The following is a 49,234-nucleotide window of genomic DNA, read 5'->3' on the forward strand; positions in this document are numbered from 1 at the left end:
GGTGGGGGCGGAGCCGGGGAAGCCCCGCCCCCACCGGGCGGCAGGGCGGCTCAGGTGGCCCTGCCGCCCGCAGGCCGCGGCGGGTAACGGGGAGCCTCGCCGCTTCATGGCCGGTTCACCGGAGGGTGCGCCGCACGCCACCGGCGCCGACACCGTCGTACCTGCGCCGCGCGCCACCGGCGCCGACACCGTCGTAGAAGCCGTCAGGTCGCTCATGACACCGGCTCCTTCAGCACACGGTCCACCGGCACCTCGGCTGTCACCGAAACCGCTGCCGGGTCCAGGTCGCCCGGCGTCGGCATCACGCTGCCCGGCAGCTGTACCGCCGCCGCGCCGTGCGCGACCGCCGAGGCCAGTGCCTCCGGGCCGCTGCCGCCGGCGATCAGGAAGCCGGCCAGGGAGGAGTCGCCGGCGCCCACGTTGCTGCGGACGACGTCCACCCGCGCGCTCGCGAACCAGGTGCCCGCGCCGTCCACGAGCAGTTGTCCGTCCGCGCCCAGGCTCGCGAGCACGGCGCGTGCGCCCATCTCGCGCAGCTCCTCGGCCGCCTTCACCGCGTCGCCCACCGTCGCCAGGGGGCGCCCGACGGCCTCCGCGAGCTCCTCCGCGTTCGGCTTCACCACGTCGGGCCGCTCGCGCAGCGCCTCCAGCAGCGCACGCCCCGAGGTGTCCAGCGCGATCCGCGCGCCTCCGGCGTGCGCCCGCGCGACCACCTCGGCGTACCACGACGGCGCGAGCCCCCGCGGCAGGCTCCCGCAGCACGCGATCCAGTCCGCGTCGCGCGACTGCGCGCGCACCGTCTCCAGGAGCAGCTCCTGCTCCTCCGCCGACAGCTCGGGACCCGGCGCGTTGATCTTCGTGAGCACCCCGTCCGCCTCCGCGAGCGCGATGTTCGAGCGGGTGGCGCCCGCGACCGGGACCGGCGCGACCTCGATGCCCTGCGCGTGGAGCAGATCCGCCACGAGCGCCCCCGGCGCACCGCCCAGGGGCAGTACCGCGACCGTGCGCTGCCCCGCGGCCGCCACGGCACGCGAGACGTTCACGCCCTTGCCGCCCGGGTCCATGCGTTCGCCGGTGGCGCGGATGACCTCGCCACGGTCGAGCGAGGGGACCTCGTAGGTGCGGTCCAGGGACGGGTTCGGGGTGACGGTGAGGATCATGCGCGCACTACTTCCGTGCCGCCGCGTTCGATCGCGAGGGCGTCTTCGGGGCTCAGCCCGCTGTCGGTGATCAGCAGGTCCACGTCGCTCAGGTCGCCGAAGCGGGCGAAGTGCTCCTGGCCGTGCTTGGCGGAGTCGGCGAGCAGCACCACGCGGCGGGCGGCGGCCACGGCCGCCCGCTTCACCGCGGCCTCGGCGAGGTCGGGGGTGGTCAGGCCATGGTCGGCGGAGAAGCCATTGGCCGCCACAAAAAGGACATCGGCTCGGATTTCTCCGTACGCGCGGAGCGCCCAGGCGTCGACGGCGGCGCGCGTACGGTGCCGCACGCGCCCGCCGACGAGGTGGAGTTGGATGCCGGGGTGGTCCGCGAGGCGGGCCGCGATCGGCAGGCTGTGCGTGACGACGGTGAGGGAGGCCTCCAGCGGGATGGCGGCGGCGAGGCGCGCCACCGTCGTGCCGGCGTCGAGGATCAGGGTGCCCTCGGTCGGCAGCTCCGCGAGGGCGGCCTTGGCGATGTGGTCCTTCTCGTCGGCCGCCGTCGTCTCGCGCTCGGCGAGGTCCGGCTCGAAGTCGAGGCGCCCGGCGGGGATGGCACCGCCGTGCACCCGGCGGAGCAGGCCCGCCCGGTCGAGGGCCTTGAGGTCCCGGCGGATCGTCTCCGCGGTGACCTGGAACTCCTCGGCCAGCGACACCACGTCCACCCGCCCGCCGTCACGCGCGAGCCGGAGGATCTCCTGCTGCCGCTCCGGTGCGTACATGTCCGTTCGCCTCCGACTCAACGTCCGGTCGCTCCCGACCGATGCCCGAACTTGTGGTTTCGCTCGGAGGCTACGCCCGGATTTCCAGAAAGTAAACAGGTTCGGGCATCAGTCGGACATGAACGGGCCTGGAGGTCAGGCATGAACGGACTTCCGGCCCGCCCCAGGACGGTCCGTCGGGCCTGCTCACGGCATACGGAAGGCCCGGCGCCCCGGGTGGAACCCAGGTGCCGGGCCTTTTCCCCTGCGTTCAGACGAGCTCCGGCTCCTTCTCCCCCACCGGGCCCACGGCCCCCTCCGGCGCCTCGGCCCCCTCCACGTGCCGCTCCGCCCGCTTCGGCAGCGCGAACATCAGCAGGAAGATCACGCCCATCACCGCGGCCACCCACCACAGCGCGTGCTGGAAGGCGTTCACGAAGGCCGGACCCACGTCGACGGGCCGCAGATCGTCGGCGATCGTGCCGAAGAAGACCACCGAGACCAGACCGAGTCCGAGCGCGTTGCCCATCTGCTGCACGGTGTTGATCAGACCGGACGCCGAGCCGGCGTGCTCGCGCGGGACGCCCGAGAGCACCATGTCGGTCAGCGGGGCGAAGATCAGGCCCATGCCGACGCCCATCACGACCAGGGGCAGGGCCATCTGCCAGGGGGCGATGGACATGCCGTAGCGGTCGGCCTCCCAGAGGTAGAGCAGGACGCCCGCCGCCATGGTGAGCGCGCCCGCCTGGAGCACCTTGCGGCCGAAGCGCGGGACCAGCTTCTGCACGGACAGGCCGGCCGCCACGGAGACCGCGATCGAGAACGGGACACCGGTCAGACCCGCCTTCAGCGGACGCCAGCCCAGACCGGTCTGCATGTAGAGCGTCCACACCAGGAAGAAGATGCCGAGCCCGATCCCGAACACGGTCTGCACCGCGATGCCGGCCGCGAAGCTCTTCACCTTGAACAGCGACAGTTCGACCAGCGGGGAGCCGTCCCGAGCGCTCTTGCGCCGCTCGTAGGCCACCAGCGCCCCGAAGACGACGAGCGCGCCGCCCATCGACAGATACCCCCACAGCGGCCAGTCCAGCTCACGGCCGCGGGTCAGCGGGTAGAGCAGCATGAGCAGACCCAGCGTCACCAGGGCGACGCCCACCAGGTCCAGCTTCAGCGCGCGCGGCGCCCTGGACTCGGTGATGTAGCGGCTGCCGAGGATCAGGCCCGCGATGCCGACCGGCAGGTTGATGAGGAAGATCGGTCGCCACTCCAGACCGAACAGGTTCCACTCCGTCAGCAGCGCGCCGAGCAGCGGTCCGGACACGGCACCCAGGCCCACGATCGCGCCGAAGAGCCCGAAGACCTTGCCGCGCTCGTGCGCCGGGAACGTCGCGTGCACGATCGACAGCACCTGCGGCACCATCAGCGCCGCCATGGCGCCCTGCAGGATCCGCGCGGCGACCAGCATCTCCGGGTTCGCGGCGAAGCCGCACAGCGCGGAGGCGAGGGTGAAGCCGCCGATGCCGAAGAGGAACAGCCGCTTGCGGCCGTGGATGTCGCCGAGCCGTCCGCCGGTGATGAGACCGGCGGCGAAGGCGAGCGCGTAGCCGGCGGTGATCCACTGGATCTGGCTGACGGACGCGCCCGCCTCGGCCTGGATGGAGGGAATCGCGATGTTGACGATCGTGACGTCGACGAGGTCCATGAAGGCCGCGGTCATCACGATCGCGAGGGCGAACCAGCGACGACGGTCGGGCTGGGACGGCTGGCTTGTCCGGCTGTCCACAAAGGGTTCGGTGGAGGTCATGTCCCGAAGCTACGACCGCATTAGGTCAGATCGTGTCCTAGTTCTACGGCATCCTCGAACTCATGACGACGGACACCCCGGCACGGCTCCTCCAGCTCCTCTCGCTCCTCCAGACCCCGCGGGAATGGCCGGGAGGCGAGCTCTCCGACCGCCTCGGCGTCTCCCGCCGTACCGTGCGGCGGGACATCGACCGGCTGCGCGAGCTGGGCTATCCCGTGCAGGCGACGAAGGGGGCCGACGGCGGTTATCGGCTGGTCGCGGGGAAGGCGATGCCGCCGCTCGTCCTCGACGACGAGGAGGCGGTGGCGATCGCGGTGGGGCTGCGGGCCGGGGCCGGGCACGCGCTGGAGGGCGTCGACGAGGCGTCGGTACGGGCACTGGCGAAGCTGGAGCAGGTGCTGCCGTCTCGGCTGCGCCGGCGGGTGTCGACCCTGCAGGCCGCGACCACACCGCTGACCAGCGGGGACGGGGCGAGCATCGCGCCGGAGACGCTGACCGTGATGGCCTCCACCGTGGCCGGTCACGAGCGGCTGCGGTTCGCCTATCGGGCGAAGGACGGGGTCGACTCGCGGCGCGTGGTCGAGCCGTATCGGCTGGTGTCGACGGGGCAGCGGTGGTACCTCGTCGCCTACGACCTCGATCGCACCGACTGGCGGACCTTCCGGGTCGACCGGGTGAGCGAGCCGTTCGCGACCGGGGCGCGGTTCGCTCCGCGGGAGTTGCCGACGGGGAGTGCGGCGGAGTATCTGCGGCAGTCGATGCACCGGCGGCAGGAGACGTACGGGATCGACGTGACCTTCGAGGCGCCGGCCTCCCACATCGCGGCGCGGCTGCCGAAGTGGCTCGGGGCGCCGGAGGAGTTGGGGGACGGGCGGTGCCGGCTGCGGACGACCGTGGGCGATGCCGTGGAGTGGATGGCGGTACGGCTGGCAATGGTGGACTGCGAGTTCACGGTGCGGGAGCCTGAGGAACTCGTGCGCTGCGTACGGGAGTTGGGCGGGCGGCTGAGCCGGGCGGCGGGTGGGTGACCCGGCCGGGCCGAGTGCGTCCGGGGTGGGGCCGGACGGCTTCGCGGCAGGCTGGACGGCGGGCTTCCCCGAACCTGAACCCCGGGGATGCCCGCCGGATGGCAGATTGTGTCACATGGGCATAGCTTGCCGGTGTGAGCGAGCCCACGCGGACGCCGGTTCCCGGGTGGGCCGCCGCCGCGAAAAGGGCAGAGCCGGACCCCGGCACCCGGGGGGAGAGCGCCGAAGTCCGGCTCGCGGAGAGTCCCGGCGCCGGGGGGAGTGCGTCGGGACTTGGTCATGAGGGCCCGGGCTCTCGCCCGGGACCCGAACTCATGGGCCCTGAAGTCTTTTTCCCAGGGTCCTGCCTGTTGAAGCGGCCTGACACCGCCGTGTTTGCGCCGCTTTCACGACCCGGCGCACGCGGGCACACGGCCCGTGAGGCAAGCCGTGTCCCAGCCCTTACGCCGCCGCGTCGAACCCGGTGTCCCGGGCGAGCTTCTTCAGCTCCAGCAGCGCGTGCTTCTCGATCTGCCGGATGCGCTCGCGCGTCAGGCCGTGCTCCTTGCCGACCTCGGTCAGCGTGCGCTCCCGGCCGTCCTCGATGCCGTAACGCATCTTGATGATGGAGGCCGTGCGCTGGTCGAGGCGGCCGATCAGGTCGTCCAGCTCCTCGCTGCGCAGCAGCGTCAGCACCGACTGCTCCGGGGAGACCGCGGAGGTGTCCTCGAGCAGATCGCCGAACTGGGTGTCGCCGTCGTCGTCCACCGCCATGTTCAGCGAGACCGGGTCGCGGGCCCAGTCCAGGACGTCGATCACACGGTCGGCGTTCGAGTCGAGCTCGGCGGCGATCTCCGCGGGCTCCGGGTCACGGCCGTGCTCGCGGTTGAACTCGCGCTGCACACGGCGGATCCGGCCCAGCTCCTCGACCAGGTGGACGGGGAGACGGATGGTGCGGGACTGGTCCGCTATCGAGCGGGTGATGGCCTGACGGATCCACCAGGTCGCGTACGTCGAGAACTTGAAGCCCTTGGCGTAGTCGAACTTCTCGACCGCGCGCACCAGACCGGCATTGCCCTCCTGGATCAGGTCGAGCAGGGGCAGGCCGGCACGGGGGTAGCGGCGGGCCACGGCGACGACCAGACGGAGATTCGAGCGGATGAAGACGTCCTTGGCCCGCTCGCTCTCGTCGACCAACGCCTCGAGCTCCTCGCGGGTGGCGTCCGCCTTGGACTCCTCGTGTCCGTCGAGGAGCTGTCGGGCGAACACACCCGCCTCGATGATCTGTGACAGCTCGACCTCCTTGGCGGCGTCGAGCAGCGGTGTACGCGCGATCTCGTCGAGGTACATGCCGACCAGGTCGCGGTCGGCGATCTCGCCGCCATGGGCGCGAACACTGCTTGCCGCGTCGGTCCCGCCAGTGGCGGACTTACGACGGGCGACGGCACGGGTTGCCATGCGTGCTCCCTTGCGATGGTGGGCTGGCGGTGGTCCGGTGGACGCCTGGCGCCTGCTTCGGCACTGTCCTCGGGTGCCCTGCATCCGTTGGAAACAACGACTGGAATCAGGACAGAATTCCCACCCACGCCTCTATTTTTCTGATCATGCAGTACCCTGTGCGGCCACACGGGGAGGTCGGATGACAACGGAACGTACAGAGGTGCAGGTCAGGCCAGGAGTCGAGGCAGACCTCAAGGCCCTCACGGACATCTACAACCACTACGTACGTGAGACGCCGATCACATTCGATACGACCGTCTTCACCCCGGAAGAGCGTCGTCCTTGGCTGCTCTCCCACCCTGAAGACGGTCCGCATCTCCTAAAAGTTGCCGCGGACGCGGACTCACAGGAAATTCTGGGCTACGCCACATCCAGTCCGTTCCGCGCGAAGCCCGCGTACGGGACCTCCGTCGAGGTGACGATCTATCTCGCCCCGCACACGGGCGGCCGCGGGATCGGCACGCTCCTCTACAAGGCCCTCTTCGAGTCGCTGGCCGAGCAGGACCTGCACCGCGCCTACGCGGGCATCGCCCAGCCCAACGAGGCGTCCGCGCGGCTGCACGAGCGCTTCGGCTTCCGGCACGTCGGCACGTACCGGGAGGTCGGCAGGAAGTTCGGGCGGTACTGGGACGTGGCCTGGTACGAGAAGGAGCTGTAGGCCGATCTCAGCCTCAGCCGAACTGCACCGACCGCTTCGCCATCCCGAGCCAGAACCCGTCGATCACGGACTTCTGCGCGTCCAGCTCACCGGCCACGTCGGCCGCGCCCATGGTGACGAACAGGGGCGCGAAGTGCTCGGTGCGCGGATGGGCGTAGCGGCCCGCCGGGGCCTTGTTCAGGAAGTCCAGCAGGGAGTCCACATCACGCGTCTCCAGCGCCCGCCGGCCCCAGTCGTCGAACTCCGAGGACCAGGTGGGCACGCCGCCGCCGGTGTGCCGCAGCGCGGCCAGGTTGTGGGTGAAGAACCCGGAGCCCACGATCAGCACGCCCTCGTCGCGCAGCGGCGCGAGCTTGCGCCCGATCTCCATGAGCCTGACGGGGTCGAGGGTGGGCATGGAGATCTGCAGGACCGGGATGTCGGCCTCGGGGAACATCTCGACGAGCGGGACGTAGGCGCCGTGGTCGAGGCCGCGGTCGGGGATGTCCTGCACCGGGATGCCCGGAGCGCGCAGCAGCTTGCGTACGGACTCGGCGAGCCGCGGGGCGCCGGGGGCCTCGTACTTCACCTTGTAGTAGTGCTCGGGGAAGCCCCAGAAGTCGTAGACGAGCGGGACGGTCTCCACCGCGCCCAGCGCGAGGGGAGCCTCTTCCCAGTGGGCGGAGACCATGAGGATCGCCTTGGGGCGCGGCAGGTCCGCGGACCAGGCGGCGAGCTCACCGGGCCAGACCGGGTCGTCGGCGAGGGGTGGGGCGCCATGGCTGAGGTAGAGCGCGGGCATGCGTTCCTGGGTGGCGGCGGACATGACTGCGGCTCCCTCCGGGCGGTGTTGCTTGAAGTCTAAAACGCCTTACGAAAAAAGTGTACGTCGAACTTGTTTAACATTCAAGGAGGGCTCTCGTACGATGGGAAACATGAACACGGCATCCCCATCCCCGACCGCTGAAGAGCCCCGCTGGCTGACCGCCGAGGAGCAGCTCGTCTGGCGCTCCTACGTCCATGCGACAACCCTCCTCGAAGACCACATGGACCGCCAGCTCCAGCGTGACGCGGGCATGCCGCACGTCTACTACGGCCTTCTCGTCAAGCTCGCCGAGTCCCCGGAGCAGCGGCTGCGCATGACCGAGCTGGCCATGGACGCGAAGATCACCCGCTCCCGCCTCTCGCACGCCATCGCCCGCCTGGAGAAGAACGGCTGGGTGCGGCGCGAGGACTGCCCCTCCGACAAGCGCGGCCAGTTCGCGGTGCTGACGGAACAGGGCCGCCAGATGCTCGCGCAGGCCGCGCCGGGCCATGTGGCCGTCGTACGCAACGCCGTGTTCAACCGGCTCACCCCGGAACAGCAGAAGTCCCTCGGCGAGATCATGCAGATCGTCGCCGAGGGACTCCAGCCCAACGAAGCGGGTGCGGACCTGCCCTGGCTCCGCTGAGCCGCTCACTCAGCAGAACCAGGGCAGATCCTGGGGTTCGTACGTTCGGAGCGTCCCCGTCCCCGTACGTACGAACAGCCCGAAGGGGTACGACCTGTCGGTCGTCGTCAGTGACTCAGTGAGCCACGACCGGCACCGGCAGCTCGGCGCCGTCTTCTGCCGATCCTTCGCCGGAGCCGGTGACCACAGAGGTGTCGGGCTTGCCGGAGTTGACGAGGACCACCACGATGACCGCGGCCAGGGCCAGCATGCCGACGGCGAACCAGATGGCGTTGGTGTAGCCGTGCACCTGACCCTCCAGCGCCACCAGCTGCTGCTGCGACCTGGAGCTCGCGGAGCCGATGTGGTCCTTGATGTACGAGGTCGTGGCCGACGCGGCGATCGTGTTCAGCAGGGCCGTACCGATCGCGCCGCCCACCTGCTGCGAGGTGTTGACCATCGCGGAGGCGACACCGGCGTCCCGGGGCTCGACGCCCAGGGTGGCCAGGGACATGGCGGGCATGAACGCCGTACCCATGCCGAGACCGAGCAGCAGCATCGCGGGCAGGATGATCGAGGCGTACGACGAGCCGATCTCCAGCTGCGTCATGAAGAGCATGCCGACCGCGGCGACCAGGAAGCCGGGGCCCATCAGCGCGCGGGCCGGCAGACGGGTCATCAGGCGGGTGCCGATCTGGGTGGAGCCGACCATCATGCCGACGATCATCGGCATGAAGGCGAAGCCGGTCTTGATCGGCGAGAAGCCCTTCACGATCTGCAGGTAGTAGGTGAGGAACAGGAAGGTGCCGAACATCGCGATGATGGCGATGCCGAGCGAGAGGTAGATGCCACCGCGGTTGCGGTCGGTCACCACGCGCAGCGGCAGCAGCGGGGCCTTGACCTTGGCCTCGGTGATGACGAAGGCGATGAGCAGGACCGCCGACGCGACGAACATGCCGACCGTCAGGGAGTCGCCCCAGCCGTTGGACTCGGCGCGGGTGAAGCCGTAGACCAGCGCGACCAGGCCCAGCGTGGAGAGCAGGACGCCGGGGATGTCGAGCGGGTTGCGGTTGCGGCCGCCCTCGGGCTCACGGATGACGAAGTACGCGCCGAGCGCGGCGACGATCGCGAACGGGATGTTGACGAAGAACGTCCAGCGCCAGTCCATGTACTCGGTCAGCACACCACCGAGGATGAAGCCCACGGCGCCACCGCCACCGGCGATCGCACCGTAGATGCCGAACGCCTTGGCACGCTCCTTGGCGTCCGTGAACATCACGGCGAGCAGGGAGAGCGCGGCGGGCGCGAGCAGGGCGCCGAAGACACCCTGGAGGGCGCGGGCGCCGAACATCATCGCCTCGTTGGTGGCGGCGCCACCGAGCGCGGAGGCGCCGGCGAAGCCGATCAGACCGACGACGAAGGCGTTCTTACGGCCCCACAGGTCGGCGATCCGGCCGCCGAACAGGAGCAGACCACCGAAGGCGAGGGCATAGGCCGTGACGACCCACTGCCGGTTGCCGTCGGAGATGCCCAGGTCGGTCTGGGCGGAGGGCAGGGCGATGTTCACGATGGTCGCGTCGAGGACGACCATCAGCTGGGCGAGCGCGATGAAGATGAGCGCTTTCCAGCGGTTGGGGTCGCCGGTGACGGCGGCCGATCCGGGAGCCTTGGAGGCTGTTTCAGACATGGGGATACCCACTTCGGGACTTCGTGACGGAAAAAGGGAGTGTCAAGGGGACGGTCCGTCGTCGGTGACGGCCGGTGAACGTCGTTACGTCATGGACTGCTGTGGAGCTCTGGACTCATCGGTCAGGCCTGGCGCAGGTCCTCCATGGTCATGGCCGTGCCCGGCAGGACGGATCGGGCCGGGGCCCGCAGCCCGTCGAGGAACAGCTGCAGATGGCGGTGGACGAAGCGGTCGGCGTGGAGGCAGGCGGTACCGGCCGGGGGCCGGCTGAGCTGGGCCACGACGATCATGAGGTCGCCGGAGTCCACATCGGTGCGGAGCTGTCCGGCCGCCTTGGCGCGGTCCATGAGCTCCACGATCAGCTCCTCGCACCGCAGTCGCGAGGCCTCCAGGTCCGGGTGGTTCTGGTCGAAGGTGCTCTGGACCATCGGGCACAGCGCGCTGACCCGCTCGTCGGCGGAGGTGTGCACGAAGCGCTCCAGGGCCTCGAAGGCGTCCCCGGTCTCGGCGAGCGCGAGCTCGGCCGCCTCCGTCGTCCGGTCCATGACGGAGCAGACGACCTCGCGGACGAGTGCGTCGCGGTCGGGGAAGTTGCGGTACACCGTGGCGTTTCCGACGCCGGCGCGGCGGGCGATCTCGTCGAGCGGCACGTCGGGGCCGAACTCGGTGAACATCTCCCGGGCGGCGGTGACGATGCGCTCCCGGTTGCGCAGGGCGTCGGCACGGGGCCGGGTCACCTTCTTCTGCACAGTGGTCGCGGTCACGGTGTGCTCCTCGGGCAGCTGGTGGGCGATCCGGGGAGCGTCTCCCCGTTTCGCGCGGACACAGGTCTAAACGGGGAGACGCTCCCCGGTTATTTCAGGTTGAGCGAGAGATTTCATGTGACCTGAGTCACAAGCCTCGATCCGAGAACCCACGTTCGGTCTCCTCCAGCGCGCGCCCCCGCATCCCTTCGACACAGGGTGATCGAAAGGGTGCAGCTGGTGGACCTGCGGCTGCCGTGGACGGAGAGGGCCGTGCATGCAGCAGACCAGCCGTCGGATACGTCCGCGCCGCCTGGCCGCCCTCGTTTCCGTGACCGCGCTGACGCTCGGGGTGTGCACCTCGGCCGGCACCGGGCACCTCAGGGCGCTGCCCACGCCGGCCGGGGCCGGACCGATCGCGCTGGCCCGCGGCTCCGCCCACGGACCCTGCATGATCCGCGGCGGCACCGCGGTCCAGATGTCGGAGGGCGTCCCCACCTCCGGCGGCTACTCCCGCTCCACCGGCACCGTCCGCGCCCTCACCCTGATGATCGACTTCTCGGACGCGCCGGGCCGGGGCAGGGCGCTGGACCGCTTCGACGAGTTCTTCCCGCAGACCCGGGACTGGTTCCGCACCAGTTCCTACGGCCGTCTCGACTACCGCGCCGAGACACCGATCCCCGGGTGGCTGCGCATGCCGAAGTCCTTCGCGTCGTACGGCATAGAGCGTGGCGCCCCCTTCGACCCCGGCTACCGGGACCTGGTCCAGGACATCGTGGCCGCCGCCGACCCGAAGGTGGACTTCCGGTCGTACGACTTCCTGAACGTGCTGGTCACCCCGAACGCCGGCCCCTCCGCGCTGGACACGGTCCTGTCGGTGACCTTCGCCGGCAACCCCGACGCCCCGGTCGCCGACGGCGTCCCGGTCGCCAACGCGTCCTTCGTCTACTCCCGCCAGGACGACGGCTCCGGCTCCTACGGGCAGACCGGCTACCGCGTCCTGCCCCACGAGAACGGCCATGTCTTCGGCCTGCCCGACCTCTACACGGCGGGCGGCGGCGGCGCGGTCGGCCACTGGGACATCATGAGCGAGGACTGGGGCGCCAACAACGACCTCCTCGGCTGGCACAAGTGGAAGCTGGGCTGGCTGGACGCCTCCCAGGTCAGCTGTGTGACGACGCCGGGCACCACCGAGTACACGCTGACCCCGCTGGCCCGCCGGGGCGGCGCCAAGCTGCTCTTCGTCCCGGTCAGCGGCCGCACCGGGTACGCCGTCGAGCTGCGCACCCGCGAGGGCAACGACGAGGCCGTGTGCCGGCCCGGCCTGCTGATCTACAAGGTCGACGCGGACGTGGACACCGGCATGGGACCGGTGACGGTCTACGACTCCGAGCGCGACAGCGGCGGCTGCACGCGCAGCCCGAACGTCCACGCGGAACTCTCCGACGCCCCCTTCGCGCCCGGCGAGGACTTCGAGGACCGCAGGAAGGGCATCCGGATCACGGTGGCGGGGGCGGATCTGGCCGGGGACTACCGGGTGCGGGTGACGCGGCGGTAAGGACGGGCAGGTCGGGATTACCGTAGGCCTCCTGCGACCGCCGTACGGAGAGCCGATGCCCGCGAAGACGACCATGGACGTATGGACCGGCTCCGCCGCCGTACCCGCGGAGGCGGTCACGCCGCTGATCCGCGGTGTCGCCGTGCTGCGGGAGCTCACCGAGGCGGGCGGCACGCTGAGCCCGAGCGCGCTGGAACGCGCCACGGGCCTCGCCCGCTCCACGGTCGACCGCATCACCTCGACGCTGGCACGCATGGGATACGTCCGCCTGGACGGCCGTGACGTGCTCCTGGCCCCCCGTCTGATGGAACTCGGCAACGCCTATCTGGCCGCCCTGCGCCTGCCGGCGCCGCTGTCCTCGCGGGCGGACGCGCTGGCCGACGAGTTGGACGAGTCCGTGTCGCTGGCGGTCGCCGACCGCGACGGCATCCGCTTCATCCACCAGGCCACCCGCCGCCGCGCGATGTCCCTGAGCTTCCGCATCGGCGACCTGCTCCCGGCCGAACGCACCGCGCCCGGCGCCCTGTTCGCGGCGGAGTGGGACGAGCCGGAGTGGCAGGCCTGGCGCGCCCGCCGGGCGGCGGACCCGCGGGACCAGGGCTTCCCGGCCGTACCCTCGCGTGAACACGAAGACGAGGAAGGGGAGTTCGAGCAACGGGCGCTGGAGACGCGGTCCACGGGCTGGGCCCTGGACGACCAGTTGATCGAACCGGGTCTGGTGGCGGTCTCGGTCCCCGTACGGGACCCCCGTACCGGACGGATCGCGTGCGCGGTGAGCGTCGTGAGCCACACCAGCCGGCACACCGCGGCAGGCCTGCGCGACACCCTGCTGCCGCGGCTGCGGGCGGCGGTGGCGGACATGGAGCGGGAGCTGCGGGAGACGGAACCCTCCGTGACCGGGACCCCGTCGGGGCTGGCGACCTGGACCGGCGCGTCCAAGCAGGAACTCGGCAGGGAGTTCATCGAGTCCCTGGCCCGGGGTCTGACGGTCCTGACCGCCTTCGGCGAGGGCCGGGCCGCCCTGACCCTGACGGAGGTGGCGAAGGCGACGGGCCTGGCGCGGGCGACGGCACGCAGGGCGCTGATCACCTACGAGCACCTGGGCCTGGTGACGGCGACCGCGCACCGCACGTTCACGCTGACGCCGCGCGTGCTGTCGCTCGGCTTCCCGCCCCTGTCCCGCACCTCCTTGCCTCAGATCGCGACACCGCATCTGGCCGGGCTGACGTCCCGCATCCACGAGTCGGCGTCGCTGGCGGTGCTGACGCCTCCCGGCGCGGAGATCCAGTACACGGCGAGGGTCGCGACGAACCGCGTGATGAGCGTGAACCTGACCGTGGGCACGCGCCTCCCGGCGTACGCGACCTCCATGGGCCGTGTGCTCCTCGCCGACCTCCCCGCGGCGGAGCGCACCCTCGGCGAGCTGCGCCCCCTGACATCCCGCACCCTGACGGACCCCAGGGCGCTCGCCCGTGTCCTCACCGACGTACGGAACCAGGGCTACGCCCTCGTCGACGAGGAACTGGAGGCGGGCCTGCGCTCGATCGCGGTTCCCGTGCGGGACCGTACCGGCCGGGTGGTGGCGGCCCTGAACACGGCGATGCACACGACCCGGCGGACGCCCGCGGAGTGCGTGACGGACCTGCTGCCCGAGCTGCGGGCGACGGCGACGGCCATCGAGCGGGACTTCCACACGGCGGGCAGGTTCACGCGGGTGCCGACGGCATGAGGTCCCCTACGGCCGAGTCGCCGAGCTCTCCGGCCCGCCCCCAACCCGCTGATCGCCGCCCCGCCACCCGCTACACTGGCCGCGGTGCCACAGGCCTACCGGCCCGCACCATGCCTTCGTAGCTCAGGGGATAGAGCACGGCTCTCCTAAAGCCGGTGTCGCAGGTTCGAATCCTGCCGAGGGCACCACGCGTTACCGAGCCTGACCTGGGGTTCATCCCCCAAGGAGGCGCTCTGTTCGGCCTCGGACCTCTCGTCCGGGGCCGTTTGCGTGAGCGGACGAATCGCCAGGTGCCGAAATTTCTCCCACGAAGGCGGCGACAGGGCTTTTGCCGCCGACGTCCGACGCCGCTTCGGCAACGGCGGCGACGCTTGCGGATACGGCCGGTTTGCGGAGCAGGAGCAGCGCCGCGTCGTCGTGCAGCCGGCCGCCCACATGCGCCAGCAGTTCGTCATGGAGCGCGGTGAGGGTGTCGGCCGGCTCGTCGGACAGGTGGCGGGCCAGCCCTTCGGCGAGCGGGTAGAACTCACGGCCTTGGTTGCGGGCCTCGGTGACCCCGTCGGTGTAGAGCAGCAGTTGATCCCCGTCGGCGAAAGCCAGCACCTGGAGGCTGGGAGTCTCGTCCGTGAGGGAGCGCAGCCCGAGGGGCGGGGCCGGATGGACAGGCTCCACCGCCACGACGGTGCCGGATGCGCGCACCAGCAGCGGAGGCGCGTGTCCACAGTTGACCACCTCCAGATGGCCTGCCCGCGGGTACCCGACGACCACGGCGGTGACGAAGTCGTCAACACCGAGGTTGCGGGCCAGGCTCCGCTCGATCCTGCCGACGACGGCGAAGAGATCGGGCTCGTCGTAGGCGGCCTCACGGAAGACTCCGAGTACGAGTGCGGCGGTGCCCACGGCCGGCAGTCCTTTGCCGCGCACATCGCCGACGATCAGTCTGACCCCGTACGGGGTGGGCACCAGGGCGTAGAAATCCCCGCCGATCCGGGCCTCCGCCGCCGCGGCGCTGTAGCGGACGGCCACCTGGAACGGGCCGACGGTCGCCGGTACGGGCTTGAGGAGCGCATGCTGGGCGGCCTCCGCGACCGAGCGGACGGCCGCGAGCACCCGTTCACGACGCCAGCGCAGCGCGCTGGCGAGGCCACTTGCCAGAGTGACGGCCGCCAGGGCGGACAGTACGGCCGTCAGCTCATGTCCCGGAACACCGTCCCGGGTGCCGAGCACCGCGCCCAGCACCGCGGCGAGAAGGCCGACACACAGGACTCCGCGCGGCCCGCCCGTGGTGGCGGCCAGCGCGGGGCCGGCCGCGAGCAGTGGCAGCCAGATCGTCCCCGCTCCGCACGCGACGTCGACCAGCACGACGACGGAGACGATCAGCACGGGCAGGGCGGGTGTGACGGCGGCGAACTGTGCGGCGGCGCCTTTTCGGGCCGTCGACCCGGGACCGGCACATCGGTTCCTGAACGGCCGTATCAGCCAGTGGTCGCCGCCATGGTCTGGAGCCTGACTCATGCTTCGTCCGTAGTCCTCACCTTGTGCGGGGGCTGCTCAGATATCCCTTTCATCCAGGAAAGAGGTATGGCTCCGGCGCCACAAGGAGGGGATTTTCAGATAGTGAGCGACAGACCCCTGGTCACGCGACTCGCGGTCGGGATCAGCCGCGCCAGGATCTCCTCGAGTCGGGAGAGCCGGTCCGCCCGCAGCGAGACGCCGAGCGAGCCGAGTGTGTCCCCGCTGTAGACGGGCACGGCGACACAGACCGTACCGAGGGCGTACTCCTCCAGGTCCGTGACGGCCGGGGCCACGGGTGAGGAGTCGAGACGCCGGAGCAGTTCGGCGGAGCTGGTGATGGTCCGCGGTGTGAGGTCGGCGAGCGAGTGCCGGGAGAGGTAGTCCTTGCGGGAGGCGTCGTCCAGCTCCCGCAGCACTGACTTGCCCAACGCGGTGGCGTGCCCCGCGTCCTCGAATCCCACCCAGAGATCGACACGGGGCGCCTGGGGGCCGTCGACGATCTCGGCGACTCGGATCTCCCCCTCCTCGTAGAAGGTGAGGTAGGCGGCGGTTGCGAGGTCGTCCCGCAGAGCGGCGAGCGTGGGACGGACGCGGCTGAGCAGGGCCTGCCCGCGGCCCGCGGTGTGCACCATCTGCAGCTTGTCGCCCAGGACGAACCCGCCGTCGTCCAGCTTCCGTACGTATCCGTCGTGGACCAGCGTCCGCAGCAGGTGATAGGCGGTGGCCAGGGGCAGTCCCGTCTCGCGTGCCAGTTGCTTCGCCGGTGCGCCGTTCCCGTGTGTGCTCACCGCCTCCAGCAGTCGAAGGGCCCGCTGCACGGAAGTGATGAGCGTAGGGCCACCGTTGTGAGCACCCATACGACCAGCGTGCGCCGAGCACACGACGCAGGCAAGGCGCGCGCCCCTTCGCCACTCCCCACGGCGGGCGCCGCCGGCGCAAAGGGCCCCGGACCGATCATGGTCCGGGGCCCTTTGCGTCGAGGCCGCGCCGCTACTTGAGCTCGTCGGCGGTGAAGTACTCGTCCGATATCAGCACGTCGTAGTTGGACTTGTCGACGCTCGTCGGCTGGAGGAGGACGGCGGGGACGGGCTTGACGCCGTTCTTGTAGGTCACGGAGTTGTCGATCGAGACCACGCGGTCGTTGAGTATCTCGTCGACCATGTTCGCGGCGGCGTCGGCGAGCCGGCGGACGTCCTTGTAGACGGTCTGCGACTGCCCGCCCGCGATGATCGACTTCACCGAGGCCAGTTCGGCGTCCTGGCCGGTGACGACGGGGAGGGGTTTGGCGTCGGTGCCGTAGCCGTCCAGGGTCAGCGCGGCCAGGACACCCCGGGAGATGCCGTCGTAGGGCGACAGGACCGCGTCGACCTTCCTGGCGCCGTAGGACCCGTTGAGGATGTCGGTCATGCGCTTCTGCGCGGTGGGCCCGTCCCAGCGCAGGGTGGTGATCTTTTCGAGCTCGGTCTGGCCGGACGGCACGATCAACTGCTTGCTGTCCAGGAACGGCTGCAGGAGCGCCATCGAACCGTCGAAGAAGTACTTGGTGTTGTTGTCGTCGGGGGAACCGGCGAACAGCTCGATGTTGAACGGGCCCTTGCCGTCCTCCAGACCGAGCTTCTCGATGATGAAGTGGGCCTGCATCCGGCCGACCATCTCGTTGTCGAAGGAGACGTAGTAGTCGACGTCCTTGGTGCCGAGGATGAGCCGGTCGTAGGCGATCACCGGAATCTCCGCGGCGGCCGCCTTCTTCAGCACGCCGTTCAGCGACGTGTTGTCGATGGCCGCGATGACCAGCGCGTCGACGCCCTGCTGGATCAGTTTCTCGATCTGGGAGACCTGGGCCTTGGGGTCGTCGTCGCCGTAGACCAGCTTGGACTTGTACTGCATGGCCTTCAGGCCCGCGACGAGGGTCTTGCCGTCGGTGAGCCAGCGCTCGGAGGCGCGGGTCGGCATGGCGATGCCGACGGTACCGCCCGCGGAACCGCCCCCCGAAGTGCCGCTGGTGCTGCCTTCGCTCTCCTTGCCGCAGGCGGACAGGGGGAAGGCGAGTAAAGCGGCTCCGGCGAGGACGGCTCTTCGATTGAGCATGGTGATTGTTCCTAGTTCTTCTCGTCGTTGAGGAGATGGCGAGTGATCAGCCGGCGGACCTCACTCAAGCCGTTCGAAATGTCGTCGCATGATCGGAATATTGGCGAGGACAGTAAGGGGAGGTGCGCGAGGTGTCAACGGTGTGAACAGGAACGGTTACAGAAAGGTGCGACCAGAGGGGATTGTGAGGGGATCAGGAGCCGTGGTGGGGGCCTGGTCGTTCACAGGAGTCACCAAAGCGTCGTCACTCCGATATGGACGACTGCCCCGCGCGAGGGCGCGCGGGCGCATACTAGGCACAATGACAAAGCCATCTGCACCGAAGCGTCACTTGCCCACCAGCCCCTTCAAGGCCCCGGTCGCACCACCGCTCAAGGAGTTCGCGGTGGGCGACCAGGTCACACACGACATGTACGGTCTCGGCCGCGTGATCGGCATCGAGGACGGAATCGCGGCGTTCGTCGATTTCGGTTCGGTGCAGCAGCGGATCCTGAGCCCGTACACCAAGATGAGCAAGCTGTAGGACCGCGGTGCCCGGTCAGGGCACCGCGGCTCTCTTCATGGCTCTGCACCGAACGGAACATCTCTCATCGACGTGAATTCGCTGTTCTCCGCCCCGGAAGGGACGCCCAGCTCCGCCGCCGCGGCATCGCCGCCCCCGGCGACCAACCCCTTCCAAGCCCCGGACTTCGGGGAAGACGAGACCTTCCCGATCGAGGACGCACAGACCTCCTCTTGATCGGAAAATCCTCGAAACATTCGTAAAGTCGAAGCCCTGCCTTGATCTTGCCCAGGCAGGCACTGTCGATCAACCTCGGTGCAACTCCTCAAACAGGGGCACTGAGCAGGCAAGACAGTCGTGCCAGCCTTCCTCTCCTCGCTCGAACGTTTCGAAACAATTACCGAAACTATTGACAGTTGTCAGGGTCACTCCAAAGCTGTCGACGACCGAGCTACTCGACGAGAGGAAGCAGGCACATGAACGACGCACCCGCACCCATGAGCCGCAGGACGTTCGTCAGCGGAGTCGGTACCACCGCGCTGGCGGTCGCGACCGGAGTGGCCCTGCCCGGGACCGCTCACGCGGACACGGTGATCACCACGAACCAGACCGGGACGAACAACGGGTACTACTACTCGTTCTGGACCGACGCACCGGGGACCGTCTCCATGACGCTGGCTTCCGGTGGGAACTACCGCACCTCATGGAGCAACACCGGCAACTTCGTCGCGGGAAAGGGATGGAGCAACGGCAGTCGCAGGACCGTCAGCTACTCGGGGTCCTTCAACCCGTCCGGCAACGCCTACCTGTGCCTCTACGGCTGGACGTCGAACCCGCTCGTCGAGTACTACATCGTCGACAGCTGGGGGACCTACCGGCCGACGGGGACGTACAAGGGCAGCGTCACCAGCGACGGTGGCACGTACGACATCTACCAGACCACCCGGTACAACGCCCCGTCCGTCGAAGGCACCCGCACCTTCAACCAGTACTGGAGCGTCCGGCAGTCCAAGCGGACGGGTGGCTCCATCACCACCGGGAACCACTTCGACGCGTGGGGCCGCGCCGGGATGACCCTCGGCAGCTTCCGCTACTACATGATCATGGCGACCGAGGGCTACCGCAGCAGCGGCAACTCCAACATCACGGTGGCCTGATGAGGACCCGGGCGCACCTACCGTTGCTGGCCGCCGCCGCTCTGGCCGCCGCAGGCACCCTCACCGTCCCCACCGCCGCCTCCGCGCAGACCACCGCCTGCGCCGGATACGTCGGACTCACCTTCGACGACGGCCCGGGCAGTGGCACCACCGCCCTGCTCAACTCCCTGAAGCAGAACGGCCTCAGGGCCACCATGTTCAACCAGGGCCAGTACGCCGCCGCCTCCCCGGCTCTGGTCAGGGCACAGGTCAGCGCGGGGATGTGGGTCGGCAACCACAGCTACACGCACCCGCATCTGACCCAGCAGAGCCAGGCCACGATCGACTCGGAGATCTCCCGCACCCAGCAGGCGATCGCGAACGCGGGCGGTGGCACACCGAGGCTGTTCCGGCCGCCGTACGGCGAGACCAACGCGACGGTGAAGGCCGTAGCGGCCAGGTACGGGCTGACCGAGATCATCTGGAACGTCGACTCGCAGGACTGGAACAACGCCAGTACCGACGCGATCGTCGCGGCGGCCGGCCGGCTCACCAACGGGCAGGTCATCCTCATGCACGACTGGCCCGCCAACACCCGCGCGGCGATCCCGCGCATCGCCCAGACCCTGGCCGCCAAGGGGCTGTGCTCGGGGATGATCTCCCCCACGACCGGCCGCGCCGTGGCCCCGGGCTGACATCCCGACCGGGCGACAGCTGACCGCCGTACGCGGGAATGTCGTATCCTCACCGCACCTGCCGTGCCCGTGACCTGGGGGGTTCCAGGGTCGGCGGCCGGCTCGAAGCTAATGGGGATCCATGCGTGCAGCAGTCATGGGCGCCGCTCTCGGCGGCGCCCTCCTCCTTGCCGGTTCCGCGCTCACCGCGCCGGTCGCGTACGCGGCCGAGACGGGTGTGGTGATCGAGAAGGTGTCGGTGAACGGTGGCAAGTCCATCGTCTTCGGTACGTCCCGCACGGAGTCGTTCACGATCGCGGTGACCGTCTCCGACGACTCCGGCATCAGCAAGGATCTCGCGTTCCTGCAGATCGACCGCGAGAAGGGGGACGACTACTGGTCGTTCCACGGCGAGCCCACGTGCACCGCCACCAGCTCCACGACGTCGAACTGCAAGCTCGTCGTCAAGCTGGAGAAGGACATCGACCTGCCCCGCAACACCCTCGCGGGACCCTGGGACGTGTACGTCCAGTTCCAGGCCAAGGACGGTGACTACTACGGGGGCGTCTACCAGACCCACCCCGTGAAGCGGCGTTCCACGCTCGGTGTCGACGCCTCGCCCGAGCCCGTCACCAAGGGCAGGACGATCACGGTCACGGGCAAGCTGGCCCGCGCGAACTGGGACAAGTACGTGTACGCCGGCTACACCTCGCAGCCGGTCAAGCTGCAGTTCCGGCCGAAGAACAGTGCCACGTACACCACGGTCAAGACCGTGACGAGCGACAGTACCGGCAAGCTGAGGACGACCGTCAAGGCCGCCCAGGACGGCTACTGGCGCTGGAGCTTCAGCGGCACCACCACGACCGCCGCGGTCAAGGCCAGCGGCGACTTCGTCGACGTGCGCTGACCGTATCCCGTACGGCCGAGGGCCGGTTCGCAGGTCAAGGCCTGCGAACCGGCCCTTGCCGTGGGCTCACTGGCCCAGCGGTGCCGGCGGTGTCGTGTCCGGGACGGCCCTTGGGGGTGCCGGGGTCGGTGGGTGGGCTGTTTTCGTGCGTTCCTTGGTGAGGGCTTTCGTGATCTTGCGGGCCAGCAGGGGGTCTGCCGGGAGGACGTGGGAGGCGAACCAGCGGGCTGCGGTGGGGTCGGGGGACGGATCGGTGAACTCTGCTCCCGCGTAGTCGTCCAGGGGTGGGTCGTAGATGTAGCCGGCGACGATTCCGTGGGTGACCAGGCGTCCCACCAGGGCGTCGCGGTCCTCGACCAGCAGGGGGACTCGGAACAGGGGCAGGGGGCCGTTGTGGGCCGCCCGGTCGTTCAGGGCCGGGGAGGCCCAGGGGGTGCCCGACAGCAGGGTGACACCCTCTCTGCGGCGGGAGAGGTTCTCGTCCAGCAGGTTCATCCGCAGGTTCAGGCCCGCCCGCACCAGCCGTCCGTGACGGGCGCGGTAGTCGTGCAGGTCCACGCGGATCCAGGGGTCGTACGGCAGCAGGCTCGGCGCCTCGCGGGCACAGAGCGACAGCCTCGGTGCGTGCAGGGACATCCGGAAGGCGTCGCGTTCCAGGAGGCCCAGGCGTTGCATGGTGCGCCAGGTGGGGCGTACGAGATGCAGCGCGCGGACCGTCGAACGGGCCAGCGGGCGCAGGGCCGTCGACAGGTCCGCCGTCAGCCTCGCCGGTGTCAGCAGGTCGTCTCGCAGGAGCTCCAGCTCCCTGCGCGCACGCGCGTCCTCGACCGCCAGGAAGCCGCCCGCCATCCCCGCCACGTGCTTGGAGAGACTGAAGGCGGCCGCCTTGCCGAACGTCCCGATCGGCTGCCCGTCCACGTGCGTGCCGATCGCATGCGCCGCGTCCTCGATCAGCGGAATACCCAACTGCTCGCAACGGTCGCGCAGTTCGACGATCCGGTCCGGCATCCCGTACAGGCTCGTGGTCAGCACCGCGTCCACACCGCGCCAGGTGGACTCCGGTACGGCCCCCGGGTCGATGTTGCCGTCCCACGGCGACACCGGGGCCTGCACCGGGCGCAGGCCGGCCGCGAGGACGACGAAGAGGATCACGTCGTCGTTCACCGGGGACATCAGGACCCGGCCGCCCGGGCGGCACCAGCGCCGCAGGGCCAGGTAGAGGGCCAGTCGCGCCGAGGGCGTGTAGACGCATTCCCGTCCGAGCCGCCGTGTCATCGTCGCGGCGAGCCGCGATCCGTACGGCATCGTCACCTCTTCCAGCAAGGAGTGATGAAGGGGTCGGAGCCCCGCGAAAGGGATCTCCGAAGGGGCATCCGGGAGCGCGGTACGCCCTCGAATGCCGTGCCGGACGACCGGCTCAGCGCGTCTTCGCGCGCACAGCGCCGACCGTCTTCAGCAGACGGTCCGCCGGCTCCCGCAGCCGCGGATGCGCCAGAACCGTGTTCCGCAGGCCCCGGACCGGTCTGCGCCACAGCCGGTGGGTCGCGGCGACCGGGTGGGGCCGGTACGCGAAGCCCTCACCGACACGCAGTTCACGGGTCTTGAGCCAGTCCTTGTACTCCTTGTCGCCGCGCCCCAGGTCCATCACCCGTACGCCCTGCCGGCCCGCCGCCTCCGCCATGCGCAGATGCATGATCAACCCAGGCGAGTAGTAACGGAGTTCGGGGTCGTACGCCGTGAACCAGGCCGCGAACACGGTGCGCGAGGTGGGGCCGAAGTGGGCCGCGACCGGGCGGTCACCGGCGTAGACGACCGACAGGACGCCGGTGAAGTGCTCCTCGCGCACCTGGAAGAAGTGGTCGGTGAGAGCGACGATCCAGGGGCGGGCGAAGCGGTCCATACGGCCCGTGCGGCGGTACTGGGCCGACTTCCACCGCATCAGCTGCCGCAGCATTCCCGGGTCCCGCTCGTCGAAGACGAACCGCATCTCACCGAGGTCGCGGGCCAGCCGGCGTTCCTTCTTCAGGACCGTCTTGGCCAGGCCCGGATAGGAGCCGCGCAGCCACTCCGCGTACGTACCCTCGGCGGCCTTCAGATCGACGACCGGGGAGGCGAACGTCCCGGTGACAAACCGGCCGAGAGGTTTCTGCTCGTCGATCAGGTGGTCGAACTCGAAGACCGAGAGACCGCAGGCCCGCAGCAGCTCCCCCGTGTCCCAGGTGACTCCGGGGCGGTGGACCAGCGCCTGACAGTCCGAGAGGCCGAGACCGATGGCCCGGCCGACACCGAAGGCGTTGCGTTCGTACGGGAAGAAGCCGACGGGCTCCCCGTGCTCGTGCAGGACCGCCACCCGGGCCCCGCCGCGGTACGTTCCGACCCCGGCCGCGAACTCCGGTGCCAGGAACGGGTTTCCGAAGTCGGGCGACTCGTCCGTCACCCGGTGCCAGGCCCCGCGGAGCTCTCCGCCCAGCTCCTCGGGTCTGTGGATCGTGATCCGGTTTCTCATGGAGTTGCTCATGGATCGCATGGGCGACCGCTCCCCCCAGTTCCCCCTATGACGCGTCTACCGCGTCCTGCCACGCGCACAGTGTGCGGTGAGGCTCAAACGTCGCGAAACAGTACGCAGACTGTCAAGAGTGCCTGTCGTAACGGAACCGTACGGAGTGGGAGGTTCCGTTCCTCGTCCGTCCTTACGGCCCGTGGGCGGTGTGAAGGCTGGTTGAAAGGCAGCCGACACCCTGCCCGGGGATCTACATTGACCCCATATGCCTGCCGGTCCGGGGGGACACCGCCGATGTCTGACGTTCGCGTGCTCATCTCGTACTCGCACGACAGTGAGGGACACCAGAAAGCGGTGCTGGCCCTCACCAACCGGCTGCGCGAGGCCGGTGTCGACGCCTGGATCGACCAGTTCGAGGAGCACCGGCCGCCCGGCTCATGGCCGACCTGGATGCGGCGGGAGCTGGACAAGGCCGACTTCGTGCTGGTCGTGGTGACGGCGAACTACCGGGAGCGGTTCGACGGGGAGTCTCCGCTGGGGGTCGGGTCCGGCGTCCGGTGGGAGGGGACATGGATCACGGCGGACCTGTATCACGGACGGCAGGACAAGGCGAAGTTCCTGCCCGTGGTCCTCCGGCGGGAGGACCAGTGGCTGATCCCGACACCGCTGAATCTGACCACCTCGTACGTGATCGGCGAGGGCGAGGACGCCGACTTCTGGAAGCTCGTACGAGTCCTGCACGCCAGCCCCGCCGCCGTTCCCGCCGCCCTCGGTTCCCTGTCCTCCGCAGCCGACTCCCCCGGCCAGTTCAAGGATGTCACCTCGCCCCCGGAGATCGCGGCGGCACTCGCCAAGGCGCGGGAGGGAAACGTGGAGGACGCCCTGCGCCAGCTCCGGCACGCCTGCGCCCGGCTGCACGGGGAACAACAGGCCCAGGCCGTATACCTTTTCGGGGTTCTCAGCCACCGACTCGGCGACATGGGCCAGGCGTTGGAGTCCTTCCAGTGGGTGCTCGACAACACGCACCACGCCGATCTGCGCGTGTGCTCCCTGGGTTTGAAGGACATCGTGTCCGCGGAATGGAACACGCACTACGGCGAGCACGGACCCGTGGCCGCCGCTCACAGCTGGCTGAACCTCCTGCGCCGGAAATGGAAGGCGGCCGAGGTCTGGAAGAGACTCGACGACAACCTCAGGCTGGCGCTCGCCCAGGACTGGATCATCGCCAACGCGGAGCACCCCGTGGTCCAGGGAGAGGACCGGGACCTGCTGGCGAGGGCCCTGGCCCAGCCGAAGCCGAGTCGTGAACTAGCCAAGCCGATGCTGGACGGCAGGATCGAGGCGCTGCGCGGTCACTACGCCGGGTGGGATCCGGACACCTGGGCCGCCCCCGGACCACCTCGGCGCGTCGGCCTCGACTACGAGATCGTGGTACTGGCTCCGGCCGACGAGTCCACGCAGGGTTTCCCGTTGCTGATGAGAAGGGTGGGCCGTGAATGGCTGGTGGCCAACTTCCAGTCGGCCTACGTGATTCCGGGCTGGCCGCCGCGGCAGGAAGAGATACCGGGACCGTGAGACAGAACGCCGGGGGACATGAGATGGCGGACGCCGAGTTCGTGCAGGGGATGACGCCGTTCCTGCGGGAGTCGTTGGGGGCGTACGGCGATGGGGTGCTGACGGGTGAGCCCGCGGCCGGCGCCTCGGGTACGGCGGCGGAGGTCGGGCGGGAGTTGCTGCGGGCGACGTTCCGCCGGGTCGATGAGCGCGGGCGTGAGGGGCTGGAGGAGGCGGTTCAGGAGGCCGCTGCGGAACCGGGGAACGAGGACGCGGTGGGGGCGCTTCGGCAGGAGATCCGGCGGGCGTTGCGGAAGCATCCTGAGTTGGAGGGGGAGTTGGCCGCGTTGTTGCCGGGTGGGGGTGGGGGTACGACGACGGTCATCGCGTCGGGGGCTCGGTCGATTGCGGCGGGCGGGAGCATCGGTATCGCCATCACCGGTGACGGTCACGGTTCGTCCAAGCCATGAGCGAGGCGAGTGCCGGGGCGTCTGCGTCCGGGGAGCGGGCGATCGCGGCGGGTGAGTCGATCGGGGTCGCCGTCAGTGGGGACAACGCTCGGGTTGTCGTGCTGCCCGCGGAGGCCGTGCACTGGGCTCGGACGGTTGTGGCGCCGGTGGGGGCGGGGTTTTTGCCGGGGTCGGCGACTGAGGTGTTCGTGGGGCGTGGCAGCGAACTCGACGAGTTACGTTCCCTGTTGACCGGTCGTGGTTCGGCCGCGGTTACTCAGCAGGTCGCCGTGCGGGCGATCCATGGGCTGGGCGGAGTGGGGAAGAGCTCGCTGGCCTTGCACTACGCCCATGAGTACCGGGAGTCGTACTCGCTGGTCTGGTGGATCACCGCGGAGAGCGCCGAGTCGATCGTGTCGGGTCTGGCGGGTCTGGCCATGGCCTTGTGCCCCCAGTGGGCGGGAGCGGTGGGGTCGGATGAGCGGGCTGCTTGGGCGGTTCTCTGGCTCCAGGAGCATGAGGGGTGGTTGCTCGTCTTCGACAACGTCGAGGATCCGGGGGTGCTGAAGCCGTACGTGGGGACGCTGCATCGGGGGCATCATCTGGCGACCAGTCGCAAGGCGACGGGGTGGCATGTGGTGACCACGCGGACCATGGCTCTGGGCTTGCTGCCCAACATGCCCGAGATCGATCTGTTCCCGAGGTGGGTGGAAGAGTACATCGACCTGGAGCGGGAGGCATTAACGCTCTCCTGGTACGACAACCAGGTGCTGCCGGCCCTCAACCCCGCGGAGACCCAAGGCCTGTTGGATCGTCTGCTAGGAGAGCAATGAACACCGCACTTCAGTGGTTCAAGTCGAGCTACAGCAGCGAGCAAGGCGGTCAGTGCCTCGAAGTGGCCGTCAATTGGGCCAAGTCCAGCTACAGCAGCGAGCAGGGCGGCGCGTGCCTCGAAGTCGCCACGACCCCCCACACCATCCACATCCGCGACTCAAAGAACACCGACGGCCCCAGCCTCACCATCACCCCTGACACCTGGACGTCGTTCCTCACGCTGACCCGCGACCGCTAGCCCCACCGTCACCACCACCGACGCGGACGCCATCACCGTCATCCCCGTTGCCGGGGACGTCAGTTGGGCCACCGTGCCCGCGACCCCCGCCGCCACGCCCTGCATGGCCAGCATCCCCGAGGACCGCAAGCCAAGGGCATGCCCCGCCATGTCGTCCGGTGTGAGGGACATCAGCCGCTCCTGCTGGACCAGGCTCGCGGCGAAGCCGACGTTGGAGAGGAACACGGCCACCGCGGCCACGGGGACCTCCGGGCGCAGCGCGAAGATCAGGTACGGCGTCGCCAGCAGCAGAAGCAGCGCGGTCGCCAGACGCGCCCGGACCGCAGGCCCGACGAAACGGCCCACCACCACGTCCCCCACGAACATGCCCAGCGCCCCGCTCGCGAACAGCGCGCCCGCGGCCTCCGGGGCGTAGGAGACGTACAGGGAATCGCAGCCGACCACCAGGCCGTTCGGGATCCACAAGCCCAGGTACGTCAGGCGGCGCGGGCGGGACGACCACAGGAAGGCGTTCGTGCTCCAGGTCGCCGACACCGAGAGGCGGCCCTTGGTGCGGGGCGGGCGGTCGGTCAGGCCCAGGCGGTTGCCCAGGGCCGCCACGGTGTACAGCGCCGCCGCGAGAAGCAGACAGGTGCGCGGGGACAGGAACGCCAGCAGCGCCCCGCCCATCGCGAAACCGAGCACCTGCATCAGGCCCGACGCCATGTTGAACACCGAACGGCCCAGTACGAAACCGTCCTTGGGGAGGATCTCGTTGAGCAGGCCCCCGGTCACTCCCCCGCCGAGCGACGCGATCAGTCCCTGCGCGAGGACGACGACGAAGACCGCCCAGATCGGGAGCCCCCGCAGGGCCAGCACTGCCGTGAGGGCCGCGAAGGCGAGGTTCTCCCAGGTCAGCGTCGCCCGGGGGCGCAGCCGGTCCGCACCCGAGAGCAGGAAGGTCGCCCCGAGCAGCTGCGCCAACTGCGGGCCGAACATGCTCAGCGCCGACAGCAGCGGCGAGTCCGTCGCCCGGTAGACCATCGTGGCGAGGGAGAGGCCGCCGATCGTCAGGGCCGCGTTGAAAGCGGTGTAGGAGAGGAAGAACGGCGTGAACTCCGGGGTGCGGAAGAGCTGTCGGTAACTGCGCATGGGGTGGAGTCTCGGAGCGATCACCGGCCGACGGTTAATCTTTCGCGGACACACGAAAGGTGGGAGACGACGCGCATGGGTTTGTGGCTGATCGACGCCGACACCCTCGCCCGCAGCCGCTTCCTGGTCTCCCCCTTCGCCGAGACCTTCGCGAGCCTGAAGCTGCTGCACGCCGGCATCGGCGCCCACCCCGGCGAGGAGGCCTGGCTGCGCGCGCATCTGCCCGGTTACCGCGCGCTCCTCGCGGCCGACCCGGTGGCGGGAGCGCTCGTCGACGCCGGGCTCAGGTCCTGGATCGCCGACTTCATCTGCCCCACCCCGTACGCCGGGGAGCCCTTCGAGGAGACGGTGGAACGAGTCCGTGCGGCCGCCCCCGACTCCGCCCGGGCCAACCTCCGCGTCTCGCTCGCCGGGGCGCCGCTCCCCGCGCTCCTGGACCGCGACGACCTGCCCGAGCGGGCCACCGCGCTCCTCACCTACGTCTGGGAGGAGACCGTACGGCCGTACTGGGACCGTCGGCGGCGCGTCCTGGAGGCCGACGTGGTCGCACGGACCGCGCAGGTGAGCCAGGGTGGCTGGGCCGCCGTACTGGACTCGCTGCGGCCGTGGACGCGGTGGCTCGGCGGGAGCCGGTTCCAGGTCAATCTGCACGAGTATCCGCCGCGGGAGATCGCCTCCGGCGCGGAGCTGGCCTTCGTCCCGGTGACGACGGGACGGGGCTGGGTGTCATGGGAGGGGCGGGAGCGGTACGCCGTGGTCTACCCGTGTTCCGGGGTGCTCGCCGAGGACCACGACCGGCGGCCGGTCCCGGCGGGGCTCGGCGCGCTGGTCGGGCCCGCGCGGGCGACGGTGCTCACGCTGCTCGGCTCCCCCATGAGCACGACCCAGCTCGTCGCCGTCACCGGCCAGTCACTCGGCTCGGTCGGCCGTCATCTGCGGGTGCTCCTGGACGCGGGGCTGGTGGAGCGGCGGCGGGCGGGTCGGTCGGTGCTGTACGAGCGGACTGCGGCGGGGGACGTGCTGGTCGAGGCGCCGGGTGCCAGTCCGCGCCCCAAAGGGGCGCGGGGAACGGCGCGACCAGCCACGGACGGCCCGCAGCCGTAATACGACCTTCGTCCGGCTGCCCCCAGCGGAGCGCCTAGCATCCGCTTATGACGCTTTCTGACAGCACCTCCCCCCTCGCCGTCGACATCGACACCCTCCAGGGCGGCGCCGCCGACCTCTCCCAGTACGCGGGCCAGGCCGTACTCGTCGTGAACGTGGCCTCCAAGTGCGGGCTGACCCCGCAGTACAACGGGCTCGAGAAGCTCCAGGAGCGGTACGCCGAGCGCGGCTTCACCGTCCTCGGCGTGCCCTGCAACCAGTTCCTCGGGCAGGAGCCCGGCAGCGCCGAGGAGATCGCGGAGTTCTGCTCGGCGACGTACGGCGTGACCTTCCCGCTGACCGAGAAGGTCGAGGTGAACGGCGAGGGCCGGCACGCGCTCTACGAGCGGCTCGTCGGGTTCGCCGACGCCGAGGGGCACAGCGGCGACATCCGCTGGAACTTCGAGAAGTTCCTCATCGGCCGCGACGGCACGGTCGTCGCCCGCTTCTCGCCGCAGACCGAGCCGGAGTCGGACGAACTGGTCGCCGCGGTGGAGGCGCAGCTCGCCGGTTGACCCTGCCCCTGGGGCAGGGCTGAGCCTCCTCGTCACCGGGCGGAAGTCGCCGTCCGGTGACGGAGGATGAACCGGTGACCGACGAACTGCTCACCATCGGCGCCTTCGCCGCGCGGGCCCGCCTCTCGGCCAAGGCCCTGCGGCTGTACGACCGGCTCGGCCTGCTGGCCCCGGCCCAGGTGGACGAGGCCAGCGGCTACCGCTACTACCGCGCCGGCCAGGTCGAACGCGCCCGGCTCGTCGCGATGCTGCGGCAGCTCGACATGCCGCTCGCCCGGATCGCCGAGGTCGTCGAGGCGGGCGGAGCCGCGGGCGCGGACGTGCTGGCCGCGTACTGGGCGGACGTCGAGGCGCGGGTGGCGGGGCAGCGGACGCTCGCCGAGTACCTCCGTGGACGACTGTCGGGGAGGAGCTCCGAGATGTACGGGAAGTTCGTGGTGGAGACGTTTCTGCTGCCGGAGCAGGCGGTGATCGCCGAGAAGCGGCACACGCTGGCGGACGAGCTGCCGGCCTGGATCGGCGCGTCGCTGGGGCGGCTGGTCGCGGCCTCGCGGGAGTGCGGGGGCGTGACGGCGGCGCCGTTCGTCGTCTACCACTCCGAGGTCTCCATGGAGAGCGACGGCCCCGCCGAGTCCTGTGTGCCGGTCGCCGACGAGGCCGCGGCGCGGGCGTGGGCGGCGGAGCAGGGGCGGGCCTGGGAGACCCAGGTCCGCGTCGAGCCGGCCCAGCGGTTCGCGTACACCCGCATCAGCAAGGCCCAGGTCGCCCATCCCCAGATCATGGCCGCCTTCGAGGCCGTCGAGGAGTGGATCACCGCGCAGGGCCTGGAACAGGCCGGGCCCTGCCGGGAGATCTACTTCGCCGACTGGGACGCGGCGGGACCGGACGACGTCGTGTGCGACGTGGCGTTCCCGGTCACGTGAGCCACGCTCACTTCAACTCGTCGGGGCACGGCGTCCCGCGCGGCAGCTGATACGGCGCCGCCAACCGGTACGTCCCCGCCTTCGGCGCCAGCAGCTCGGTCCACTTGTCGCCGTGGACGTCCTCCTCCGTCTCCGTCAGACAGCCGTTGACGTTGTCGTACGACTTCGGCTCGCCGTCGGGCCGGTCCTTGGACGCCTCCGTCTCCTGGGGGCCCTCAAGACTCTTGCCGTCGGCGTCGACGATGCTCAGCCACGGCGAGTAGGGGATGCGGATGAGGATCCGGCCCGGCTTGGTCACCTGGAGGGTCCACTCGCCCTGCTCGGCGCGCTCGACGACCGCGTCGGGCTCGGCGAGCGGGGCCGGGTCGGTGACCTTGAACAGCTGCCAGTTGGCGTCGCCCCAGACCTGCTTGAGGTACGGCATCCCGCGCTGCACGAGCTCCCGCTCGCGCTCCCCGCCGTCCCCGTCGGGCGCGTCCTTCGGCAGCACCACGAAGTGCACGGCCCAGCGCCCGAGCCACTCGTGGTAGTTCGCCGAGTTCAGGGTGTCGTCGTAGAAGAGCGGGTTGCGCTCCATGTCGGCCTGGCGGTTCCAGCCGCGGGCCAGGTTGACGTACGGGGCGAGCGCGGAGGCCTCGCGGTGGGAGCGCGCGGGCACGACTTCGACGCGGCCCTTCTCCGCGCCGACCCCCTGGAGTTCGTTGACGAGCGGCGCGAGTTCGCGGGCCCAGGAGGCGGCCGGGGTGGTGTGGACGACGTCGTCGACCGACTTGAACCCGATCCAGCCGGTGAACACGGCGATGGACAGGACGATCGCGTACCACTTGCGGGAGCGCGGCACCGCGAACGGCAGCGCCGCCACCAGCACGACCCCCGCGAACAGCATCGGCAGCCGCGAGATGTTGGTCCCGATCTGCGAGCTGATCAGCCAGACGAGGACGACACCGAGGGCGTACACACCGGCCGTCAGCCGGACCGTCTTCCACTCCTTGGGGACGAGCACGCAGACGAGGACGCCGTACGAGAACGGCAGGATCACCGAGCCGAACCCCATCGGCTGCGTACCCGAGAACGGGAAGAGCCAGGCCGACACCGCGACCACCGCGGTCGGCGCGATACCCAGCGCCCACGCGCCCGGCCGCCGCTTCTGCAGGAACAGCGCCGCGGCCACCAGCCCCACGAACAGTCCCGCCACCGGCGAGGCCATCGTCGCGAGCGCGGCCAGCGGGGCCGCGCACAGCGCCTTCGCCCACCGCTTGTAGCGCCAGCGATGCGGCCAGCAGAACACGACGGCGACCGCGCCGAGCGCGAACACCGTGCCCAGACCGAAGGTGACCCGCCCCGAGGCGGCGTTGCAGAGGAAGGCGACGAGACCGGCGAGCGCCGCCCACAGCGGGTTCTTAACCGACCGGCTGCGGATGAGGATCATCGTGAGCAGCCCGGCGGAGATCGTCCCGGCGATCATCATCGTCGTACGGACACCGAGAACCGACATCAGATACGGCGACACCACGCTGTACGACACCGGGTGCATCCCGCCGTACCAGGCCAGGTTGTACGCCGAGTCCGGGTGGCGGCCGACGAACTCGGCCCAGGCGTCCTGTGCGGCCAGGTCGCCGCCGCTGTTGGCGAAGGTGAAGAACCAGACGATGTGGAGCACACCGGACAGTGCGGTGAGGGAGAGGGCCGGGTGTCTCAGCAGCCGCTCACGCAGAGCGAGGAAAGCGGAGTGCGCAGCCGACGGCTGCTCCTCCGCAGGACTGTTCTTGCGCTCCCCGCCGTCACGCGGCGCGGGCACACGTATTCGCGGGCCGGTTCCCGGGCCCGGATCGGCGTCGTCGGCGCGTGTCGGCTCGGCTGTGGCCACCTTCAGGCACTCCCCGTGTCCCGTCTTCTGTTCTCGGCCCCGTCCCGTTCCGGCCATGTTCACGGCTGCGTCTCCGGGAGCGGCGACCTGCCCCGATTCGTGACGCTAGCACGCTCCCCCACTCTCGGCTTCGCTCGAGCGGGAGGGGCCCCCATCGCCGACGGGCGCCCTGACGGGTACCCGGTCGACGGGGCGCATACAGGATCTTCGCTCCTCTTTCGGCGTACGAGCCGGTCCACGGGTCAGCTGATGCGCGTCAGCTTGTCCGTGAAGCCCGGCTCGACGAGGTCCTTCTGCAGCGCGACCGGCACCTTCACCGCACCGGCCGAGGCGTCACCCACGGTGAGTGTGCCGACCTTGGTGCCGGCCTTCGCGGTGTGCGGTACGTCGTCGGCGGCGAAGGTCAGCTTGACGGTGAGCCCGGACCAGCCGACGGCCGTGACGTCCTTGGTCGCGATGACCGGAGTCCTGCCGCCGAGGCCGTCGTCGACGTATCCGACGACATCGCCCTTCTTGAGGATCGTCGCGGACTCCAGCGCGCCCTGCGCCGCCCGGATCAGCCGGTCGCCCGCGGTGAGGGCGGCGCTGAGGATGGTGTTGTCCACACCGCCGGCGGGCTGGCGGATGACGGCGCCGACGATGGTGCGGGTCTCTCCGTCGACCTCCTTCTTCGCGGCGAAGAGGAGGTTGCCGAGGGCGGAGGTGGTGGTGCCGGTCTTGATGCCGACGACGTTGTTCTTGCCGACGATCTGGTTCCAGTTGCCGTGGTTGACGCCCTTGTAGTCGTCGTACGACATCATCGCCGCGACCTCGCGGAACGCGGGCTCCTCCATCGCCTTCTTGCCCAGCTTCACCTGGTCCACGGCGGTGGAGACGGTGGTGTTGTTCAGACCCGAGGGGTCGGTGTACGTCGTGTTCGTCATCCCGAGGTCCTCGGCGGCGGCGTTCATCTTCTCGACGAACGCCTTCTCCGAGCCGGCGTCCCAGCGGGCGAGGAGCCTCGCCACGTTGTTCGCGGATGCGATCAGGATGCTTTCGAGGGCCTCGCGCTGGGAGATGGAGTCACCGGCGGTCACCTTCACGGTCGATTCCTGACCGGCGTTCTCGCCCTGCTCCTGCGCGGTCTGGTCGATCTTGATCTTCGGACCCTCGGCGCCGCTCTTCAGCGGGTGGTCGCGGAGGATGACGTACGCCGTCATGACCTTGGCGACACTGGCGATCGGGACGGGCTTCCGGTCACCGGAGGAGCCGAAGCTGCCGATGCCCTGGACGTCGAGGGCGGCCTGGCCCTCCGCGGGCCACGGGATGTCGACCTTGCTGCCGTCGAAGGAGTAGCTGTCCTCGGCGGTGAGTTCGAGGGTGGGGGTGGGGAGGGGGCGCATTGCCTGTGCGACCGCAAAGACGACTGCGAGGAGCAGGACGAGAGGGGTCCAGATCTTGACCCGGCGGAAGGTGGTGCGCAGCGGCGTCTGCGGGGGCGGCGGGGTGTTCGTGAGCTCGGCCAGCAGGTCCAGCGGAGGCTTGGGCGGGAGGGGCTGCTGGGTGGTGCGCTCGGGGCCGACCTGGGGGACGGGGGTGGTGACGTCGGGCTTGAGGGCGACGAACTTGCTGGGCAGCTTGAGCATGGTGGTGGGCTGGTCCACGCGGGGCCCGGCGTCACCTTCGGCCTTCGCGTCGTTCCCACCCGCACCGGGTACGGGCCTGTCGGCCTTCTCCCCGGCCTCACGGGCCGTCCGCGCGGACTTCTCACGGGCGCCCACGGCATCGCCCGGGTTCGCGGTAGCGCGGGGGTCGGTCGCGGCGACGTCGGCCTTCTCCCCGGCCTCACGGGCCGTCCGCGCGGACTTCTCACGGGCGTCCACGGCATCGCCCGGGTTCGCGGTAGCGCGGGGGTCGGTCGCGGCGGCGTCGGCCTTCTCCCCGGCCTCACCGGTCCTCCGCGCGGACTTCTCACGGGCGTCCACGCCATCGCTCGGGTTCACGGTAGCGCGAGGGTCGGTCGCGGCGGCGTCGGCCTTCGCGGCGCTCGCCGGTCGCTCACCGGCCTCGCCACCCGGGTCCGCCGCATTCGGAGAATCCCCGGACCGCACCCATGCGGCTACAGCAGCCCGCAGCCTGGCGTCACCACCGCCCGGTTCGCCCTCGGGCGCGACAGGCGCCGTCTCGTCCGGCCGCGCCGAATCCTCCGCGTCCCGCGAACCCTCGGCACCATCGGTCGGCACGGCACCCTTCGCGGGCCCGTCGTCGGTCGGCACGACGTCCTGGACGTCCCCAGCCGCCGCCGCATCCCCGGCGCCCTCCGAGGCCCCGGCACGGGCGTCCGCAGCCCCTGCGGCGCGCTCAGCCCCGGCAGACGCCGACTCGACGGTCGCCGCCGAGGCCTTCACGTCCCGCGAACCCTCAGCACCATCGGTCGGCACGGCGTCCTGGACGTCCTCGACGGCCGCTGCGGCCTCCGCGCCCTCGGCACCCTTCGCAGGCCCGTCGTCGGCCACCGCGGCGGCCCCCGCGCCCTCCGAGACCCCGGCACGGGCGTCCGCAGCCTCTTCGGCGCCCTCGGTCCCGGCAGACGCCGGCTCGACGGGCCCCGCCGAAGCCTCCGCGTCCCGCGAACCCTCGGCACCGTCGGTCGGTACGGCGTCCTGGACGTCCTCGGCCGCGGGCGGCTGCTTGTCGGCCTTCCCGGGGGACTGGGGGCCCTCGGTCGCCGTAGCGGCCTCGTCGGGCGTGCCCGAAGCCTCGTCGGGGTCGGTCGGCTTCGGCTCCTGCGCCGCGGCCCGGGCCTTCGCCACGTCCCGGGCCGAGAAGACTCGCGTCGCCGTGTCCACGCCACCGCGGGCCGCGGGCGGCTCGCTGTCGCGGGCCACCGCCAGACGCGGGTCGCGCACCTCACCCCGGGCTTCGGGAACCGGACTCGCGCTCCCCGACGTCGGTTCTGCCGACGACTCGCGCTGCTTCGACCTGTCGGGGGACTCGCCCGCCACCGATGCCTCCTAAACCGTGAACCCGTCTGAACAGCCTCGCCCCGAACACCGCTCCCCCACGGTGTCCGAACCATGTACCAGTGTCCTGTGTGAGGGCTTGGCTCCTGCGGTAGACGAGAACGACATACCTACTGGTTCCACTACAAACAGGTCACGCACCCTCGACAGACCAATGTGAGAGGGGTCACCCTGTCTTTCATCCACGCGGGGAGGCATGGATGGGCAGGAGCCGCAGAACTCTTCCGGAAGAGCTTCTGCTGCTGGCGCTGGACCCGGCCACGGGTACCACCGCACAGCCGCAGTCGCTCGACCTTGGTCTGGCCGGAGCACAGCTAGTGGAGCTGGCGCTGGCCGGACGGATAGCCCCAGACGGGGATCGTATCGCCGTGGTGTCCCCACGGCCGACTGGAGATCCGACACTCGACTGCGCGTTGGAGTTGCTGCGAAGGCGTGGCGCTCCGGTCCGGGCGGTCAACTGGATTGGCGGGCCGCGTCTCGGGCTGCGCCAGACCTACCTCTCGCATCTGGAGCGGTGCGGCATGGTGCATGCCGTGGCGGGCCAGATGTGCGGAGTGCTGCCGACGACTCGCTACCAGGCGAGTCAGACCGAGATCAGCCGGGAGATCAGATCCCGACTGGACTCCGCGATCCGCACCGGCGTACCGCCGGACCCGCGGACCGCGGCGCTCGCCGCACTGGCGCACGCGGTCGGCCTCGGCAAGCACCTGTATCCGGGCAACGAGGGACGCTCCTCTCGCTCCCGGCTGCGGGACCTGATCAGGCACGACCCCATGGGCGGTCTCGTCGCGCACGCCGTGATGGACGTCCAGAACGGTGTGGCCGCACAGCCACGCCGCAGCCCGGCCCCGACCGGCCGTCCGGCCGGACCAGGTGCCAGGCAGGCACCGGAGCCCGCCCGCGGCGTTCCGGTGCAACCGCGCCGCGGTTCCATGGCGCGTGTCGTGGCCCACTGAGCCGCAGTCCCACGACACGACCGACGAACCGCACCACGCACCACACGCACCTCCGGCGTACCCCAGACCCGGTATCGGGAGCCGCTGGTCCGCGCGGGGCGGCGGGACCGTGTGTCCGAGACGACACCACGGTCCTGCCGTCCCGCGCGGCCTTTTTTGTGCCCCGGATCATGGCCGATTCAGACTCTGGAGACGCCAACTGCCTTGTGATCATGGCTAACTGGCGCGTACGCAGCGCATATCCACCGTTTCCCAGCGGTAGAAACCACCTTGGTGGCAGTCTGCTCAACAGCAGATACGCAAAGTGGCCATTTTCGAAGGCACGCAGCCGGAGGTGCACGTTCCCGTGGCGTCCAATGTCAATCCCACCGTCAGGCGACGCCGGCTCGGCCAGGAGTTGCGCCGGCTCCGTGAACTCAAGGGCATGACAGCCGAAGAAGTCGCCGAACGGCTTCTGGTGTCGCAGTCGAAGATCAGCCGGCTGGAGAACGGCCGGCGCAGTATCAGCCAGCGCGACGTCCGCGATCTGTGCGGGGTGTACGAGGTGGAGGACGTCCGGATCGTCGACTCCCTGATGCAGATGGCCAAGGACAGCCGCCAGCAGGGGTGGTGGCACTCCTTCGGCGACATCCCCTACAGCGTCTACATCGGCCTGGAGACGGACGCGGCGAGTCTGCGCGTCTACGACCCTCAGGTCGTCCCCGGCCTCCTGCAGACCCGCACCTACGCCGAGTCCCTCATCTCCGGCGCGCTGCCCGAGGCGACGCCCACCGACATCGACAAGCGCGTCCAGGTGCGGCTGCGCCGACAGGAACGTATCTCTGCCGCCGAGAACCCGCTCCGGCTCTGGGCCGTCCTGGACGAGGCGGCGCTGCGCCGCGAGGTCGGCAACCGGCAGGTGATGATCGAGCAGTTGGAGTATCTGATCGAGATGTCGCAACTGCCGCACGTGACGGTGCAGCTGATCCCCTTCACGATGGGTGCGCATCCCGGGGTGAGCGGGCAGTACGCGATCCTCGAGTTCCCCGATGCCGCCGATTCCAGCGTGGTCTACATCGAGGGCGTGACGAGCGACCTGTATCTGGAGAAGGCGCAGGACGTACAGAAGTACAGCGTCATGTACGAACATCTGCGGGCACAGGCCCTGAATGTGGACCAAAGCAGGGAATTCATCTCAGGCATCGCGAAGGACTACGCACGCTGAGCCACTCTGTAAGGCGAGGCGCCGGAAGATACACCTTCGCCCGGTCGCAGCGGAAGACCCACTGGAATATGCCACCCGCCCGGGTGAATGCTTCCTCCGCTCCTCGATGTTGGCGAGTAGCGTCGATCACGCCATCGGATAACAACGTTGGCGCAAACCCGTGCCGTGCAGACGGAGACATACGCACGCCACGGCGACAGCAACTCAGCAACTGGCAAACGGAGCGAAAATGGCAATCAAGCAGGGCGCCGCGGACAAGTGGGTCAAGTCCTCCTACTCCCAGGGCAACGGCGCGTGCGTCGAGATCAAGTCCCCTGTCGTGTCGGCGATGGCCGTCCGGGACTCGAAGACCCAGAACGGCCCCACGCTGGCCTTCCCCGCGGACGCGTGGAACGCCTTCGTCGGCTCGGTCAAGGCGTAAATGATCGAGTGATCGAGCACTACACAACTACACAAGCATCACCGAAGAGCCCTCTCGTCCAGATCGCCGTCCTTGCCGAGGGGGCTCGGCTTGTGTCCCGGCACAGACCTATCGGAGGCGGTCGACGTACCTGTCCGTCCCCGGCACGGTCGGGATGAACGGCGCCACCAGCTCCACCCTCCCCAGGCCCGCCTCCGCCACCGGCTCCTCCAGGCCCGTGAAGTACTCCTCCCAGCACTCCCGCGGATCCGCCTCCAGGAACCACAGCAGCGTCAGCCGGGTGTCGACGCCCTCGACCTGCTTCACATACGTCATCCGGTCCCCCGGCAGCGGCGTCGGCCTGAAGACCGTCACCATCGCCGCCGGTGACCCCGCGAGCCGCTTCGGCAGCTGCCGGGACCGCAGCCACTCCAGCAACTCCTCTCGCTGTGCGGCCGATTCGGCGTCGATCACCTCGACGACCAGGCCCTTGTACGGGTGGTCGAGGGCGTGGAAGTCGCGGGGCCCGGCCGCCCCGTCCCGGTAGACCGTCGCCTCGTGGTCCTGGAACGCGGTGAAGACGTGTGTGCGGTCCTGGTAGACCCGGGCGTCCCGGTTGAGGCGCTTGTTGATGCCGACGGTCCACTTCATGTGGTCGTCGTAGCGGCCGTCGGTGATCCAGTACGTCGAGATGTAGCACCCGGCGGTGACCGGCTGGGCGATGGCCGACTTCTCGGGGTAGCGCAGGAGTTGCAGGTCCCGGGTGGCGACCCAGCGGCGCCCGGCGTACATCCAGGGCATCGCCATCGCGCCGGCGTAGTAGTGGTCGTCCTCGTACCAGCGGTTGTACGCGTACTCGTGGCCCGGATGCGGCTCGACCATGGTGATGAGCGCATGGCCGGGGCGGACTCCGTACGGGCCCACGGCGGCCAGTTCGGCATACGTCCGGCTGCGGGTCTCTTCGCTCATTCCCTTCCCCTTCCTGGGTGGCTCGCCCATACTCTGACGCCCCGTCAGATATTGCGCCAGGGTCATGAAACGGTGGGAATCCGGGAGGTCTCCTATGCCACTGCTCACAGGCAAGACGGTGGTCGTGTCGGGTGTCGGCGCCGGGCTCGGTCACCAGGTCGCCGCCGCCGTCGTACGCGACGGCGGGAACGCCGTGCTCGGGGCGCGCACCGAGGCCAACCTCGCCAAGAGCGCCGCCGAGATCGATCCGGACGGGGCGCACACGGCGTACCGGCCCACGGACATCACCGACGAGCAGCAGTGCGTGGCGCTGGCGGAGTTGGCGAGCGAGCGGTTCGGGCGGATCGACGCGGTGGTCCATGTGGCCGCCTGGGACAGCTACTTCGGCGGCGTGGAGGACGCGGACTTCACCACCTGGCAGTCGGTGATCGACGTGAATCTGCTGGGGTCGCTGCGGATGACGCGGGCGTGTCTGCCGGCGCTGAAAAGGTGCGGCGGGTCGGTCGTCTTCATCGGGACGCAGTCGTCGGTGGCTGCCCCCTCACAGGTGCGGCAGGCGGCGTACGCGGCCTCCAAGGGGGCGCTGACGAGTGCGATGTACTCCCTCGCGCGGGAGCTGGGGCCGCACCGGATCCGGGTCAACACCGTGCTGCCGGGCTGGATGTGGGGGCCGCCGGTGCAGGCGTACGTCCGGTTCACCGCGCACACCGAAGGGGTCGAGGAGTCCGAGGTGCTGGTGAGGCTCACCGAGCGCATGGCCCTGCCCGATCTCGCCACCGACGGGGATGTGGCGGACGCGGCGGTGTTCCTGGCGTCGGATCGAGCGCGGGCGATCACTGGACAATCACTGCTGGTCAACGCCGGGGAGCTGATGCGGTGAGTTCATGTAGGTGAACCAAGGCCATCATGCCGAATACTTTTACCTCCCTTTGACCTTACGGTCACTTGTCGTGTTCACGCGACAGCGCCCACGATGAGCGCCGGGCTGACCCTGGGAGGGCGCACATGAACGGTCTCGACTGGGCCGTACTGATCGGCTATTTCGGCGTGATGGTCGCGATCGGCGTGTGGTCGCACAAGCGCGTGGACAACGTCAGCGACTTCTTCACCGCCGGCGGCAAGATGCCCTGGTGGCTCTCCGGCATCTCGCACCACATGTCGGGCTACAGCGCGGTGATGTTCACGGGGTACGCGGGCATCGCCTACACCTACGGCGTCACCTCCTTCGTGACGTGGTCCTTCCCCATCGCCCTCGGCATCGCGATCGGTTCGAAGCTGTTCGCGCCGCGCATCAACCGGCTGCGCTCGCGTCTCCATGTGGCCTCCCCGCTGGAGTACCTGAAGAACCGCTACGACCTCAAGACCCAGCAGGCACTGGCCTGGTCCGGCATGCTGCTGAAGATCGTGGACGTGGGCGCCAAGTGGGCGGCGATCGCCACCCTGTTGTCGGTCTTCACCGGCATCTCGCTCAACCAGGGCATCCTCATCACCGGCACGATCACCGCCGTCTACTGCACGATCGGCGGCCTGTGGGCGGACGCGCTGACCGAGCTCGGCCAGTTCGTCATCCAACTCCTCGCCGGTGTCGCGATGTTCATAGCCGTCGTCGCGAAACTCAACGACAAGGGCATCGGCTTCTTCGAGGCCTGGGACCGCCCGGAGCTCCAGGGCCACGGCGAGCCGCTGGTCGGCCCGTACGGCACGGTCTTCCTCCTCGCGTTCCTCTTCATCAAGCTCTTCGAGTACAACGGCGGCATGCTCAACCAGGCCCAGCGCTACATGGCCACCGCCAACGCGCACGAGGCCGAGCGCTCGGCACGACTGTCCGCGATCCTCTGGCTGGTCTGGCCGGTCGTCCTCTTCTTCCCCATGTGGATGTCACCGCTGCTGGTGCAGTCCCAGAAGCCGGACGGCTCCGACTCGTACGGCCTGATGACCGAACAGCTCCTGCCGCACGGCCTGTTGGGCCTGGTCATCGTCGGTTTCTTCTCCCACACCATGGCGATGTGCTCCTCCGACGCCAACGCCATCGCCGCGGTGTTCACCCGGGACTGCGCGCCGGTGGTGTGGCGCCGGGCGCGGGCGTGGAACGAGGGCCAGGGCCTGAAGGTCGCCCGTATCGCCACGGTCGTCTTCCTGGGCCTGTCGATGGCGGCGGCCACGCAGGTCAACTCGCCCGCCTTCAAGGACATCATCACGGTCGTCATCAAGTGGGTGGCCGGTCTGATGGGCCCGATGGCGATCCCGATGATGCTGGGCCTGCTCCGCCCCTTCCGCCGCTCCGGCCCCACGGCCGCGCTCACCAGCTGGTCGATGGGCCTGCTCGCCTTCTGGCTGGTCAACTACCCGATCAACTGGAACGTCGACGGCGGCGTCCCGCTCCAGTACCAGGTCTCGATCCCGCTCGCGGTGTCGCTGATCCTCTACATCCTGATCGGCTTCATCAAGCCGGAGGACACCCCGGAACGCCTGGCGATCATCGAGAAGATCAACACAGACGGCGACGGAGCGACCGCCGCCGCGGTTCCGGTGCCGGCGGGCCCGGTGGACGAGGTCGTACGAACGACGAAGGACTAGACAGGAAGAGCGCCCGACCACGGGGGGGGGACGGCTAGGTGGTGGGGACGGGAGTGATTGGCAGATCCGTCCCCTCTCCGAGCCGCAAACCCACAGGTCGCCGCCGATGGCCCTGGGACACATCTGCCAATCGTTAGCGCCGGGCTAGCCCCGGGCTAGCCTCGGGGGTATCTCGCCAGCCAGCCTGGGGAGGAGCCCGCCGGGCCGTGCAGTGCGGGGCCCTGGGTCATTTCCATGGCGAAGTCGTCCGCCAGTTCCAGCAGCGTGGGACGGCCCTCCAGTTCGGCCAGCCAGGCCGGTGGGAGGGCCGTTTCGCCGTGCAGGGCGCCGAGGAGGCCGCCGGTGAGGGCGCCGGCCGCGGCGGAGGGGCCGTCGTGGTTGACGGCGAGGCAGAGGCCATGACGGACGTCCTCGCCGACGAGGGCGCAGTACACGGCGACGGCGAGCAGCCCCTCGGCCGTCCCCTCCCCCATGAGCTCCCCGACCCGCTCCGGGGTCGGCATGCCCTGCCGTACGGCGCCCAGCGCGTGCTGCAACGCGTCCGAGACGGCCTGATGCCCCGGCCGGGCGGCCAGCAGCGCCAGCGCCCGCTGCACGGCCCCGTCGAGGCTCTCGCCGCGGGCCAGCGCGTGCACGATGACGGCGTACGCCCCGGCGCAGAGGTACCCGACCGGGTGCCCGTGCGTCTGCGCGGCGCACTCCACCGCGAGCTGTGCGACGAGCTGCGGCTCCCATCCGACGAGCAGCCCGAAGGGCGCGGACCGCGCGGCCGCCTCGGGCCCCGCCTCGCCGGGGTTCTTGGGCGCCTCGAGGGTCCCCATGTTCTCGTCGCCGAACCCGACGAGCAGGGAGCGGGTGGGGTCACGCCGGGCGTACAGCCACTCCTCCCTGGCGAGCCACCCGTCGTCCTTGCGCCGCTCGTCCGGCCCCCAGTCCCGCTGGGTGGCGGCCCATCTGAGGTACGCCCGGTGCAGATCGGTGGGCGGATGCCAGGCCCCGATGTCCCGTCTCACCTGGGCCCGTATGAGCCCGTCGACGGAGAAGAGGGTGAGCTGGGTGAGATGCGTGACGGCCCCGCGTCTGCCGTAGGCGGCCCCGAGATCGACGACGCCCTCGGCGCCGTAGGCCTCCCGGATCCCGTCGAGATCCAGCTGGTCGACAGGCGCCCCGAGCGCATCCCCGACGGCCGCCCCGAGCAACGTCCCCCGCACCCGGCCCCTGAAGTCCTGCTGCTCGACACGGCCCCATATGGCCCCGGCTGTCGCACCCACCAAGACCTCCCAGGCGACCGTCCGTATGTACGACGTCCTGCACTGTAATCGAATGAGGTTGACGGGTTCAGGGTGCAGTTTGTTATGCGGGGTGTGCCCTGGGTAGTCCCGGAGATCGCTTATCAGCCCAGTCGGTCACCACCCCGCCTCCTCCTGGGCCGTCTCCCGGATCGCGTTGATCTCGGCGACGGCCGCTGCCGGGTCCTGCTCCCCGGCGTCCACGATCGCCTCAAGTTCCCGCAGGCGGGCGGCGCGCAAGGGATGCCGCTCGATCGCCACGAAGACGGCTCAGGAGTGTACGAAGGCGCGCAGCGGCGCCAGGCTCTGGGTCTGCTGGGCGTTCGTCGTGGCCTCGAACAGGTGCTGGGTGAGGGCCGGGACCCGGCTCGGAACGATGCGCTCGACCGCCGCCCGCAACGCCTCCGGCGTGGGCTCGGGCACGGGAATCAGCATCGGGCTCTACGCCGCTCCGGCCAGACGGCAGTCCCGGCACTGGCCCGGCTCCGGGGACCGGAAGGGGCGGTCACAACCGTCGCAGTCCTGGAAGCGATCCGGGCGGACGCTGGCCGAAGGGGGCGGCGACGCGGGGTGGGGCGTCGGCACCGGGAGCGAGGGAGGCAAAAGCTCTCGGAGGCGGCACGCGAGGAACGCCGCCGGGTGCCTGATCGGGTCCTGCGGCAGACCGCTCGTCAGGGCCCGCTCCACGGCGGTGGGTCCCACCCCCCGCTCAAACCACGCCGAGACATCCGGCACCAGTCGTTGTACGTCCCGCTCTGACAGCAGCAGACGAGAGTCGTAGGTGCGCAAGCGGGTCAGGAGACCGACCGCGGGTGTCCTCCCGGGCGCGGACGCCTTCGGCGGAGCCGGGACCGGCACGGTGGGTTCAGCAGCCGGAGCCGTCGCGGTCCGCGGCCTGTTGTACGAGGTCGTCCGGGTCGTCACTTGCCCCGATTGAAGACGCTCCCTGGCACGCGTGAGGTATCCGTGTTCCTCCAACTCCCGCAGCGCGGCGGCGATCCGGATCTCCCCTTCCGGGAACTTCCCCGCCAGCGTCTTGATCCCGATCGACGCCCCGGCGGGCAGCGACTGGATGTGGACCGCGAGGCCGATCGCCGTCAGCGACAGGTCTGGGTGCTGGAGGAGGTGATTGCCCACCACGGTGAAGTTCTCGGTGTGGGGTTCATTCTCGTGGATGACACCGGAGTGGGAATGCCGGGTCTTCGCGGGCGCGGGCGCGCTAGGGTGCTTGTCAGTCATCGGGAAGCGTCTTCTTCCTAGGTGATCAGGCCCTCGCAGCGGGATTGCAGTCCCCGCGAGGGCCGAAGTACGTCTGGAGTTGTTGTCGCAGACGCTGCACCACAACCACCCCGCCGCGCCAGCCGAGTTGGGCATATTCACTCCGGAGAGTGATCGCCGGGGACGGCAGGGGTGGGTTGGGTTCTTTCCCCGGTTCTTTGGTTTTTGATGTCGCGCCCGACCGGGTCATGACGCACCGCGATCCGGTGCCAGCTCCGCCCATACGGTCTTGCAACCGGCGACCCCCTGGTCGACACCCCAGCACTCCGCGTACGCCGCCACGATCCGCAATCCTCGCCCGGACTCCGCGTCGTCGTTCACCGGGTCGGGGATACGCGGGATCCGGTCGCCGAAGTCCCTTCCCATGACCCGCCCGTGCAGCCGTGAAGTGGGTCATGAGCAGCTACAGCAGTGACGACGGCCCTGATTGCGTCGAGGTGCCATATCCCCCGCCCCTCCCAACCCACCGTCTACGTCCGTGACTCCAAGGACCAGGAAGGCGCCCGGCTCGCCTTCGCCGACGACGCCTGGTCGGCGTTCCTGGGCACCTACTCCGCATAACGCGCCGGCACCGCGTCCCTCGCCTCCACCACCCGCTCCAGACAGGCTGTGGTCCGGAGGACGTCCGCGCCCGCGCTGTCCCTCAGGTCCGTGAGGATGGACGCCAGCTGGGCCAGGTGCAGCCAGTCCGGGTTCAGGGCCAGTGTCTCCGCGAGGCCCTGTTCGGCGGTGGGTGGGTCGGAGAGGGCGCAGCCGGTGAAGCAGTGGGCCTGGGCGCGTCGCAGGGGGCTCAGGTCCGTGTCCTCCCGTACCAGGCGGGCCAGTTCCCGCCAGAGCGGGGCCGCGGCGGGCAGGCCTTCCGCTCGGCTCACGGTCAGCGCCACCTCAAAGAGGCCCGCGACCGGTTCGCCGCCGCCCTCACGGAACTTCTCGGCGGCGCGGTGGGCCTCCGCCCAGCGGCCCGCGTGGCGATGGAGCTCGGGGGCCCAGTCGTCCATGTCGTCGGTGAAGCGGGCCTCGGCCTCGTCCCAGCGCTCGCACAGGACCAGCAGCTCGACGGCCGTGCCGCGGGCCCAGTCCCGTTCCGTACCCAGTGACACACAGCGGTCGAGGTCCGCGAGCGTCTGGTCCGTACGGCCCGTCGCGAGGCCCACACGGGCGCGTTGGGCGTACGCCCAGCCGTAGTCGGGGGACAGGGCGAGGGCCCGGTCCAGGTGCCGGAGCGCCTCGGCGTGGTCCTCGCGGGCGCGGTGGACCGTGCCCAGGATCGCCCAGGAGCTCGCGTCCTCGGGGTCCTGGTCCAGGCAGTGCCGCAGGGCGGCGGTCGCCTCGTCGTGGCGGCCCGCGTCCAGGTACTCCGAGCCGAGTTCACGGCGGATCCACAGCGCGTCCGGGGCCGCCGCCACGGCCGCCTCCAGGTCGGCGAACTTGCCCGCCTCGTCGCCGATCAGGTCCTTCGCCCGGGACCGCATCGCCAGCGCCCAGGCGTATCCGGGGCGTAGCTCGATCGCCCGGTCGAGGTCTGCCGCCGCCTCCTCGCCACGGCCGAGTTCACCCAGCGCCGCGCCCCGGCTCGCCCACGCCGAGGCGTGGTCCGGGTCCAGGGTGGTCGCACGGCCCAGCTCGGTGACCGCATCCTCGTGACGGCCCGCCAGACGGTAGTTGTCGCCCCGCTCCGAGGCGACCCAGGCCACATCGGGGGCGCGGCTGACCGCGAGGTCGAAGTCGGCGTACGCCTGCTCCAACTCGCCTCGGCTGAACCGCAGTCGGGCTCTGCGGATCAGTGTCCACAGGTCGTCGTCGATGGCGAACGAGCGGTTGAAGTCGGCGAGTGCCTCGTCGTACCGCCCGAGCACATGGCGGCACACGGCCCGGCCGGTCAGGGCCCCCGCGTCGGTCGGATCGAGGGCGAGGGCGCGGTCGAAGTCGGTGAGGGCCTCCTCGTAGCGGCCCGCCATCCGGTAGGTCTCCGCGCGCTCGGCGATGATCCAGCCGGTGTCGGGGGACAGCGCGTCGGCGCGGTCGAGGGCGGTCAGGGCGGCCGGGTAGTCGTCCATGAGCTGGAGGGTGAGGCCCCGCCCGTAGTGGGCGAGGGGGGCGTCCGGGTCCAGCTCGATCGCCCGGTCGTACTCCTCCAGCGCCCGCCCGTACTCCCCCTCATGGCGCCACTCACGGCCCCGCAGCGCGTGCGCCGCCGCCCGGCCGCGCGGGTCCAGGCCCGGGCGGGTCAGGAGAAGGTCCAACGCGCGGGCCAGACCGGACTCGTCGTCGAGGGCCTCGCCCAACTCCCGTCCCCAGTCGGCCGACTGAGTGTGGTCCGTGTCGCCACCCGCGTCCTGGAGCATGCGGGCCCAGCGGCGGCCTTCGACCTCGTCCTCGCGGCAGGCCTCGACGAACAGCCGTAGCGTGTCGGCGAGGGCGGCCGTCGGCCGGGCGCAGAGCAGGTGGTACGTCTCCTCCAGGCGCAGGGCGCGCCACTCCTCGTCCGCCCAGAGGTCCTCGGCCTCCCTGCCCTCCCCCACGTCCTCCCGCCACTCGGCGAACGCCGCCGCCAGCCGTCGGTGCCGCTCCCGCCACCGTCGCGGATAGTGCAGCCGCTCCTGCCGCAGCATCGGTTCCCGGACGACATCGTGGTAGCGGACGCGCCCGCCGCGCTCCCCCACGAAGGGCAGCCCGCGCAACCACCGGTACTGCGCGTCGAGTTCACCGTCCGGGAGATCGACCAGGACCCGGAAGACATCGCCGTCCAGCCGGCGCGGCAGCGCGCAGAGCCGGGCGACCTCATGGCGGACCTCGGGCTCGGCGCGCAGGAACCGCTGCACGGCGTCGGCGCTGGGGTCCTCGATCTGCTCCGGGTCACCGGGCCGCTTCTCGGCGAGGGTCGACACCAGGACGGGCAGCCCGCCGGTCAGCCGTAGCACCTCGGCGACCACCGGCTCGGCCACCACGCCTTTCCCGGCGAGGAGTTGACGCGCCTCGGACTCGGTGAAAGGGGCGAGCGGCAGCTCCACGACCCCGTCGACCCCGTTCCAGCGACCTGCCGGCAGGGGTAGTTGACCGGCGGTGACCACGACGACCTCGTCCGGCGGTCCGCCGTGCTCGTCCCGCTTCCTGACCATGTCGTGCAGCCACGGATCGAGGAACGGCCCGGTCCGTTCGTAGGTGTCGAAGAAGAGGACGATCCGCGGTACAGCTGAGGCGGCGGTGCGCAGTTCGCGGAGCAGGACCGGGGTGAGCGCGCCCTCCGGGTGCAGGACGAGGTCGATGTCGTCGGCATTGCGGAAGCGGCTGCTGAGGCCGGCCCGCAGCCGGTCCGCGCCCTGGGCGATCAGGTCGGCGGGCAGGGCGCGGGTGAGCAGGGCGGATCCCGGCACGGCACTCTCCAGCACGCCGATGCCCACCTCGACGGCGGCTCTGCTCCCGGCGGACGCGGGCTCCGGCTCCTGTGCGCGCAGCGCCGCCTCCGCCTCCCTGCGCCGCTCCCGGTACACGGCCAGACGGCGTTCTAGTGCCTTCATTCTCCGGCCTTGCGCGGCGAACTGACGGCAGATCACCTCCAGCGCGTCCGGCACGCTTCCGGCGTCCTCGTCGACATACGCCGTGAGCGCGCCGTGTTCCCGGGCGAGCCTCTTCAACTCCTCGACGAGGAACGTCTTCCCGACGCCTGAGTCACCGTGCACATGGAACCGGCGGCGGTGGTCCGAGGCGCCCAGCGGAAGATCCAAGTTGCGCAGGAACACGGCCCGTTCGGCCTCCCGGCCGACGAACCGGGCCCCCGGCTCCCCCTCACACGGCTGCGCCATCCCCGTACGTCCCCTCGCTGTGGCGGCTCCCCGTCATTCTGGCTCAATGCGTACGGCGAGGCTTCCCCCTCACAGGGAAAAATGATCGCCATGGCCACCACACCCCCACGCAGCGCACTCCACCTCACCAGCACCCTGCTCACCGCGACCGTCGCCCTCTACATGGCGCTGGTCGCTTTCGGGAACATCACCGACTTCGGCACCAATCAGGCGTTCGTGCAGCATGTTCTCGCCATGGACACCACGTTCAAGGACGACGACCTGATGTGGCGGGCCGTCACCAGCGAGGGGCTTCAGGACACGGCGTACGTCGCGATCATCGTCTGGGAGACGGTCGCCGCGCTGGTGCTGGTCTACGGGACGTGGCTGTGGTTCCGGCGGGACGACCGCGCCGCCCGCCGCTTCTCCACGTATGGCCTGCTCATGGTGATGCTGCTCTTCGGTGCCGGGTTCATCGCGATCGGTGGGGAGTGGTTCTCGATGTGGCAGTCGCAGGACTGGCACGGGCTGGACGCGGCGCTGCGGGTGTTCGTGCTGAGCGGGGTCGTGCTGCTGGTCGTGCAGCTGTCCGGGGGTGACTCAGCTCATCAGGCCAAGACGTGAGCGTCTGCGGCGGATCTCGGTCATCCGGTCGCGGACGTGGTCCGCCGGCAGTTCCTCCGCCAGCCGGGCCAGCTCCTCGAATATCGTCATGTAGTTGCCGCCGCCCGTCTCGCCCCGCAGCTCCCGTTCCCGCTCCACGAACGGCCGGACGGCCTTCCAGACGGAGATGATCCGGGTGCGCAGGATCGTGACCAGCAGGGTGTCGTCGAGCAGTCCGAAGACGGCGAGGTTGGCGAAGGACTGGTAGTAGTACACGACGCCGTAGAAGGCCTCCTTGGCCTCGGCGGGCAGTCCGCGCACTCCGTCCGCCGGGTCGTGCTCGGCGCCCAGGCGCAGGCACACGTAGTCGTGCTGCTCGTGGAACTCGGCGGACCGGAACTCCGCGAGCAGGTCGATCACCACGGATATGTGGTTGGCGTGGTTCGCGATGCGGGCCTGCCGCGCGCTGAACACGACGGAGGTGACCACGGCGATGACAGCGATGGCCGTGGTGGCGACGTTGAAGACGACGGAACTGTCCATCCGGTCACCGTACGGAGCCGTGCGGCCCGGCGGGGGCTACTTGACGACCACGACGGCGGTGCCCGTCTCCCCGAACGTCCACAGTGCCGAGCCGTCCGCCTTGCCCATCCGGATGCCGCTCGTCTGTGTGCCCGAGGCGACCGCGGGGGGCGATGAGCCGTCCACCGCGTTGGAGAAGGCGATGGAGAGGCCCGACTTGCTGGCGAAGTAGACGATGTGCTCGATCTGGACGCCGTCGGAGCCGGTGGTGGCGTCGCGGCGCACGTCGACCTTGTAGCTGCCGGGGTCGGGGCTCACCGTTCCCGGCCAGACCGGGAAGGTGCGCTGGGCGGCGTCGCTCGCGTCGACCAGCCAGACCCTTTTCGCGGCGAGGGAGTAGACGACACGGCGGCCGGTGCCGGAGTCGTCCGGTACCGCGGCGGCCGTCGACTTCGTGGGGGACGCCGAGGGCTGCGCCGAGGCGGAGGCGCTCGGGCGAGGGGCGGTGGCCGTGGGCTTGGTGCCCTCGTCCGCCTTGACGGCGAGGACCGCGACGGCGGCTATCGCCCCCACCGTCAGACCGGTCACCCAGACCTTCGGGGCAGGCACGGCACGCATCTCCTCAGCTACGACCCCTCCGTACGAACAGGGCTCCGATCATCGTACTGCGACCCACCCCGAGCT

The 49,234-nt window shown here is 70.1% G+C and carries 48 protein-coding genes and 1 tRNA gene; 24 read left to right on the top strand and 25 right to left on the bottom strand.

From position 1 onward, the window contains the following. From TN53_RS48540 to TN53_RS31540, 4 genes are all read right to left on the bottom strand, one after another. Positions 1 to 216, bottom strand: a 216-nt coding sequence (locus tag TN53_RS48540) for a hypothetical protein (RefSeq protein WP_234441741.1), incomplete at its 3' end; no start/stop codon positions are given. Next, on the bottom strand, positions 213 to 1,160 hold the full coding sequence (gene pfkB, locus TN53_RS31530; protein ID WP_046262156.1) for a 1-phosphofructokinase: 948 nt from the start codon (positions 1,158 to 1,160) through the stop codon (positions 213 to 215). The genes TN53_RS48540 and pfkB, both read right to left, overlap by 4 nt. After that, on the bottom strand, positions 1,157 to 1,918 hold the full coding sequence (locus TN53_RS31535; RefSeq protein ID WP_046262157.1) for a DeoR/GlpR family DNA-binding transcription regulator: 762 nt from the start codon (positions 1,916 to 1,918) through the stop codon (positions 1,157 to 1,159). Before TN53_RS31535 ends, pfkB begins: the two co-directional genes overlap by 4 nt. Positions 1,919 to 2,168: 250 nt before the next feature. Then, complete coding sequence (locus tag TN53_RS31540; protein WP_046262158.1) at positions 2,169 to 3,701, bottom strand: MFS transporter; 1,533 nt, start codon at positions 3,699 to 3,701, stop codon at positions 2,169 to 2,171. Between the two features lie 62 nt (positions 3,702 to 3,763). On the opposite strand from TN53_RS31540, the gene TN53_RS31545 reads away from it, so the two are divergent. Beyond that, the gene (locus tag TN53_RS31545; RefSeq protein WP_046262159.1) at positions 3,764 to 4,729 is read left to right on the top strand and encodes a helix-turn-helix transcriptional regulator; all 966 of its coding nucleotides are present in this window, start codon (positions 3,764 to 3,766) and stop codon (positions 4,727 to 4,729) included. Between the two features lie 441 nt (positions 4,730 to 5,170). On the opposite strand, the gene TN53_RS31550 is transcribed toward TN53_RS31545, so the two are convergent. Beyond that, positions 5,171 to 6,166 (bottom strand): sigma-70 family RNA polymerase sigma factor, encoded by a 996-nt coding sequence (locus tag TN53_RS31550; RefSeq protein WP_046262160.1) that lies wholly within the window; start codon positions 6,164 to 6,166, stop codon positions 5,171 to 5,173. Between the two features lie 181 nt (positions 6,167 to 6,347). Between TN53_RS31550 and TN53_RS31555 the strand changes: the two genes are divergently transcribed. Next, the gene (locus TN53_RS31555) at positions 6,348 to 6,866 is read left to right on the top strand and encodes a GNAT family N-acetyltransferase (RefSeq protein WP_046262161.1); all 519 of its coding nucleotides are present in this window, start codon (positions 6,348 to 6,350) and stop codon (positions 6,864 to 6,866) included. A gap of 13 nt (positions 6,867 to 6,879) precedes the next feature. Here TN53_RS31555 and TN53_RS31560 read toward each other — a convergent pair whose 3' ends face one another. Next, positions 6,880 to 7,671, bottom strand: a complete 792-nt coding sequence (locus tag TN53_RS31560) for a dioxygenase (protein ID WP_046262162.1) — start codon at positions 7,669 to 7,671, stop codon at positions 6,880 to 6,882. Positions 7,672 to 7,780: 109 nt separating this feature from the next. Here TN53_RS31560 and TN53_RS31565 point away from each other — a divergent pair, with 109 nt between their 5' ends. Beyond that, complete coding sequence (locus tag TN53_RS31565; protein WP_046262193.1) at positions 7,781 to 8,296, top strand: MarR family winged helix-turn-helix transcriptional regulator; 516 nt, start codon at positions 7,781 to 7,783, stop codon at positions 8,294 to 8,296. A 115-nt stretch (positions 8,297 to 8,411) separates the two neighbouring features. Here the strand turns inward: TN53_RS31565 and TN53_RS31570 are convergent, their stop codons facing one another. Then, positions 8,412 to 9,962, bottom strand: coding sequence for an MFS transporter (locus tag TN53_RS31570; RefSeq protein WP_046262163.1), 1,551 nt, complete (start codon positions 9,960 to 9,962; stop codon positions 8,412 to 8,414). Between the two features lie 122 nt (positions 9,963 to 10,084). After that, entirely contained in the window at positions 10,085 to 10,726 is a 642-nt protein-coding gene (locus TN53_RS31575) for a TetR/AcrR family transcriptional regulator (RefSeq protein ID WP_199924676.1), read from the bottom strand. Between the two features lie 256 nt (positions 10,727 to 10,982). On the opposite strand from TN53_RS31575, the gene TN53_RS31580 reads away from it, so the two are divergent. The 3 genes from TN53_RS31580 (at position 10,983) to TN53_RS31590 (ending at position 14,180) form a co-directional block, all read left to right on the top strand. Then, on the top strand, positions 10,983 to 12,263 hold the full coding sequence (locus TN53_RS31580; protein WP_046262165.1) for a M6 family metalloprotease domain-containing protein: 1,281 nt from the start codon (positions 10,983 to 10,985) through the stop codon (positions 12,261 to 12,263). Positions 12,264 to 12,318: 55 nt separating this feature from the next. Beyond that, positions 12,319 to 13,992, top strand: coding sequence for an IclR family transcriptional regulator domain-containing protein (locus TN53_RS31585; protein WP_046262166.1), 1,674 nt, complete (start codon positions 12,319 to 12,321; stop codon positions 13,990 to 13,992). Between the two features lie 112 nt (positions 13,993 to 14,104). Beyond that, a tRNA-Arg gene (locus tag TN53_RS31590) sits at positions 14,105 to 14,180 on the top strand. Positions 14,181 to 14,205: 25 nt separating this feature from the next. Here TN53_RS31590 and TN53_RS31595 read toward each other — a convergent pair. The 3 genes from TN53_RS31595 to chvE form a co-directional block, all read right to left on the bottom strand. Beyond that, positions 14,206 to 15,507 (bottom strand): PP2C family protein-serine/threonine phosphatase, encoded by a 1,302-nt coding sequence (locus tag TN53_RS31595; RefSeq protein WP_199924677.1) that lies wholly within the window; start codon positions 15,505 to 15,507, stop codon positions 14,206 to 14,208. A gap of 95 nt (positions 15,508 to 15,602) precedes the next feature. Next, on the bottom strand, positions 15,603 to 16,364 hold the full coding sequence (locus TN53_RS31600; protein ID WP_046262167.1) for an IclR family transcriptional regulator: 762 nt from the start codon (positions 16,362 to 16,364) through the stop codon (positions 15,603 to 15,605). A 133-nt stretch (positions 16,365 to 16,497) separates the two neighbouring features. Then, a complete protein-coding gene (gene chvE / locus TN53_RS31605; protein WP_095046830.1) occupies positions 16,498 to 17,595 on the bottom strand; it encodes a multiple monosaccharide ABC transporter substrate-binding protein in 1,098 nt (365 codons plus the stop codon). Between the two features lie 301 nt (positions 17,596 to 17,896). Between chvE and TN53_RS31610 the strand changes: the two genes are divergently transcribed. The 4 genes from TN53_RS31610 to TN53_RS31625 all read left to right on the top strand — a co-directional run bounded on the left by TN53_RS31610 (position 17,897) and on the right by TN53_RS31625 (position 20,814). Further along, the gene (locus TN53_RS31610; RefSeq protein WP_046262169.1) at positions 17,897 to 18,118 is read left to right on the top strand and encodes a hypothetical protein; all 222 of its coding nucleotides are present in this window, start codon (positions 17,897 to 17,899) and stop codon (positions 18,116 to 18,118) included. Between the two features lie 455 nt (positions 18,119 to 18,573). Next, positions 18,574 to 19,254, top strand: a complete 681-nt coding sequence (locus TN53_RS31615; RefSeq protein WP_046262170.1) for a glycoside hydrolase family 11 protein — start codon at positions 18,574 to 18,576, stop codon at positions 19,252 to 19,254. Then, on the top strand, positions 19,254 to 19,928 hold the full coding sequence (locus TN53_RS31620; protein ID WP_046262171.1) for a polysaccharide deacetylase family protein: 675 nt from the start codon (positions 19,254 to 19,256) through the stop codon (positions 19,926 to 19,928). The genes TN53_RS31615 and TN53_RS31620 overlap by 1 nt, the downstream gene beginning before the upstream one ends. Positions 19,929 to 20,049: 121 nt before the next feature. Beyond that, the gene (locus tag TN53_RS31625; RefSeq protein WP_046262172.1) at positions 20,050 to 20,814 is read left to right on the top strand and encodes a hypothetical protein; all 765 of its coding nucleotides are present in this window, start codon (positions 20,050 to 20,052) and stop codon (positions 20,812 to 20,814) included. Between the two features lie 66 nt (positions 20,815 to 20,880). Here TN53_RS31625 and TN53_RS31630 read toward each other — a convergent pair whose 3' ends face one another. Together TN53_RS31630 and TN53_RS31635 are read right to left on the bottom strand one after the other, a co-directional pair. Then, complete coding sequence (locus tag TN53_RS31630) at positions 20,881 to 22,119, bottom strand: DegT/DnrJ/EryC1/StrS family aminotransferase (RefSeq protein WP_046262173.1); 1,239 nt, start codon at positions 22,117 to 22,119, stop codon at positions 20,881 to 20,883. A gap of 112 nt (positions 22,120 to 22,231) precedes the next feature. Further along, positions 22,232 to 23,341 (bottom strand): GNAT family N-acetyltransferase, encoded by a 1,110-nt coding sequence (locus tag TN53_RS31635; protein WP_046262174.1) that lies wholly within the window; start codon positions 23,339 to 23,341, stop codon positions 22,232 to 22,234. Positions 23,342 to 23,608: 267 nt separating this feature from the next. Here TN53_RS31635 and TN53_RS31640 point away from each other — a divergent pair, with 267 nt between their 5' ends. Genes TN53_RS31640 through TN53_RS45760 form a run of 4 tightly spaced genes read left to right on the top strand, consistent with a single transcriptional unit; the run spans position 23,609 to position 26,389 of the window. Further along, complete coding sequence (locus TN53_RS31640) at positions 23,609 to 24,889, top strand: SEFIR domain-containing protein (protein ID WP_159038221.1); 1,281 nt, start codon at positions 23,609 to 23,611, stop codon at positions 24,887 to 24,889. Further along, positions 24,886 to 25,338, top strand: coding sequence for a hypothetical protein (locus TN53_RS31645; RefSeq protein ID WP_234441742.1), 453 nt, complete (start codon positions 24,886 to 24,888; stop codon positions 25,336 to 25,338). The genes TN53_RS31640 and TN53_RS31645 overlap by 4 nt, the downstream gene beginning before the upstream one ends. Continuing rightward, positions 25,335 to 26,150: an ATP-binding protein gene (locus tag TN53_RS31650; RefSeq protein ID WP_052745343.1), complete on the top strand. Its 816-nt coding sequence runs from the start codon at positions 25,335 to 25,337 to the stop codon at positions 26,148 to 26,150. Before TN53_RS31645 ends, TN53_RS31650 begins: the two co-directional genes overlap by 4 nt. Next, entirely contained in the window at positions 26,147 to 26,389 is a 243-nt protein-coding gene (locus TN53_RS45760) for a DUF397 domain-containing protein (protein WP_095046832.1), read from the top strand. The genes TN53_RS31650 and TN53_RS45760 overlap by 4 nt, the downstream gene beginning before the upstream one ends. Here the strand turns inward: TN53_RS45760 and TN53_RS31655 are convergent. Then, complete coding sequence (locus TN53_RS31655) at positions 26,309 to 27,520, bottom strand: MFS transporter (RefSeq protein ID WP_046262177.1); 1,212 nt, start codon at positions 27,518 to 27,520, stop codon at positions 26,309 to 26,311. The two genes, TN53_RS45760 and TN53_RS31655, sit on opposite strands and share 81 nt — an antisense overlap. 75 nt (positions 27,521 to 27,595) lie before the next feature. Here TN53_RS31655 and TN53_RS31660 point away from each other — a divergent pair, with 75 nt between their 5' ends. The 3 genes from TN53_RS31660 (at position 27,596) to TN53_RS31670 (ending at position 30,101) form a co-directional block, all read left to right on the top strand. Then, the gene (locus TN53_RS31660) at positions 27,596 to 28,624 is read left to right on the top strand and encodes an ArsR/SmtB family transcription factor (RefSeq protein ID WP_095046833.1); all 1,029 of its coding nucleotides are present in this window, start codon (positions 27,596 to 27,598) and stop codon (positions 28,622 to 28,624) included. Positions 28,625 to 28,671: 47 nt separating this feature from the next. Continuing rightward, entirely contained in the window at positions 28,672 to 29,178 is a 507-nt protein-coding gene (locus tag TN53_RS31665) for a glutathione peroxidase (RefSeq protein ID WP_046262178.1), read from the top strand. 74 nt (positions 29,179 to 29,252) lie between these two features. Next, positions 29,253 to 30,101, top strand: a complete 849-nt coding sequence (locus TN53_RS31670; protein WP_199924678.1) for a MerR family transcriptional regulator — start codon at positions 29,253 to 29,255, stop codon at positions 30,099 to 30,101. 7 nt (positions 30,102 to 30,108) lie between these two features. Here TN53_RS31670 and TN53_RS31675 read toward each other — a convergent pair whose 3' ends face one another. Both TN53_RS31675 and TN53_RS31680 read right to left on the bottom strand, forming a co-directional pair. Beyond that, complete coding sequence (locus TN53_RS31675) at positions 30,109 to 31,968, bottom strand: MFS transporter (protein ID WP_046262197.1); 1,860 nt, start codon at positions 31,966 to 31,968, stop codon at positions 30,109 to 30,111. Positions 31,969 to 32,210: 242 nt separating this feature from the next. Continuing rightward, positions 32,211 to 34,952, bottom strand: a complete 2,742-nt coding sequence (locus tag TN53_RS31680) for a D-alanyl-D-alanine carboxypeptidase (RefSeq protein ID WP_046262180.1) — start codon at positions 34,950 to 34,952, stop codon at positions 32,211 to 32,213. A gap of 218 nt (positions 34,953 to 35,170) precedes the next feature. On the opposite strand from TN53_RS31680, the gene TN53_RS31685 reads away from it, so the two are divergent. From TN53_RS31685 to TN53_RS31695, 3 genes are all read left to right on the top strand, one after another. Then, complete coding sequence (locus TN53_RS31685) at positions 35,171 to 35,926, top strand: GOLPH3/VPS74 family protein (RefSeq protein WP_046262181.1); 756 nt, start codon at positions 35,171 to 35,173, stop codon at positions 35,924 to 35,926. Positions 35,927 to 36,272: 346 nt separating this feature from the next. Next, a complete protein-coding gene (locus TN53_RS31690; RefSeq protein ID WP_046262182.1) occupies positions 36,273 to 37,130 on the top strand; it encodes a helix-turn-helix domain-containing protein in 858 nt (285 codons plus the stop codon). 229 nt (positions 37,131 to 37,359) lie between these two features. Further along, positions 37,360 to 37,551: a DUF397 domain-containing protein gene (locus TN53_RS31695; RefSeq protein ID WP_046262183.1), complete on the top strand. Its 192-nt coding sequence runs from the start codon at positions 37,360 to 37,362 to the stop codon at positions 37,549 to 37,551. A gap of 108 nt (positions 37,552 to 37,659) precedes the next feature. Here the strand turns inward: TN53_RS31695 and TN53_RS31700 are convergent, their stop codons facing one another. Then, positions 37,660 to 38,499, bottom strand: coding sequence for a hypothetical protein (locus TN53_RS31700; RefSeq protein ID WP_046262184.1), 840 nt, complete (start codon positions 38,497 to 38,499; stop codon positions 37,660 to 37,662). 94 nt (positions 38,500 to 38,593) lie between these two features. Here TN53_RS31700 and TN53_RS31705 point away from each other — a divergent pair, with 94 nt between their 5' ends. Together TN53_RS31705 and TN53_RS31710 are read left to right on the top strand one after the other, a co-directional pair. Further along, on the top strand, positions 38,594 to 39,379 hold the full coding sequence (locus tag TN53_RS31705; protein ID WP_046262185.1) for an SDR family oxidoreductase: 786 nt from the start codon (positions 38,594 to 38,596) through the stop codon (positions 39,377 to 39,379). A 125-nt stretch (positions 39,380 to 39,504) separates the two neighbouring features. Beyond that, positions 39,505 to 41,076, top strand: a complete 1,572-nt coding sequence (locus tag TN53_RS31710) for a sodium:solute symporter family protein (RefSeq protein ID WP_046262186.1) — start codon at positions 39,505 to 39,507, stop codon at positions 41,074 to 41,076. A gap of 155 nt (positions 41,077 to 41,231) precedes the next feature. On the opposite strand, the gene TN53_RS31715 is transcribed toward TN53_RS31710, so the two are convergent. The 5 genes from TN53_RS31715 to TN53_RS31730 form a co-directional block, all read right to left on the bottom strand. Then, entirely contained in the window at positions 41,232 to 42,347 is a 1,116-nt protein-coding gene (locus tag TN53_RS31715; RefSeq protein ID WP_046262187.1) for an ADP-ribosylglycohydrolase family protein, read from the bottom strand. A 135-nt stretch (positions 42,348 to 42,482) separates the two neighbouring features. Next, complete coding sequence (locus tag TN53_RS48545) at positions 42,483 to 42,626, bottom strand: hypothetical protein (RefSeq protein ID WP_234441743.1); 144 nt, start codon at positions 42,624 to 42,626, stop codon at positions 42,483 to 42,485. Between the two features lie 9 nt (positions 42,627 to 42,635). Beyond that, positions 42,636 to 42,788: a hypothetical protein gene (locus TN53_RS48550; protein WP_234441744.1), complete on the bottom strand. Its 153-nt coding sequence runs from the start codon at positions 42,786 to 42,788 to the stop codon at positions 42,636 to 42,638. A gap of 18 nt (positions 42,789 to 42,806) precedes the next feature. After that, positions 42,807 to 43,604: a DNA-binding protein gene (locus tag TN53_RS31725; protein ID WP_046262188.1), complete on the bottom strand. Its 798-nt coding sequence runs from the start codon at positions 43,602 to 43,604 to the stop codon at positions 42,807 to 42,809. Positions 43,605 to 43,829: 225 nt separating this feature from the next. Next, positions 43,830 to 44,009: a hypothetical protein gene (locus TN53_RS31730; protein ID WP_046262189.1), complete on the bottom strand. Its 180-nt coding sequence runs from the start codon at positions 44,007 to 44,009 to the stop codon at positions 43,830 to 43,832. 45 nt (positions 44,010 to 44,054) lie between these two features. Here TN53_RS31730 and TN53_RS45765 point away from each other — a divergent pair, with 45 nt between their 5' ends. Then, complete coding sequence (locus TN53_RS45765) at positions 44,055 to 44,204, top strand: DUF397 domain-containing protein (RefSeq protein ID WP_420719143.1); 150 nt, start codon at positions 44,055 to 44,057, stop codon at positions 44,202 to 44,204. Here TN53_RS45765 and TN53_RS31735 read toward each other — a convergent pair. Next, complete coding sequence (locus tag TN53_RS31735; protein ID WP_046262190.1) at positions 44,192 to 47,446, bottom strand: ATP-binding protein; 3,255 nt, start codon at positions 47,444 to 47,446, stop codon at positions 44,192 to 44,194. The two genes, TN53_RS45765 and TN53_RS31735, sit on opposite strands and share 13 nt — an antisense overlap. 90 nt (positions 47,447 to 47,536) lie before the next feature. Here TN53_RS31735 and TN53_RS31740 point away from each other — a divergent pair, with 90 nt between their 5' ends. Then, the gene (locus TN53_RS31740; protein WP_046262198.1) at positions 47,537 to 48,049 is read left to right on the top strand and encodes a DUF2165 domain-containing protein; all 513 of its coding nucleotides are present in this window, start codon (positions 47,537 to 47,539) and stop codon (positions 48,047 to 48,049) included. Here the strand turns inward: TN53_RS31740 and TN53_RS31745 are convergent. Together TN53_RS31745 and TN53_RS31750 are read right to left on the bottom strand one after the other, a co-directional pair. Beyond that, positions 48,026 to 48,571: a DUF4760 domain-containing protein gene (locus TN53_RS31745; RefSeq protein ID WP_046262191.1), complete on the bottom strand. Its 546-nt coding sequence runs from the start codon at positions 48,569 to 48,571 to the stop codon at positions 48,026 to 48,028. The genes TN53_RS31740 and TN53_RS31745 overlap by 24 nt on opposite strands. Positions 48,572 to 48,607: 36 nt before the next feature. Continuing rightward, positions 48,608 to 49,168 (bottom strand): L,D-transpeptidase, encoded by a 561-nt coding sequence (locus tag TN53_RS31750; protein ID WP_046262192.1) that lies wholly within the window; start codon positions 49,166 to 49,168, stop codon positions 48,608 to 48,610. Between the last annotated feature and the right edge of the window lie 66 nt (positions 49,169 to 49,234).

Source organism: Streptomyces sp. WM6386 (assembly GCF_000972385.1).
In the GTDB taxonomy this organism is placed as follows: Bacteria; Actinomycetota; Actinomycetes; order Streptomycetales; family Streptomycetaceae; genus Streptomyces.

Excerpts from the sequence above, each read along its gene's own strand:
- pfkB (WP_046262156.1), bottom strand. The coding sequence starts at position 1,160 with ATGATCCTCACCGTCACCCCGAACCCGTCCCTGGACCGCACCTACGAG.
- TN53_RS31535 (WP_046262157.1), bottom strand. The coding sequence starts at position 1,918 with ATGTACGCACCGGAGCGGCAGCAGGAGATCCTCCGGCTCGCGCGTGAC.
- TN53_RS31540 (WP_046262158.1), bottom strand. The coding sequence starts at position 3,701 with ATGACCTCCACCGAACCCTTTGTGGACAGCCGGACAAGCCAGCCGTCC.
- TN53_RS31545 (WP_046262159.1), top strand. The coding sequence starts at position 3,764 with ATGACGACGGACACCCCGGCACGGCTCCTCCAGCTCCTCTCGCTCCTC.
- TN53_RS31550 (WP_046262160.1), bottom strand. The coding sequence starts at position 6,166 with ATGGCAACCCGTGCCGTCGCCCGTCGTAAGTCCGCCACTGGCGGGACC.
- TN53_RS31555 (WP_046262161.1), top strand. The coding sequence starts at position 6,348 with ATGACAACGGAACGTACAGAGGTGCAGGTCAGGCCAGGAGTCGAGGCA.
- TN53_RS31560 (WP_046262162.1), bottom strand. The coding sequence starts at position 7,671 with ATGTCCGCCGCCACCCAGGAACGCATGCCCGCGCTCTACCTCAGCCAT.
- TN53_RS31565 (WP_046262193.1), top strand. The coding sequence starts at position 7,781 with ATGAACACGGCATCCCCATCCCCGACCGCTGAAGAGCCCCGCTGGCTG.
- TN53_RS31570 (WP_046262163.1), bottom strand. The coding sequence starts at position 9,962 with ATGTCTGAAACAGCCTCCAAGGCTCCCGGATCGGCCGCCGTCACCGGC.
- TN53_RS31580 (WP_046262165.1), top strand. The coding sequence starts at position 10,983 with ATGCAGCAGACCAGCCGTCGGATACGTCCGCGCCGCCTGGCCGCCCTC.
- TN53_RS31585 (WP_046262166.1), top strand. The coding sequence starts at position 12,319 with ATGCCCGCGAAGACGACCATGGACGTATGGACCGGCTCCGCCGCCGTA.
- TN53_RS31595 (WP_199924677.1), bottom strand. The coding sequence starts at position 15,507 with ATGAGTCAGGCTCCAGACCATGGCGGCGACCACTGGCTGATACGGCCG.
- TN53_RS31600 (WP_046262167.1), bottom strand. The coding sequence starts at position 16,364 with ATGGGTGCTCACAACGGTGGCCCTACGCTCATCACTTCCGTGCAGCGG.
- chvE (WP_095046830.1), bottom strand. The coding sequence starts at position 17,595 with ATGCTCAATCGAAGAGCCGTCCTCGCCGGAGCCGCTTTACTCGCCTTC.
- TN53_RS31610 (WP_046262169.1), top strand. The coding sequence starts at position 17,897 with ATGACAAAGCCATCTGCACCGAAGCGTCACTTGCCCACCAGCCCCTTC.
- TN53_RS31615 (WP_046262170.1), top strand. The coding sequence starts at position 18,574 with ATGAACGACGCACCCGCACCCATGAGCCGCAGGACGTTCGTCAGCGGA.
- TN53_RS31620 (WP_046262171.1), top strand. The coding sequence starts at position 19,254 with ATGAGGACCCGGGCGCACCTACCGTTGCTGGCCGCCGCCGCTCTGGCC.
- TN53_RS31625 (WP_046262172.1), top strand. The coding sequence starts at position 20,050 with ATGCGTGCAGCAGTCATGGGCGCCGCTCTCGGCGGCGCCCTCCTCCTT.
- TN53_RS31630 (WP_046262173.1), bottom strand. The coding sequence starts at position 22,119 with ATGCCGTACGGATCGCGGCTCGCCGCGACGATGACACGGCGGCTCGGA.
- TN53_RS31635 (WP_046262174.1), bottom strand. The coding sequence starts at position 23,341 with ATGCGATCCATGAGCAACTCCATGAGAAACCGGATCACGATCCACAGA.
- TN53_RS31640 (WP_159038221.1), top strand. The coding sequence starts at position 23,609 with ATGTCTGACGTTCGCGTGCTCATCTCGTACTCGCACGACAGTGAGGGA.
- TN53_RS31650 (WP_052745343.1), top strand. The coding sequence starts at position 25,335 with ATGAGCGAGGCGAGTGCCGGGGCGTCTGCGTCCGGGGAGCGGGCGATC.
- TN53_RS45760 (WP_095046832.1), top strand. The coding sequence starts at position 26,147 with ATGAACACCGCACTTCAGTGGTTCAAGTCGAGCTACAGCAGCGAGCAA.
- TN53_RS31655 (WP_046262177.1), bottom strand. The coding sequence starts at position 27,520 with ATGCGCAGTTACCGACAGCTCTTCCGCACCCCGGAGTTCACGCCGTTC.
- TN53_RS31660 (WP_095046833.1), top strand. The coding sequence starts at position 27,596 with ATGGGTTTGTGGCTGATCGACGCCGACACCCTCGCCCGCAGCCGCTTC.
- TN53_RS31665 (WP_046262178.1), top strand. The coding sequence starts at position 28,672 with ATGACGCTTTCTGACAGCACCTCCCCCCTCGCCGTCGACATCGACACC.
- TN53_RS31685 (WP_046262181.1), top strand. The coding sequence starts at position 35,171 with ATGGGCAGGAGCCGCAGAACTCTTCCGGAAGAGCTTCTGCTGCTGGCG.
- TN53_RS31695 (WP_046262183.1), top strand. The coding sequence starts at position 37,360 with ATGGCAATCAAGCAGGGCGCCGCGGACAAGTGGGTCAAGTCCTCCTAC.
- TN53_RS31700 (WP_046262184.1), bottom strand. The coding sequence starts at position 38,499 with ATGAGCGAAGAGACCCGCAGCCGGACGTATGCCGAACTGGCCGCCGTG.
- TN53_RS31705 (WP_046262185.1), top strand. The coding sequence starts at position 38,594 with ATGCCACTGCTCACAGGCAAGACGGTGGTCGTGTCGGGTGTCGGCGCC.
- TN53_RS31710 (WP_046262186.1), top strand. The coding sequence starts at position 39,505 with ATGAACGGTCTCGACTGGGCCGTACTGATCGGCTATTTCGGCGTGATG.
- TN53_RS31725 (WP_046262188.1), bottom strand. The coding sequence starts at position 43,604 with ATGACTGACAAGCACCCTAGCGCGCCCGCGCCCGCGAAGACCCGGCAT.
- TN53_RS31730 (WP_046262189.1), bottom strand. The coding sequence starts at position 44,009 with ATGGGAAGGGACTTCGGCGACCGGATCCCGCGTATCCCCGACCCGGTG.
- TN53_RS31735 (WP_046262190.1), bottom strand. The coding sequence starts at position 47,446 with ATGGCGCAGCCGTGTGAGGGGGAGCCGGGGGCCCGGTTCGTCGGCCGG.
- TN53_RS31740 (WP_046262198.1), top strand. The coding sequence starts at position 47,537 with ATGGCCACCACACCCCCACGCAGCGCACTCCACCTCACCAGCACCCTG.
- TN53_RS31745 (WP_046262191.1), bottom strand. The coding sequence starts at position 48,571 with ATGGACAGTTCCGTCGTCTTCAACGTCGCCACCACGGCCATCGCTGTC.
- TN53_RS31750 (WP_046262192.1), bottom strand. The coding sequence starts at position 49,168 with ATGCGTGCCGTGCCTGCCCCGAAGGTCTGGGTGACCGGTCTGACGGTG.